The 56,929-nt window shown below is 62.5% G+C and carries 54 protein-coding genes and 2 tRNA genes (1 of these 56 cut by a window edge); 10 read left to right on the top strand and 46 right to left on the bottom strand.

All coding sequences use genetic code 11. The features are described 5' to 3' along the window. The 5 genes from ACRQEC_RS08180 to ACRQEC_RS08160 all read right to left on the bottom strand — a co-directional run. Positions 1-438: the 5' portion of an ANTAR domain-containing response regulator gene (locus tag ACRQEC_RS08180; protein ID WP_284890213.1), read on the bottom strand. 180 nt of this gene lie to the left of the window's left edge; only the first 438 of its 618 coding nucleotides appear in the window; it begins with the start codon at positions 436-438; its stop codon lies off the left edge, out of view. A 228-nt stretch (positions 439-666) separates the two neighbouring features. After that, positions 667-748 (bottom strand) — tRNA-Leu (locus tag ACRQEC_RS08175). A 255-nt stretch (positions 749-1,003) separates the two neighbouring features. Next, positions 1,004-2,434 (bottom strand): pyruvate kinase, encoded by a 1,431-nt coding sequence (gene pyk / locus ACRQEC_RS08170; protein ID WP_284890177.1) that lies wholly within the window; start codon positions 2,432-2,434, stop codon positions 1,004-1,006. A gap of 130 nt (positions 2,435-2,564) precedes the next feature. Further along, positions 2,565-3,584, bottom strand: coding sequence for a prolipoprotein diacylglyceryl transferase (gene lgt, locus ACRQEC_RS08165; RefSeq protein ID WP_284890176.1), 1,020 nt, complete (start codon positions 3,582-3,584; stop codon positions 2,565-2,567). Beyond that, positions 3,581-4,522: a hypothetical protein gene (locus ACRQEC_RS08160; RefSeq protein WP_284890175.1), complete on the bottom strand. Its 942-nt coding sequence runs from the start codon at positions 4,520-4,522 to the stop codon at positions 3,581-3,583. Before ACRQEC_RS08160 ends, lgt begins: the two co-directional genes overlap by 4 nt. Positions 4,523-4,621: 99 nt before the next feature. Between ACRQEC_RS08160 and ACRQEC_RS08155 the strand changes: the two genes are divergently transcribed. Beyond that, complete coding sequence (locus tag ACRQEC_RS08155; RefSeq protein ID WP_284890174.1) at positions 4,622-5,215, top strand: nucleoside/nucleotide kinase family protein; 594 nt, start codon at positions 4,622-4,624, stop codon at positions 5,213-5,215. Here the strand turns inward: ACRQEC_RS08155 and ACRQEC_RS08150 are convergent. From ACRQEC_RS08150 to ACRQEC_RS08125, 6 genes are all read right to left on the bottom strand, one after another. After that, positions 5,212-6,096, bottom strand: a complete 885-nt coding sequence (locus ACRQEC_RS08150; protein WP_284890173.1) for an FKBP-type peptidyl-prolyl cis-trans isomerase — start codon at positions 6,094-6,096, stop codon at positions 5,212-5,214. The two genes, ACRQEC_RS08155 and ACRQEC_RS08150, sit on opposite strands and share 4 nt — an antisense overlap. Beyond that, positions 6,093-7,463 (bottom strand): Pup--protein ligase, encoded by a 1,371-nt coding sequence (gene pafA, locus ACRQEC_RS08145; RefSeq protein WP_284890212.1) that lies wholly within the window; start codon positions 7,461-7,463, stop codon positions 6,093-6,095. The genes ACRQEC_RS08150 and pafA overlap by 4 nt, the downstream gene beginning before the upstream one ends. Before the next feature lie 14 nt (positions 7,464-7,477). Continuing rightward, entirely contained in the window at positions 7,478-7,657 is a 180-nt protein-coding gene (locus tag ACRQEC_RS08140; RefSeq protein WP_026429315.1) for a ubiquitin-like protein Pup, read from the bottom strand. A 101-nt stretch (positions 7,658-7,758) separates the two neighbouring features. Beyond that, a complete protein-coding gene (gene dop, locus ACRQEC_RS08135) occupies positions 7,759-9,348 on the bottom strand; it encodes a depupylase/deamidase Dop (protein ID WP_284890172.1) in 1,590 nt (529 codons plus the stop codon). Continuing rightward, complete coding sequence (gene arc, locus ACRQEC_RS08130; RefSeq protein ID WP_284890171.1) at positions 9,345-10,946, bottom strand: proteasome ATPase; 1,602 nt, start codon at positions 10,944-10,946, stop codon at positions 9,345-9,347. The genes dop and arc overlap by 4 nt, the downstream gene beginning before the upstream one ends. A gap of 94 nt (positions 10,947-11,040) precedes the next feature. Then, complete coding sequence (locus tag ACRQEC_RS08125) at positions 11,041-12,192, bottom strand: tRNA (adenine-N1)-methyltransferase (RefSeq protein WP_284890170.1); 1,152 nt, start codon at positions 12,190-12,192, stop codon at positions 11,041-11,043. A gap of 64 nt (positions 12,193-12,256) precedes the next feature. On the opposite strand from ACRQEC_RS08125, the gene ACRQEC_RS08120 reads away from it, so the two are divergent. Continuing rightward, positions 12,257-13,078, top strand: a complete 822-nt coding sequence (locus ACRQEC_RS08120) for a RecB family exonuclease (RefSeq protein WP_284890169.1) — start codon at positions 12,257-12,259, stop codon at positions 13,076-13,078. Between the two features lie 92 nt (positions 13,079-13,170). Here the strand turns inward: ACRQEC_RS08120 and ACRQEC_RS08115 are convergent, their stop codons facing one another. Both ACRQEC_RS08115 and ACRQEC_RS08110 read right to left on the bottom strand, forming a co-directional pair. Continuing rightward, complete coding sequence (locus ACRQEC_RS08115; protein ID WP_284890168.1) at positions 13,171-14,442, bottom strand: hypothetical protein; 1,272 nt, start codon at positions 14,440-14,442, stop codon at positions 13,171-13,173. Between the two features lie 124 nt (positions 14,443-14,566). Beyond that, positions 14,567-15,388: an undecaprenyl-diphosphate phosphatase gene (locus ACRQEC_RS08110; RefSeq protein WP_301575202.1), complete on the bottom strand. Its 822-nt coding sequence runs from the start codon at positions 15,386-15,388 to the stop codon at positions 14,567-14,569. A 195-nt stretch (positions 15,389-15,583) separates the two neighbouring features. Here ACRQEC_RS08110 and ACRQEC_RS08105 point away from each other — a divergent pair, with 195 nt between their 5' ends. Beyond that, a complete protein-coding gene (locus tag ACRQEC_RS08105) occupies positions 15,584-16,540 on the top strand; it encodes an aldo/keto reductase (RefSeq protein ID WP_435734869.1) in 957 nt (318 codons plus the stop codon). 6 nt (positions 16,541-16,546) lie between these two features. Here ACRQEC_RS08105 and ACRQEC_RS08100 read toward each other — a convergent pair whose 3' ends face one another. Beyond that, entirely contained in the window at positions 16,547-16,957 is a 411-nt protein-coding gene (locus ACRQEC_RS08100; RefSeq protein ID WP_087070750.1) for a hypothetical protein, read from the bottom strand. A gap of 141 nt (positions 16,958-17,098) precedes the next feature. Then, positions 17,099-17,183: transfer RNA gene (locus ACRQEC_RS08095), tRNA-Leu, on the bottom strand. Positions 17,184-17,432: 249 nt separating this feature from the next. On the opposite strand from ACRQEC_RS08095, the gene ACRQEC_RS08090 reads away from it, so the two are divergent. Together ACRQEC_RS08090 and ACRQEC_RS08085 are read left to right on the top strand one after the other, a co-directional pair. Then, on the top strand, positions 17,433-19,457 hold the full coding sequence (locus ACRQEC_RS08090; RefSeq protein ID WP_234984498.1) for a M3 family metallopeptidase: 2,025 nt from the start codon (positions 17,433-17,435) through the stop codon (positions 19,455-19,457). 170 nt (positions 19,458-19,627) lie between these two features. Beyond that, the gene (locus tag ACRQEC_RS08085; RefSeq protein ID WP_087070749.1) at positions 19,628-20,680 is read left to right on the top strand and encodes a GNAT family N-acetyltransferase; all 1,053 of its coding nucleotides are present in this window, start codon (positions 19,628-19,630) and stop codon (positions 20,678-20,680) included. Here ACRQEC_RS08085 and ACRQEC_RS08080 read toward each other — a convergent pair. From ACRQEC_RS08080 to ACRQEC_RS08065, 4 genes are all read right to left on the bottom strand, one after another. Continuing rightward, on the bottom strand, positions 20,677-21,141 hold the full coding sequence (locus ACRQEC_RS08080) for a hypothetical protein (RefSeq protein ID WP_180948616.1): 465 nt from the start codon (positions 21,139-21,141) through the stop codon (positions 20,677-20,679). The two genes, ACRQEC_RS08085 and ACRQEC_RS08080, sit on opposite strands and share 4 nt — an antisense overlap. 153 nt (positions 21,142-21,294) lie before the next feature. Next, positions 21,295-24,546 carry an error-prone DNA polymerase gene (locus tag ACRQEC_RS08075; protein WP_087070748.1) on the bottom strand — a complete coding sequence of 1,084 codons (3,252 nt, stop codon included), beginning with the start codon at positions 24,544-24,546 and terminating at the stop codon, positions 21,295-21,297. A 2-nt stretch (positions 24,547-24,548) separates the two neighbouring features. Then, complete coding sequence (locus ACRQEC_RS08070; RefSeq protein ID WP_087070747.1) at positions 24,549-26,243, bottom strand: Y-family DNA polymerase; 1,695 nt, start codon at positions 26,241-26,243, stop codon at positions 24,549-24,551. Then, a complete protein-coding gene (locus ACRQEC_RS08065; RefSeq protein ID WP_143231880.1) occupies positions 26,243-26,917 on the bottom strand; it encodes a DnaE2-dependent mutagenesis accessory factor ImuA' in 675 nt (224 codons plus the stop codon). Before ACRQEC_RS08065 ends, ACRQEC_RS08070 begins: the two co-directional genes overlap by 1 nt. A gap of 281 nt (positions 26,918-27,198) precedes the next feature. Between ACRQEC_RS08065 and ACRQEC_RS08060 the strand changes: the two genes are divergently transcribed. Then, positions 27,199-27,672, top strand: a complete 474-nt coding sequence (locus ACRQEC_RS08060; RefSeq protein WP_087070745.1) for a tRNA (cytidine(34)-2'-O)-methyltransferase — start codon at positions 27,199-27,201, stop codon at positions 27,670-27,672. Between the two features lie 131 nt (positions 27,673-27,803). On the opposite strand, the gene ACRQEC_RS08055 is transcribed toward ACRQEC_RS08060, so the two are convergent. The 6 genes from ACRQEC_RS08055 to glgA all read right to left on the bottom strand — a co-directional run bounded on the left by ACRQEC_RS08055 (position 27,804) and on the right by glgA (position 33,167). After that, positions 27,804-28,100: a helix-turn-helix transcriptional regulator gene (locus tag ACRQEC_RS08055; RefSeq protein ID WP_051278575.1), complete on the bottom strand. Its 297-nt coding sequence runs from the start codon at positions 28,098-28,100 to the stop codon at positions 27,804-27,806. A gap of 235 nt (positions 28,101-28,335) precedes the next feature. Next, complete coding sequence (locus ACRQEC_RS08050) at positions 28,336-29,193, bottom strand: TrmH family RNA methyltransferase (protein WP_087070744.1); 858 nt, start codon at positions 29,191-29,193, stop codon at positions 28,336-28,338. A 137-nt stretch (positions 29,194-29,330) separates the two neighbouring features. Beyond that, a complete protein-coding gene (locus tag ACRQEC_RS08045; RefSeq protein WP_087070743.1) occupies positions 29,331-30,422 on the bottom strand; it encodes an SPFH domain-containing protein in 1,092 nt (363 codons plus the stop codon). A 65-nt stretch (positions 30,423-30,487) separates the two neighbouring features. After that, complete coding sequence (locus ACRQEC_RS08040) at positions 30,488-30,910, bottom strand: NfeD family protein (RefSeq protein ID WP_087070742.1); 423 nt, start codon at positions 30,908-30,910, stop codon at positions 30,488-30,490. A 188-nt stretch (positions 30,911-31,098) separates the two neighbouring features. Next, positions 31,099-31,884: an ABC transporter ATP-binding protein gene (locus ACRQEC_RS08035; RefSeq protein WP_087070741.1), complete on the bottom strand. Its 786-nt coding sequence runs from the start codon at positions 31,882-31,884 to the stop codon at positions 31,099-31,101. Between the two features lie 35 nt (positions 31,885-31,919). Continuing rightward, complete coding sequence (gene glgA / locus ACRQEC_RS08030; protein ID WP_087071193.1) at positions 31,920-33,167, bottom strand: glycogen synthase; 1,248 nt, start codon at positions 33,165-33,167, stop codon at positions 31,920-31,922. Positions 33,168-33,365: 198 nt separating this feature from the next. Here glgA and glgC point away from each other — a divergent pair, with 198 nt between their 5' ends. Then, positions 33,366-34,616, top strand: a complete 1,251-nt coding sequence (gene glgC / locus ACRQEC_RS08025) for a glucose-1-phosphate adenylyltransferase (RefSeq protein WP_035277237.1) — start codon at positions 33,366-33,368, stop codon at positions 34,614-34,616. Positions 34,617-34,715: 99 nt separating this feature from the next. On the opposite strand, the gene ACRQEC_RS08020 is transcribed toward glgC, so the two are convergent. After that, positions 34,716-36,329, bottom strand: coding sequence for an ABC-F family ATP-binding cassette domain-containing protein (locus ACRQEC_RS08020; protein ID WP_087070740.1), 1,614 nt, complete (start codon positions 36,327-36,329; stop codon positions 34,716-34,718). Positions 36,330-36,520: 191 nt separating this feature from the next. Here ACRQEC_RS08020 and ACRQEC_RS08015 point away from each other — a divergent pair, with 191 nt between their 5' ends. Both ACRQEC_RS08015 and ypfJ read left to right on the top strand, forming a co-directional pair. Further along, on the top strand, positions 36,521-36,841 hold the full coding sequence (locus ACRQEC_RS08015) for a hypothetical protein (RefSeq protein ID WP_143231878.1): 321 nt from the start codon (positions 36,521-36,523) through the stop codon (positions 36,839-36,841). Between the two features lie 46 nt (positions 36,842-36,887). Continuing rightward, positions 36,888-37,781: a KPN_02809 family neutral zinc metallopeptidase gene (gene ypfJ / locus ACRQEC_RS08010; RefSeq protein WP_087070738.1), complete on the top strand. Its 894-nt coding sequence runs from the start codon at positions 36,888-36,890 to the stop codon at positions 37,779-37,781. A 62-nt stretch (positions 37,782-37,843) separates the two neighbouring features. Here the strand turns inward: ypfJ and ACRQEC_RS08005 are convergent, their stop codons facing one another. From ACRQEC_RS08005 to ACRQEC_RS07910, 20 genes are all read right to left on the bottom strand, one after another. Then, complete coding sequence (locus ACRQEC_RS08005) at positions 37,844-38,368, bottom strand: metal-sulfur cluster assembly factor (protein WP_087070737.1); 525 nt, start codon at positions 38,366-38,368, stop codon at positions 37,844-37,846. Next, positions 38,365-38,931, bottom strand: a complete 567-nt coding sequence (gene sufU / locus ACRQEC_RS08000) for a Fe-S cluster assembly sulfur transfer protein SufU (RefSeq protein WP_234984497.1) — start codon at positions 38,929-38,931, stop codon at positions 38,365-38,367. Before sufU ends, ACRQEC_RS08005 begins: the two co-directional genes overlap by 4 nt. Positions 38,932-38,935: 4 nt before the next feature. Next, positions 38,936-40,207: a SufS family cysteine desulfurase gene (locus ACRQEC_RS07995; protein WP_087070736.1), complete on the bottom strand. Its 1,272-nt coding sequence runs from the start codon at positions 40,205-40,207 to the stop codon at positions 38,936-38,938. Further along, the gene (gene sufC, locus ACRQEC_RS07990; RefSeq protein ID WP_016442707.1) at positions 40,208-40,969 is read right to left on the bottom strand and encodes a Fe-S cluster assembly ATPase SufC; all 762 of its coding nucleotides are present in this window, start codon (positions 40,967-40,969) and stop codon (positions 40,208-40,210) included. Continuing rightward, positions 40,969-41,316 carry a Rieske (2Fe-2S) protein gene (locus tag ACRQEC_RS07985; protein WP_026429292.1) on the bottom strand — a complete coding sequence of 116 codons (348 nt, stop codon included), beginning with the start codon at positions 41,314-41,316 and terminating at the stop codon, positions 40,969-40,971. Before ACRQEC_RS07985 ends, sufC begins: the two co-directional genes overlap by 1 nt. Beyond that, a complete protein-coding gene (gene sufD, locus ACRQEC_RS07980) occupies positions 41,313-42,494 on the bottom strand; it encodes a Fe-S cluster assembly protein SufD (RefSeq protein WP_087070735.1) in 1,182 nt (393 codons plus the stop codon). Before sufD ends, ACRQEC_RS07985 begins: the two co-directional genes overlap by 4 nt. Then, complete coding sequence (gene sufB, locus ACRQEC_RS07975) at positions 42,494-43,945, bottom strand: Fe-S cluster assembly protein SufB (protein ID WP_200807184.1); 1,452 nt, start codon at positions 43,943-43,945, stop codon at positions 42,494-42,496. Before sufB ends, sufD begins: the two co-directional genes overlap by 1 nt. A gap of 15 nt (positions 43,946-43,960) precedes the next feature. After that, positions 43,961-44,671: a helix-turn-helix transcriptional regulator gene (locus tag ACRQEC_RS07970; RefSeq protein WP_234984496.1), complete on the bottom strand. Its 711-nt coding sequence runs from the start codon at positions 44,669-44,671 to the stop codon at positions 43,961-43,963. Positions 44,672-44,908: 237 nt separating this feature from the next. After that, positions 44,909-45,499 carry an NUDIX domain-containing protein gene (locus ACRQEC_RS07965; protein WP_087070734.1) on the bottom strand — a complete coding sequence of 197 codons (591 nt, stop codon included), beginning with the start codon at positions 45,497-45,499 and terminating at the stop codon, positions 44,909-44,911. Positions 45,500-45,586: 87 nt separating this feature from the next. Continuing rightward, the gene (gene murJ, locus ACRQEC_RS07960) at positions 45,587-47,227 is read right to left on the bottom strand and encodes a murein biosynthesis integral membrane protein MurJ (RefSeq protein WP_320758803.1); all 1,641 of its coding nucleotides are present in this window, start codon (positions 47,225-47,227) and stop codon (positions 45,587-45,589) included. Beyond that, positions 47,224-48,081: a hypothetical protein gene (locus ACRQEC_RS07955; protein WP_284890140.1), complete on the bottom strand. Its 858-nt coding sequence runs from the start codon at positions 48,079-48,081 to the stop codon at positions 47,224-47,226. Before ACRQEC_RS07955 ends, murJ begins: the two co-directional genes overlap by 4 nt. Positions 48,082-48,096: 15 nt before the next feature. Continuing rightward, positions 48,097-49,149: a copper transporter gene (locus ACRQEC_RS07950; protein ID WP_284890139.1), complete on the bottom strand. Its 1,053-nt coding sequence runs from the start codon at positions 49,147-49,149 to the stop codon at positions 48,097-48,099. A gap of 12 nt (positions 49,150-49,161) precedes the next feature. Next, positions 49,162-50,337, bottom strand: coding sequence for a putative cytokinetic ring protein SteA (steA, locus tag ACRQEC_RS07945; protein WP_016442698.1), 1,176 nt, complete (start codon positions 50,335-50,337; stop codon positions 49,162-49,164). Positions 50,338-50,342: 5 nt separating this feature from the next. Then, positions 50,343-52,058, bottom strand: coding sequence for a DNA repair protein RecN (gene recN / locus ACRQEC_RS07940; protein WP_284890138.1), 1,716 nt, complete (start codon positions 52,056-52,058; stop codon positions 50,343-50,345). Continuing rightward, positions 52,055-52,900 (bottom strand): NAD kinase, encoded by an 846-nt coding sequence (locus tag ACRQEC_RS07935; protein ID WP_026429285.1) that lies wholly within the window; start codon positions 52,898-52,900, stop codon positions 52,055-52,057. Before ACRQEC_RS07935 ends, recN begins: the two co-directional genes overlap by 4 nt. Before the next feature lie 34 nt (positions 52,901-52,934). Further along, positions 52,935-53,771 carry a TlyA family RNA methyltransferase gene (locus ACRQEC_RS07930; protein ID WP_284890137.1) on the bottom strand — a complete coding sequence of 279 codons (837 nt, stop codon included), beginning with the start codon at positions 53,769-53,771 and terminating at the stop codon, positions 52,935-52,937. A gap of 19 nt (positions 53,772-53,790) precedes the next feature. Beyond that, positions 53,791-54,027 carry a hypothetical protein gene (locus tag ACRQEC_RS07925; protein WP_284890136.1) on the bottom strand — a complete coding sequence of 79 codons (237 nt, stop codon included), beginning with the start codon at positions 54,025-54,027 and terminating at the stop codon, positions 53,791-53,793. After that, on the bottom strand, positions 54,024-55,040 hold the full coding sequence (locus tag ACRQEC_RS07920; RefSeq protein ID WP_284890135.1) for an HAD-IIA family hydrolase: 1,017 nt from the start codon (positions 55,038-55,040) through the stop codon (positions 54,024-54,026). The genes ACRQEC_RS07925 and ACRQEC_RS07920 overlap by 4 nt, the downstream gene beginning before the upstream one ends. Continuing rightward, the gene (locus ACRQEC_RS07915) at positions 55,040-55,822 is read right to left on the bottom strand and encodes a hypothetical protein (protein ID WP_284890134.1); all 783 of its coding nucleotides are present in this window, start codon (positions 55,820-55,822) and stop codon (positions 55,040-55,042) included. The genes ACRQEC_RS07920 and ACRQEC_RS07915 overlap by 1 nt, the downstream gene beginning before the upstream one ends. Then, a complete protein-coding gene (locus tag ACRQEC_RS07910; RefSeq protein ID WP_435734868.1) occupies positions 55,819-56,580 on the bottom strand; it encodes a hypothetical protein in 762 nt (253 codons plus the stop codon). Before ACRQEC_RS07910 ends, ACRQEC_RS07915 begins: the two co-directional genes overlap by 4 nt. Positions 56,581-56,716: 136 nt before the next feature. Between ACRQEC_RS07910 and ACRQEC_RS07905 the strand changes: the two genes are divergently transcribed. Next, on the top strand, positions 56,717-56,929 hold a 213-nt coding region (locus ACRQEC_RS07905; RefSeq protein ID WP_284890132.1), incomplete at its 3' end, for a hypothetical protein.

Genomic DNA, 56,929 nt, shown 5'->3' with positions numbered 1-56,929 from the left:
GGTGGACACTTCGTTTTCCAGAGCTTCGATTTCCTGGTTCCGCGAAACCGCGATTTCCACCGCCGGGATGAGATCAGCGGGCGTGAAGGGCTTGACCACATAGGCCATCGCCCCGGCATCGCGGGCACGTTCCACCAGGTCACGCTGGGAATAAGCGGTGAGCATCACAATAGCGACGCGGTGTTCTTCCAGGATGCGGTCCGCGGCGGTGATGCCGTCCATGCCGGGCATCTTCACGTCCATGACAATAAGATCCGGTTCGAGTTCGCCGGCCAGTTCGATAGCGGATTCGCCATCGCCAGCTTCCCCGACAACCTCATACCCGGCATCTTCCAGTGTTTCAACGATATCGAGGCGAATGAGAGTTTCGTCTTCAACGACAAGAACCCGAATGGCTTCTTTGTTCTCCGCGGATTGCCCCGCTGTGCCCTTGGCCATCATGACCCCTTCGACCGGCATGCCGGATAGATTGAACCAAATTTACTGCGTGCGATGTTGCACCTGCATCCACACCGAAGTGTTCTCTGACCCTTGAGAGATTGATGACCGGCAACGGGAATTCACGCGCCCCTTACCATGCTGTCAGACCACGCGGTGCAGAGCAAACACCAGGCCAGAGATTCCCAGCTAACTTCAAGGTTATTGCCTTCAAGCTTATCGCCGCGGTGCTCCCGGAGGGACTCGAACCCTCACGCCTTGCGGCGCTGCATTTTGAGTGCAGTGTGTCTACCAATTCCACCACAGGAGCTTGTGCATCTGCCGATACTACCAGCGGGAGAGCCCGGATCGCCCGGATCACCGCGGGTTATTGTGCAAACGCAGAGAATATTTCACCATACCCGCCACCAAATTTCAAATGGGGCGACGCGGAGGCGATTGGAACGGCGGTGGGTGCCCACCCGGATTATTCCGAGCGGGCACCCACCCGCCTATCCACTGTTCAATGATGTACCGCTGTGTCCGTGGACACGGCAGCACCTAGGAGAACACGAGCCTGCCGGATTTAGGCAACGCCCGTTTCTTCACCGATCTTGTGAACCCGCAGGGTGTTGGTGGAACCAGCCACGCCCGAGGGCATACCGGCCACGATCACCACGCGGTCACCAACCTGGGCGCGGCCCAGTTCGAGGAGGCGATCCTCCACCTGCTGCACCATTTCGTCAGTGGTGGCGGCGGAGTGATCCACCGTGTAGGTTTCGCTACCCCACAGAACGGCGAGCTGGTTGCGTACCTTCTCCGAAGGAGTGAAGTTGATGATCGGCAGGCGCGAGCGGTTGCGAGCCACGCGGCGGGCGGTGTGCCCGGTTTCCGTGAAGACCACAACTGCCTTGACACCCAGGGCCTCACCGATATCCAGAGCGGAGCGGGTAAGAACACCGTTGCGGGTGCGATGCAGGGAGGAGAGCTGCGGGATCTGCTCCAGGCCGTGTTCCTCCGTGTAGGAAACGATGGAGGCCATGGTCTTCACGCACTCAATCGGGTAGAGACCCACCGAGGTTTCCCCGGAAAGCATCACGGCATCCGCACCGTCCAGGATGGCGTTAGCGCAGTCAGAGGCCTCAGCGCGGGTGGGCCGCGGGTTCTGGATCATGGATTCGAGAACCTGGGTGGCCAGAATAACCGGCTTGGCACGCTTGCGGGCCAGGGAAATGGCTTCCTTCTGCACCAGCGGAACCTGCTCGAGGGGCAGTTCCACGCCGAGGTCGCCGCGGGCGACCATAATGCCGTCGAAGGCCTGGACGATGTCGTCCAGGTTGGCCACGGCCTGCGGCTTTTCGATCTTGGCAATAACGGGGAGGTGAATACCCTCTTCGTCCATAATGCGGTGGACGTCATCAATATCCTTGGCGTCACGCACAAAGGACAGCGCGATGAGATCCGCACCGTAGTTGAGGCCCCAGCGCAGGTCCTCTTCGTCCTTTTCGGACATGGCGGGAACGGACACCGCCACGCCGGGGAGGTTAATACCCTTGTTATTGGAAACGGGGCCGGGGACTTCTACGCGGGTGACCACGTCAGTGCCGTCCACAACTTCCACGACGCGCACGGAGACCTTACCGTCGTCAATCAACAGCACATCGCCGGGATTGCAATCGCCAGCCAGGCCCTTGAAGGTGGTGGAGCAGATTTCCTTCGTGCCGGGGATATCGCGGGTGGTAATGGTGAAGGTATCGCCCACGTTCAGCTGGACCGGGCCTTCGGCGAAACGGCCGAGGCGGATCTTGGGGCCCTGCAAATCAACGAGCACCGCGACCGGGGTACCCAGTTCCTTCGCGGCGGCACGCACATTATCAATGCGCTTTTCGTGTTCTTCATGCGAACCGTGGGAAGCGTTAATACGCGCCACGTTCATGCCGGCTTTAACAAGTTCAAGGATTTGATCGTAGGTATCCGTAGCCGGACCCAACGTACACACAATTCTAGCTCTACGCATGTTTCCTATCTTACCCGAGGGCCCTGTTTCCCCATCGGGACTCATGGCACTCGTCCTGGTAAATATGCACCGTTATAAGCCCCGCTCGCGGAGCTCATCTTTACGCTAGCGCACGGCTCGCCCAGCGGCTTCACCCGTTCACTGAGCGGTTACCCACCTCCGGTTCGGATTCGCTTGACGCGGCGGAATCGCCTGTGCTTGCGGCCCCGGAAGTTTCCGTTTTTTCGGGTACGACGGCGGCCTGGCCGGCTGCGGCGTCGTCGTTCTGTGACACATCAGTTCCTTCAGTTTCCGGTTCCGGGCGGGCCCGCAACCACACGTGATCGCGAGAAGAATCACGCAGGTAGGCGCGCCGCAAGATAACGAGAGCGATGATTCCGCCGAGCAACACGAGCAGCGACGTCCATACATTGAGACGCAAACCGGCCACGAGGTGCGCCGGGTCGATCCGCAAGTTTTCGATCCAGACTCTGCCGAGGGTGTACACGATCACATACGTGGCGAAAAGCTGCCCGGCGACCAGGTGGAAGCGTTTTTCGAGGAGAAGAAGTACGACGGCGCCACCCAGGCACCACAGCGATTCGTAGAGGAAGGTGGGGTGGAAGAGCTGCTCGGGTGGGAAGCCCGCGGGGCGGTACGCCGCATCAACCTGCAAGCCCCAGGGCAGTGAAGTGGGCCCGCCGAAGAGTTCTTGGTTGAAGTAGTTACCCAGGCGGCCGATGGCCTGGGCGATGAGGAGACCCGGGGCGAGGGCGTCGGCGAAGGGAAGCAGGCGCACCCCGTTGCGGCGGCACCCGATCCAGGCACCCACGCCACCCAGAGCCACCGCACCCCAGATTCCCAGGCCACCGCCGCGCAGGTCGAAGACGCGCCACGGGTCACGGCCCGGGCCGAAATAAAGCTGGTAGTCGGTGATGACGTGGTAGAGCCGCCCGCCGATAATCCCGAAAATCACCGCCCACAGCGCGATGGAGAGCGTGACATCGCGGGTGGCACCTTTGGCCACGTAGCGCCGTTCCGTGAGGGCGTAGGCAACGATAATGCCGATGACGATGGCGATCGCGTAGAACTTAATGGAGAGGGAAAATGCGGAGGTCTCAAAAAGCACCCATTCGGAATGCTCGGGAGCTGGAATAGCTGTTGGAATCATCGTGTCTCTTCCTGTCCGGGGGCGTGGGGCGGGTGCCCGAGCCCGGGTGCCTGAGCGGTACCTTCGATTGCGTTAGCTGAGAGTTCGGCCGTGCTAGTAGCCGTGTGCTGGGCCGTGCTAGCCGTGCCTTCAGCCACGTGTGCGGTCCGTTTTGCCATAAGTAGCGCGGCCGGGTGCCGGCCCGCGGTAGCCATGCTAGCCAGCAAACCGGCCGGGTCTGCTGTTTCAAGCAGGGCCCGCCCTACAATAACGCAGCCGGCGCCGTGGCGCGCCGCGGTGAAAACATCGCAGGGATTGCGCACCCCGCGCCGCACCACCCGCACGCAGGTGTAGGGCAGCGCCTCGAAAAGCTGCGGATAATCGGTGGCGGAGCGCGAATCTGCGATAACGACGCGCGCCGCGCAGGCCATTGCGCGCGCTACGTCACTTTCGGATTCCACTTCCAGGCAGGGTTCCATCCCGAGGGACCGCGCGCGTTCCACTAGGGCCTCAAGTTCCACATCTGTGAGAATTCGCGGGGTGAGCGAGACGGCATCCGCTCCCGCCGCGCGGGCCCGCAGGAGTTGCACCGCGGAAACGGTGACATCGCGGTAGAGCAGCGGCCCTACCCCGAGGGCGCGGGCCAGGCGCAACGCGGGCAAACCGAGCCCACCGGGAATCACCGGGGCGGTTACCGAGATGGCGGCTGCTCCCCCACTGCTCAACGCCTGCGCGAAGGCCTCCAGCTGCGCGGGAGCCGGTACGGGACTGCCGCCGAGGCTGCGGATTTCCCCGATCACCCCGATGGGGCGTTGCGGGCTGGGCGCGAGGGCGCGGTAGAACTCGCGCGGTGCCGGGGCCGCCTGGGCGGCATGCCGCAGCGCATCACGTTCCCGGTCCGGGACCTGCCTGGCGGCGGCCCGCACCCGCTGTGCTACCTCATCAATAAACCACGCCACTGTGCCTCCCGGTGTCGGTGAGCTTCGCTCCGCGTGCTGGTTATGACATAGAGTACCCGCACGGTGTGACAAAAAATGACGCAGGAACGGGTGGCACCCATGAAAGAGAGTAAAGAGGGCCTGGACCTCCTCGCGGGCCTGGTATTTCGCGGGAAAGGCCGGCGAGTTTACGGCATCGATGGGCGGAGCGGATCCGGGAAAACCCAGCTATCGTGGGCCCTTGCGGCGCGGTTGCGCGAGGGCGGGCTGGCGGTTGAGATTCTCGAGGTGGAGCGTTTCGTACCCGGCTGGGATGGCTTGGCCCGGGGCACGGAGCGGGTAGCCCACGATATTCTGGAACCGTTTCTGCGGGGCGAGGGAGCACGGGTGGCTCCGTGGAATTGGTATCTGAGCTGCTACGATGCACCGGTCGCGGTGCCGGGGGATGCGCGCTGCGAGGTGCTGCTGCTGGAGGGGTGCGGAGCGGCTTCCGCGGCCTGCGCGCCGCTGTGCACGGCCACGATCTGGATGGAATGTGAGGATTCTCTCCGGCGGGAGCGGGTGCGGGAGCGCGAGGGTGACCCGAGTGGCTGGTGGGATAGGTGGGCTTCCCAGGAGGCTGCGCTCGTGAGCGAAAGAGATGCCCCGGCCCTAGCAGACGCGGTAGCGCGCTGGGATGCGGGGCAGCTGCACGTGGAGATGCGCGGTTTTTAGGCCGCGCCGGCACGAATCTGGGTGAGGGCCCGACCCGTTGCCAAAATATCAACGATGGCGACGAGGTCGCTATCCCCGCGAGCTTGGCTGGCCGGAATAAGAATCATGACGCGCGAACCTACCCGCTGATCAACCAGGCCCTTGCGCATCCCGTCCATCAGATCGCCCATGGCGGCGCGCACCGGCCCGGAGGTCCAGCTGGAATCGACCGTTTGGCCGTTCGGATCCACGAGGAAGTAGTTGAGCACAAGCTCATCCGAGGCGGCTACCTGCTCCCCGCGCCCGAGCACGAGGGGCACCACAGCGAATTCCGGGATGGGCCCGCCGCCCCCGGTAAGCACGGGTGCTACGCCTTCTCCGCTTGCCAGGCCCGGCATTCCGACCGGTGGCGTAGCGGGTGGCGGCGCTGCGTCCCCGCGCGCATTTGTGTAGAGAATATCGACGACGACGATTTCTACCGCTCCGGGGTCTCCGGCCACCAATTCTTCCCGCTGAATAAGCAAGCGGCTTCCTTCCCGCTGCCCGACCAGGTAAGGAGCCAGCTCCCCCACCCCTGCCTTGCTCACGGTAGCCAGGGTGATCCCGCCGGTGGCGAAACCTTCCACAGGGGCTTCGGTACGCGAATCGAAGGAGGTGATACGGGCGAGTACCGGGCTTCCTTCTGCCAGTTCTACCCCGTCCCCCGGGCTGAGGACCTCCTGGCGGACCCCGTCTACGTGGAGGTTCCCTTCCACGGAGATGGTCACGGGTGCGCCGAATGCGCCTGTGACATCTACGCTTCCAGGGTTGCCGGGCTCGCGGTGGCCGCTACAGCCCGCTAGCGCGGTAGCGGCCACCGCCAATCCGGCCAGCAGCACTCGGTATCTCGGGTGGGATGTCACGCGGTGATCTCCTCGATAAGCGCCTCGACCTCGGGGTTCTCGGTGGCGAGCGGGTCGTTGAGGACCACACTGGAATTGCCATTGGCCTCCATGAGGCGCAGGGTAGACCAGTCCACCGCCACATCGCGCCGAGCTTGCCGCGCCGCACTCAGGAAACGCCCGCGCAGCACGGCCCGGGTGCTGCGCGGCGGGGTCGTAGTAGCCGCGATAGCACGTTCGGGCGTGATAACCCGGCGCAGGAGCCCGGATTCTTCCATCCGGTCACGCAACCCCCCTTCGGTGATATCGTGATACGCCAAATCGAGGCGTGCCACCCGGGCATCGCAGAGTTTCGCCCCGGTGCGTTCCCGGTACCGGGTGAGGAGGGCGAGTTTAGCGGCCCAGTCAATTTCGGTTGCAATCGAGCTCGGATCGCGGCGTTCCACCGCCGTAATGGCGCGCTCCCACAGCTCGAGGAGGTAGCGCCGGGTGGGGTCAAGTTCCGCCAGGTAGCCTTTCCGATCCAGGTGGTTCATCGCGGCGTCATACATCCGCTGCTGAACCGAAATCGGGTCGGTGAGTCCGCCGCTGGCAAGTTCCAGATTGGCGCGCCCGGATAGGTCCGCGCCGGTAATCCGAATGGCGTGCATGGGATCGGCGAGTTCCAGATCGGGAAGGATCGCGCCTTCTTCCACGAGGGTGAGGAGGGCTTCGGTGGCCGCAACTTTGAGGCCGGTTGTTGCCTGGGAAATATTGGAATCCCCCACGATAACGTGCATGCGCCGGTAGAGTTCCGCATCGGCGTGGGGTTCATCGCGGGTATTGATCATGGGCCGCGACCGCGTGGATGCCGAGGAGATCGCCTCCCACATCTGGTGGGAGCGCTGGGAGAATTCGTAGCGGACCTGCCCGTCTTCCCCGCGGTGCAGGCTTCCGGCTCCCGCCACGATCTGCCGGGTCACAAAGAAGGGGATGAGCCGGGCGATGCGCTGGCGGTAGTCCGGGCGCCGGTGCACCATGTAGTTTTCGTGACACCCGAAGGAATGCCCCTCGGAATCAACATTGTTTTTCAGGAGGTGGATGGCCCCGGGGACGCCGTCGTCGTTTAATTTCTCATTGGCGCGCTTGGCGAGCCGCGCGAAAATGAGTTCGCCGGCGCGGTCGTGGGCGAGGAGATCGTCGATATTATCGCATTCGGCGGTGGCGTATTCCGGGTGGGCGCCCACGTCCAGATAGAGGCGCGAGCCGTTTTCTAGGAACGTGTTTGTGGACCGATGCGCGGCGAGTACCGGCGCGAAAAGCCGCTGGGCGGATTCTTCGGCGTCCAGCGGTGGGCGTGTTCCGCGCCGGGCCGCGCAGGTGATTCCGTATTCGGTCTCGATGCCCATAACGCGACGGGGTATCACTGTCCGCCTTTCTGCACGAAGCCCTGCACGAAGGAGGACGCATTGCTTTCCAGCACGGCGTCGATATCGTCGAGCAGCGCGTCAATACCAAAATCTTGGTTTTGGGCCTGCGGGGCTTCAACTTCGGTGTTTTCTTCCTGGCGGCGCTGGGGCTGCAGGAATTCTTGACTGGACATTTCTTCCTTCCTCTTTTCTGGTACTGGTGCGGATGGGTGCCGGCTTGCGGGTGCGTGCCGGCTGCGTGACCCGCCCAAACGCGGGACCGGCCCGGGCCCGCCTACGAACCCGCCGCGGTGAGCGCGGCAATAACTTCGTCAATCGTGTGAGCGCCAGCCAGGGTGGCCCCCAGGGCCGCCTCGTTCGCACCGGCTGGATCGGGCAGGCTGAGGCGGTGGAGCTGGCCGGCACTATCGCGCAGCACCGCGCTCGACCAACTTGCCGCGGCCACGTGTTCGGAGAAGCGGGAGATGAGCTGGCCGCGCAGATACGCGCGCGTCGAACCCGGTGCGTGCAAAGCGGCTCTAGCGATCTCCGCTTCGGAGAAGAGTTCCTCCACCCGCCCGGCAGCCCGCAGTTTCGCCACGATGGAGCGCTCCGGGCGCAGATCATGCCATTGGACATCGAGGGCGCGCAGCTTATCCGAATCCCAGCTGCCCCCACCGCGTTCGCGTAATTCGCTCAAGATCTGGTATTTCGCCACCCATTCCACCTGGGATGCTGCGGAGAAAATATCGCGCGAGAGCAAGTCCAGCACGCCTTGCCACCGCTCGAGAATTTCTGCGGTATCGCCGTCCACCTCACCGCGTTCGGCCAGCGCATCACGGACCGCGTCGAGGTAGATCTGCTGAATTTCCAGGGCGGTACGCGGTTCACCTTCATGCACCTCAAGTTTGGTGCTGAGGCTCGGGTCCTGGGAGACCGTCCACGTGAGGGGCACGGGACTATCCATAATCACGGATTCCAGCCCGAGAGGAACCGCGTCCTGTTCCAGCATCCACAGCACCAGCGACGTAGTTCCCACTTTGAGCAGGATCGACACATCGAATTGGTTGGCGTCTCCCCCGATGACGTGCAGGCGCCGGAAGCGCTCCGCGGCCGCATGCGGTTCATCGCGGGTATTGATAATGGGCCGGTTGAAGGTAGTTTCCAGCCCGACGTCGTTTTCCACGTAGTCGGCGCGTTGCGAAATCTGGAAGCCGGGTTGTTCCGAGCGCGGGCCGAGCCCCACACGCCCGGTACCGCACAGGATCGGCCGGGTCACGAAGAAAGGCGTGAGGTAGCGGATGATTTCCGTGAAGGGCAGCGCCCGATCAACCAGGTAGTTTTCGTGCGAGCCGTAGGCCGCGCCTTTTCCGTCCACGTTGTTTTTGTAGATCGCGAATTCGCGCCCGCCTTCGCGCAGCAGTTCTATTCCGCGCCGCGCGATGAGTTCACCGGCGCGGTCCCACAGCACGGCTTCCCGCGGGGTGGCGGTTTCCGGCGAGGAATATTCCGGGTGGGCATGATCAACGTAGAGGCGCCCGCCGTTGGCGAGAACCGCGTTCGCGGCGCGCGGGCGGCGCAGCTCTGCGTCGTCTTCCGTTATAGGTGCGACGACGACGCCAGCTGGCGGGGCGGGATTCTCCGGATCATCGGTGAGCTGAGAAGGGTCCGCCTCCTCCCGGCTCATCCGGAAACCGCGGGCATCATTGAGGGGATCTTCCCCGGTGTAATCCCAGGCCACCGGGCCGTGCGTGCCGGCCCCTGCCCCGGCATGCCCGTAGGTTTCTACAAAATCGGCCGAGAGCACCACGGGATTGGCCCGCAGGTCGGCGGGTTCCATAATCCCGAACTCTGTTTCCAGGCCGATGACTCGACGTACTGTCATCGTGGCTCCTCTCCCCCTGTGTTCTGCGCGCTCGAATCACTCTGGCGCGGGCGCACCGCCACGATCCGCTCCCCGCGGTTTTTACCATTGACTTTGGCCCATTCATCCGGGTTGGAGATCTGGTCCAATTCCGAGCTATCGCGGGCTTCGGCATGCACGGCGGCGATAGCGTGCTCCGCGGTAATCCCGCGCGCCCCGGTGGTCAAATACGTCTTGATAGCTGCTTTTTTCGCGCGATCAACGATGCCAGCCAGGAGAGCCCCGGACACAAAATCGGCAAGATAGAGAGTTTCTTTCCGCCCCGACGCGTAGGTGACATCAACAAAGCGGTTCTCCGGGGATGCCTCGAAAACCTTATCCGCGATGAGCCGTGCCAGGTGAGCGGCGGCTCCGGCCCCGCCACCGTAGGCCTCGATATCAGCTGGTGCATAGGGCAGATCAGGGGTGAGGTACTTGGAGAGAATATCCACGCTCCCCGCATAATCGGGGCGTTCGACCCGGATTTTCACGTCAAGCCGGCCGGGCCGCAAAATAGCCGGGTCGATCATATCTTCCCGGTTGGAAGCACCAATAACGATGACATTGGAGAGTTGTTCCACCCCGTCAATTTCGGCAAGGAGCTGAGGCACCACGGTTGTTTCCACATCGGAGGACACACCGGAGCCGCGGGTGCGGAAGAGGGCTTCCATTTCATCGAAGAAAATAACAACGGGAATACCTGAGGAGGCCCGGTCCCGGGCCCGGGAAAAGATTTCACGGATCTGGCGTTCGGTTTCTCCCACGTATTTATCGAGAAGCTGCGGGCCCTTGATATTGAGGAAGTACGAGGATGCCTTCGCTACCCCTTGAGCACGCGCGGCATTCTCCGCGAGGGAGGTGGCCACCGCTTTCGCGATCATGGTTTTCCCTGTTCCCGGCGGCCCGTACAGCAAAATGCCCTTGGGCGGGCGCAGGCCGTGCTCCCGATAGAGGTCCGGTTGCTGGAAGGGTAATTCGATACTGTCGCGGATTTCCTCAATCTGAGCATCCAAGCCGCCAATATCCGCGTAGGAAACATCCGGGACTTCTTCGAGCAGCAGATGCTCAACATCCGGGCGCTCTACCTTTTCTACCAGGAACCCGGTTTTCAGGTCAGCCATGCAGGTATCCCCGACCCGCAGTTTCGCGGCCGAGAGTTTCCCGCCGATGCGCAGCACCTTTGTTTCATCAGCGTGCACCCGCACGAGCACCCGCTGGGGATCCAGCACGAGTTCGACAGCGACGAGCTGCCCGGTATTTTCGTAGCCGCCAATGCCCACCACCACGAGTTCTTCATTGAGGCGTACTTCTTGGCCGGGGCGCAATTGTTCCAAAGCAACATACGGGGAAACGGCCACGTTCATTTTCCGGCCGCCCACGAGGGCATCAATGGAATGATCGGAAGAATGCCCGCGAATAAAGGTGGCGAAAGTAGCCGGAGGCCGGGAGAGGGAATCGAGTTTCTCCCCCAATTCCTGGATGCGTTTCCGGGCGGCGACCAGCGAGGTGGAGAGCCGTTCATTTTTCTCACGCAAGGACGCGATTTCGGCAAGAGCCGCGCTCGACTCCGATGTGCTCATGGCTTCCTTTCTGATCGTCCCCTTATTCTAGGACAGGCCTACCTTACCGCCCACTCCGGGATATAGCATCCCCGGCGCCCTCACGGTTAGGCCACTAGTCCTCGAAGCGCTGTGTTTGCTCCACGGCCCGCTGCTCTTCCACGTATCCCGCGTCCGCTCCTTGCCGCTGTTTTTCGACGTACCGAGATTCTTCGCCCTGCCGCCGCTTTTCCGCTTCACGTTCGGCGATTTCCGCTGCGATTTTCTCAGCTACCTGGCGGGAATGTTCTCCCGGGGTGGATACCCCGCTTTCTTCCACATCGGCCCGGTGCGCTAGATCACGGCGGACTTTACGAAGTTTCTTTTCCGCAATCGGGCGTTCCTGGAGCGGTTCAGCGTCCGGGTTTTCCCAGGGCATGGGTTCGGCGTAGGCGCCCTTGGCCGGGCGGGATGCCGGAGTTAGCTGGGTGGGTCCGGCTAGGCGGCGCGCCACAATAAGGAAGCCGGTATGCGCGACCATCCGGTGATCGGGGCGCACCGCGAGCCCTTCTAAATGCCAGGTGCGCACCAGTGTCTCACTGGCTTCAGGGCCGGTGAAAAGTCCCGTTGCTTTGAGATCTTCGGCGCAGCGGGAGAGCTGCGTCGTCGTTGCAACGTAAGCGAGGAAAACTCCGCCGGGTACCAAAGCCTGCGCGGCCGCCGGAATGATTTCCCAGGGAGCGAGCATATCGAGGATAACGCGATCAAAACCAGCCGGGTGCGCAGCCAAAATATCAGCTGCTTCCCCGCATTCCACCTGCCAGTTTTCCGGGTTGCTCCCCCACCAGGACACCAGATTGGCCTGCGCGATCTCCGCGAATTCCGGGCGGCGTTCCGCGCTGAGAAGAAAACCTTGAGGGCCTACCGCTTGGAGCAGGGAAATGGAGAGAGCACCGGAACCGACCCCCGCCTCAAAAACCCGTGCCCCCGGATAAATATCCGCCATGTGGGTGATTTGCGCCGCATCTTTCGGGTAGACAATGGTGGCGCCGCGCGGCATCGAGAGCACATAATCGCTCAGAAGTGGGCGCAGCGCGAGGAATTCGCGGCCTTCTTCCGTGGTGATGAGGCTGCCTTCCTCTTTCCCAATGAGTTCGCTGTGGCGGAAAGAGCCGCGCGTGGACTGGAAGTAGCCATCAACCGTGAGATTGATGGTGTAATGCCGCCCTTTGGGATCGGTGAGTTGAACGCGTTCACCGGGGCGGAAGGGGCCTCGTCGTAGTGTCATTCCTCCAGTGTAGTTTGTCCTTACCGCAGATTTTTCTGTCGTAGCGAGTTGTTAAAGTGGAAGCATGACTCGTCACGCCGCACTATCACCATCACGTGCCAAAGATTTCAAGCAGTGCCCGCTGCTCTTCCGTTTCCGGAGCGTGGATCGCCTCCCGGAAGCGCCCTCCCTCGCCGCGCTGCGCGGCACCCTGGTGCATTCGGTTCTGGAATACCTGTACGCCGCACCACAGCAAGCCCGCACCGAAGAATACGCCCAGTCCCTTCTGCTGCCGCGTTGGGATGCGCACCTGGAAAAGTCCCCGCAGGATGCGGATCTTTTTGAGTCCGCGGATGCGCTCTCGGAATGGCTGGAACAGGCCCGCGCGCTTATTAGCAACTATTTCCATATGGAGAATCCGCGGTTCTTGGCGCCGCGGGATCGGGAAAAATTCATCAATGCTCGCCTGCCCTCAGGTTTGGCCCTGCGCGGAATCGTGGATCGTATCGATGCGGCTCCCGATGGGGCCTTGCGGGTGGTGGATTATAAAACCGGGAAGTCCCCGCATCCGCGCTACCAGAACGAAGCGCTCTACCAAATGCGTTTTTATGCGCTGCTGTTGGAATTGACGGAAGGGCAGCGCCCGGCCCGCACCCAGCTTGTTTACCTCAAGGATGGGCGCACTCTCACCTATGATCCCCTCCCGGAAGATACCCGGCGTATCGCCATGGATCTGGAGGAAACCTGGCGGGATATTGCCGCGCGCCTGGATTCCGGGGAATTCGAACCGCGCACCTCCCGCCTGTGCGATTGGTGCTATTTCCAGCAGATCTGCCCGGCCTACGGCGGAACTCCCCCGCCGCTCAGCACGGAGGGGGTGGAGCAGATGCGCACGGCACATAGTTAGCGCACGCGCCCGGTCGCGTTGGCACAACGAACGCGCACCGGCCGTTGCCCGCGCCTGCCTCAGGCACCTACCTCAGGGCTCTGAACCCCGGATTATTCGGCAAGTAACTGAATACCCATGAGGGCATCCACCGCGCGCACCACCTGCCCGGCATCGGGTGCTCCGGATGCCGCCCACTCATCCACAATGCGTAGGGCTTGCGGTGTGTCCAGATCATCCGAAATCGCCTCGATGAGCGCCCGGCAGGTGGGAACCAGCCCAGACTCCGCGGCCGAACTATCGCCCAGCCCTGCGGCTGCGAACGGCTTTCCGAGCGCGCTGCGGGCTGCCTGCTGCCAGGCTTCCAAGCGGGCTTCGGCCCGCTCAAGCGCACTCGCCTCGTATTCCCAATCGGAACGGTAATGATTGGCCAGGAGCACCAGGCGAATCGCGCTCGGATGCGCACCAGCAGCGGTCAGCTCCGAAACCCGGACCAAATTCCCCAAGGATTTGGACATCTTTTCGCCCTGGTAAGCCACCATCCCCACGTGGAAGTGAATATCCACCCGGCCGCGGTCACCCGTCATCTCCCGCAGGTGGCTCTCGCTCATCTCGTGGTGTGGGAAGAGCAGATCACGCCCGCCGGCTTGCACGGTGATATGTTCGCCCAGGTAGGTGCGGGCTATCAGCGCACATTCCACGTGCCAGCCCGGCCGCCAGAACCCGGGTTTCTCCCCCGCGGGCCGGAAATCATTGCCACGCACGCCCTTCCACACCAGCGGGTCAAGGGTGCGGCGCTTACCCGGACGGGTGGAATCCCCACCGTGTTCATCGAACATCCGCTCCAGGTCCAAGTACTCGAAAACAGGCGCGGCGGCGAAACTCGGATCGCGGGTGAGATCAACATAGATATCTTCCGAGCCGTCCCCATTGGGCAAGCGGTACGCGAGGCCACGCGCCTCAAAATCGCGAACCACCGCCTCCGCCTCATCCAAAATCTCAGAGACCGCAATCCAGTTCCCGGGCGGAACAACCCGCAAAGCATCCATATCGGAACGGAAAAGCGCTACTTGAGAATCAGCCAGTTCACGCCAATCCACCCGGGTTTGCTCCGCACGTTCAAAAAGCGGATCGTCAATATCCGTGATGTTTTGGGCGTAGCGAACCGGAAGGCCCGCGGCCATCCAGTACCGCACCAGGGTATCGGCACTCACGTACGTAAAAGCATGCCCCAGGTGAGTGGCATCGTAGGGGGTGATACCGCAGGTGTAGAGGGTAGGTTGCCGCGTTTCCACCCGGCAAATTTCCTCATTGTCGGAATCGTACAGGTTGAGGTCCGGGGTAAACCCCAGCGGTGGTACCTCCGGGCGTGTCCAAGTCTCCATCTGGTTATCCGTTAGTCTCCTACTTCGCGGGTCCTCCACGCGAGGAACCCACGCACAGTCTACCCAGTACGCCGCTCGCCCTCCGGGAACAGCAGCAGCGGGGCGAGCCGTCGCGGCGTCGTCGTTAAAAAACAGAGAGCACGCCGGTGCCGAGCAACACCACCACGAGCGCCGCCAGCCCCAAGCGATAGATCACGAAAGGCAGGTACGAACGCGTGGACACCAAACGCAAGAACCACACGATCACCGCGTACCCCAAAACGAAAGAAATCGCCGTGGCAAGAATCGTCGGCCCGGCCGGAATCGAGGCGTCACCGGCGTATTTGACCAGCTGGTAGAAGCCCGAGAGCAGCACCGCCGGCACCGCCATGAGGAAGGATACCCGCGCCGCCGCCTCGCGGGTATAGCCGAGGAGCAGACCGGTGGTAATCGTGCCGCCCGAACGCGATACCCCCGGAATCAGCGCGAGAGCCTGCCCGAAACCGAGGAGCAAACCGTCGCGGTAGCTCATATCGCGCAGGTCTTTGCGCTGGCTCGCCCACCGATCCGCTAGCCCTAAGAAAATCGCGAAGAGCGCCAGCACGGCCGCGGTGATATAGAGATTACGCAGCGACGTTTCGATGGTGTCCGCGAAAAGCAGGCCGAGGAGGCCGATCGGCAGCGTGCCGATAATAACGACCCAGCCCATGCGCACATCCGCGTCCGTGCGCGCCACCCGCCCGGTCCACGAGCACAACCACTTGCGGATAATGCGCACGATGTCTTTCCAGAAGTAGCACAGCACCGCGGCTTCGGTGCCCAGTTGAATAATCGCGGTGAAAGCCGCGCCCGGATCGCCCCAGCCGAAAAGATCACCGACAATGCGGATATGCGCCGAAGAAGAAATCGGCAAGAATTCCGTTAGTGCTTGCACGAGCCCAAGAATGGCTGCTTCTAGATAACCCACGGGGACTAAGCATAGCGGGCGCGGCGCGACGGCGCGGTGAGGTGTCCGGGCGGAACTGGCAGCGCACCCCGGCGAAGTGCGGCGGCACTGGTTCGGTTCTGGTCCGGCTCTAGCCCGGCTCTGGTCAGGCTCTAGCCCGGCTCTGGTCAGGCTCTAGCCCGGCTCTGGTCCGGCGCGGTGGTTTAGAGTGGAGTCATGGATTATCGTGCGGTTGGTGCCAGCGGGCTTCTTGTCTCCACGCTCGGCTTGGGAACGCTCACGTGGGGTCGCGATACCGATGAGGAGGAGGCCCGCGGGCAGTTGCGCGCCTTTCTGGACGCCGGCGGCACCCTCGTGGACACCTCACCGGCTTTCGGTGACGGTGCGGCAGAAGCGCTGCTCGGCTCCTTGCTCAGCACCTTTTTTGGCGACGACGCCGCCCGCTCGCAGCTCACCATCTGCACCCGCGTAGGTTTCCTTGATAATCCGAGCGGTCCCAGCTATAGCGTGTCGCGAGCCGGGATTGCACGTTCCCTCGATGCGTCCCTCGCTCGGCTCGGTATCGCCACCGTGGATATTGCGGTGGCCGGTGGCCCCGATGGCATCACCCCGGATGAGGAAACTGCGCTTGCCCTGGCCGGGCTGGTGATGCGGGGTAAGGCACGCTATATCGGGGTATCGGGATATGCGCCCTGGCGGGTTGCGGCTATGCAAACCCTGCTGCGCGAACGCCACCTACCTGCTCTCACCGTGGTGGAAGAAGAGTATTCCCTGGTGGAGCGGAGTGTTGAAACAGCCATGCTGCCGATGTGCGAGGCCATGGGGATCGGGCTGCTTGCCACCTCGGCCCTCGGGCGGGGTGTGCTTACCGGGAAATATCGGCATGCCATCCCGGCAACTTCGCGAGCGGCCTCCGATCATTTGGCCGCCTTTGTGGCGCCCTATTTGGATGAGGGACCGCGCCGGATTGTGGAGGCGGTGGCGAAAGCCGCCGAGGGCCTAAATTGGAACCCCGCCGAGGTTGCCCTGGGCTGGCTCCTGGCCACCCCGGTGAGCGCCGCCCTGGTAGGCGCGCGCACCGCCAGCCAGTTAACCAGCCTGCTCGGGGGAAACCTCGCGGGTGGCGAAGAGCTGCCTGATCTGGTGATCGAGGCGCTTAACGATATTTCTTAGCCCGTCTTAGGCGCGAGAAGCGGCGGCGTCGGCCTCATCCGCGTCGTCGCCTTCGTCGTCTTCGTCATCGAGGCCGGGGTAATCGTCCTCATCATCCTCATCGTCATCGTAATCGTCGTCTGAATCGTCATCATCGTCGTCCAGATCGTCATAATCATCGGTGTCGTAGAGGTAGTCCTCAGAATCGTCATCATCGTCGTAGAAATCGTCACTATCGCTATCGAAAACATCCAGCGGTGTTTCGACATCGAAATTCGTGAAGATGACGTCATCGTAAATGGTGTAGGCATCCGCCAGCTTATCGGCGGCTTCCAGCACCGCCGGAGCTTCCGGGTCATCAGCGGTAGTAGCCGCCTGGTGGAAATCCTCGAAAGCACCGATGAGACGGTCAAGCGCAGCGCGCGGATTCGTAGCCATGGCCCTAGAATACCCCGAAAGGCAGGTGATTCGCTAACCTTAGCGGCGCTGGAATTCCCGCGATTGGGCTGGATGCCGGCCATGCATGCACCCGGACATGCGAAAAGCCCCGAAACATAGATTTCCGGGGCTTTCTCACCGTGCGCGGAGGGGGACTTGAACCCCCACCCTCTATACGAGGACTAGCACCTCAAGCTAGCGCGTCTGCCTATTCCGCCACCCGCGCGGTGATTGTTCTTCAGCACGCCGTGCTGAGCAACAGAGAAGAATCTACCAGGCCAGTGCCCGCTTTTTCAAATTATGCGGCCGGGAACAGGTGTGATTCCACTTACGCACGGCTGGCGCGGGTTCTGGCGCGGGCCGTGCGGGTACCTATAGCGCAGGCCACGCCGGTACCTATAGCGCGGGCCGTGCAGGCACCTTGATTGCGGGCCGTGCTGGTACTTGTTCGGCCCGGCCCGCTACCGTTAAGCCTATGAGTACTCTCTTACCTGATTTTTCGCATGTGACCCCGGCATCCCAACTTGCCACGGTCCTTGATTTGATGGAGCACCAGCGCGGCGTCGTCGCCTCTCTTCTCGAGGTTACCGAGGCGCCCACCGTTGAGAATTTCTTGCGCCCCTTTGAACTCTCCGGCGCAGAGCTTGAGGTAGAAGCCTCGATTTTCTACACCTATTGTTCCTCGATTGGCGGGGCGGAGTGGGATCGGGTTGAGGCCGAGCTCAGCCCGAAGATGACCGCGCACGAGGACGCGCTGTACATGGATCCGCGGTTGTACCGGCGTTTTGAGCAGCTGTGCCAGGCGGATCTGGATCCGGAAACCGCGTATACCGCCCGCGAGCACCTCAAGCGCTGCCAACAATCCGGTGCCGGGCTCGACGAAGCCGCGCGCGGCGAACTGGCCGCTATCAATAACCGCATGGCTGAGCTTTCAACCGAGATCGGCCAGCGTATCGTGCAGGCCGGTCTGGATGACGCGGTGGAGTTCACCGAGGCGGAACTGAGCGGGCTGTCCGCTTCGCAGCGCGAAGGCCTGGCCGGGGAGGCCGCCGCCGCGGATAGCTCGGCCGCTTATCTCGCCACGCTGCGCCTGCCCACCCAGCAGCCGTTGCTGGATAATTTGGACGACGCCGCAGCCCGCGCCCGCCTCCTGGATGCGTCCCTGCGGCGTTGCGATGGTCATGACGCGGCCACCGATACCCGCGAGTCCATTCTGGAACTGGTGCGGTTGCGGGCCCGGGCCGCCAAGCTGCTTGGCTACCCGAACCATGCCGCCTACGTGGCCGCGAATTCTTCAGCCGGGACGCTGGAAAATATCGATGCGCTCCTCTCCCCCATGATGGCGCCCATTGCCCGCAATGTTGCTGCCGAAGCTGAGGAGCTGGCCGCCTTCGTCAAGGAACGCTGGGGGAAGGAGAGCTTCACCGCCAGCGATTGGGTGCGGGCCCAGAATCAGGCGCGCGCTGAAAAGTTCAGCATTGATGACGAGGCCCTCACCCCGTATCTCGAACTCGATAACGTGCTGGAGAAAGGTGTTTTCTACGCGGCCAATAGGCTCTACGGCCTGACTTTCACCCGCACTGAAGAACACGGGTACACCGATGACGTGATCGTGTGGAAGGTTGCCGAAGAGGACGGCACTTTCCTCGGCTACTTCCTGGGTGATTACTACGCGCGGCCCGGTAAGCGCGGGGGCGCGTGGATGCACGCTATCGTGCAGAAGTCCGCGGAGGGCTCCCCCGCTTCGGTCATCTGCAATAACCTCAATATCACCAAGCCGGCTCCCGGCGAGCCCACCTTGCTGAGCTGGGACGAAGTGGAAACTGCTTTCCATGAATTCGGGCACGCGCTGCACGGTTTCCTCTCCGATGTGCGCTGGCCCTCGGTGGCCGGAACGAATGTTCCGCGTGATTTTGTGGAATACCCCTCCCAGGTCAATGAGATTTGGGCCCGGCACCCGCAGGTGCTCTCGCGGTACGCGCGCCACTACCAGACCGGTGAGGTGCTGCCCGCAGCCCAAACCGAGGCGCTTGTTGCGTCGCGCGGCTACGGGGCCGGCTTCCGCATGTGCGAAATCGAGCAGGCGGTGCTTTTGGATCAGGCCTGGCATCGCCTCGGTGAAGCCGACGTGCCGGCAAGTCCCGCGGACTTCGAAGCTTTCGAGGAGAAGGCTTTGCGGGCCACGGGTGTGCAGCATGACCTGGTGCCCCCGCGGTACCGTAGCGCCTACTTCAACCACGTTTTCTCCGGTGGGTATTCTGCCGGGTACTACTCCTACACCTGGTGCGAGGCTCTGGATGCGGATACGGTGGCGTGGTTCCAGAACGACGCCGCACGCGAGGGCGATCTTGGCTTGAATCGCCAGGCTGGCGAGAAGTTGCGCCGCGAGGTGCTCGCGCGGGGTAATTCGCGTGATCCGAAGGAGTCCTTCGCGGCGTTGCTCGGGCGGGATGTGGATGCCACCGCGCTGCTCAAGCGGCACGGACTGCTGGAGAGCTAAGTACTGCGCGAGCCCTGAGCTTGGCGGCCTTTGCAGCACCACGGTGATGCCCTAGGGGCCGCATCGGAGGGCGCCTGAAAAGGCGCCCTGGAGCTGGCGCGAGGCCCGAACTGTGTGGTGGTTCGGGCCTCGCGTTTTTGTAGGCTTGCTGGCCTGCGTACACTAAAGCCATGCAGGAGTTCACACTAACCACGCCGTCGTACTTTCTTAGCGCTCCGCGCCCCGCGGATGAAACCGCGCTGGCCACCATCTGCGCGGACCCGGATATTCAACGTTGGACCACGATCCCGGCCGGCTATTCACGCTCGGATGCCCAAGCGTTCATCACTGAGTTCGCGCCGCAGAAGTGGGCAGAAGGTTCGCCGGTGTGGTTGATCCGCCGCGGGCCGGAATCCGCCCCGCTGGGCTGCGTGCAGGTGGATGTGACGGGAAACGGGCGCGTCGGCCGGCTCGGTTTTTGGGCCGCCAAAGAGGCTCGCAATACCGGGATGGTGACGGAGGCGGTGCGCACCGTCCTGGAATATTTCTTCGATAAGACCAATCTGGCGGCAATGCACTGGGATTGCGAAGTGCAGGGTTCGGATATCAATTGGGCTTCGGCGAAGGTCGCCTGGAAGCTCGGTTTTTCTTTCATCGGTATCCGCCCGGCTGTCACGGTGAATAAGGGCGAGGTTTACGGCTTGTTCCAGGCCACTCTCCAGCGCGGGGATGCCATGGAGCCCGCGCACGCCTGGTTTGGCCCCGGTGAGAAGCATCCGGCTTTTCCCGATCCGCGCCGCCCAGAGGATTTGGTGCGCCAATTCCACGAAACGTACGCGCTTCCTATTGTCACCGACGGGCCGAAAGCGGATCGGCCGCGCCTGCCGATGCGTATGTCCCTTATCGCGGAGGAATTTACCGAATTGGTGACGGCCGCCTACGGGAAGGCGGCCGGTGAACAGGTGAGCGCGGCTTTCGCACGGGCTGTTGATCTTGATGACGAAACCCGAGATATCGTTGAGATTTCTGATGCGCTCGCGGATTTGGTGTACGTGATTTACGGGATGGCCTTGGAACTGGGAATTCCCATGGCCGATGTGCTCGCCGAGGTGCAGGCCTCGAATTTATCGAAGCTCGGGGCGGACGGGCGGCCGATTTACCGGGAGGACGGCAAGGTTCTCAAGGGCCCGAATTTCTTCAATCCGGATATCCCGCGAGCTTTGGGGCTCTCCCCGCGCGATTAGCTCGCACTCCCGTCGTCGTCAATAATGGCGTCTTCAATGTAATCGCTGAGGCTGGCGGAGAGAATCTGTTGGGATAGCACGTCGATCCGTTTGGAGAGCCTGCGCCGTTCCGTAAGCCGCTGCGCGCGGGCCATGGCATCGAGGACGGGGATGGCCCGTTCGATGGAGTCGAGTTCGGCGCGCCACGCCGCGGCTTTTTCGGCAATATCAGCGGTGTTGGCCGAGGCGTAGAGATAGGTAACGTGTTCTTTGAGGATCTCGATACGGCCGCTGAGGCTGTGCGCGTCCCGCTCATTCGGCTTTTTTCCGGCAAGTTGATGCATGCGGTCCTGGAGTTTGGAAGCGATCTGCGGGTTCTCGCGGATGAGGGCGCGCAGTTGCGGTCCGTAACGCGTGATCACGAAAACGATGGCGGGGCCGATCCGACGCGCAAGCCGCAACAGTGCCCGATATTTACCCATAACCTTGTGCCTCCAGATTCTGTGCGGATGATGCTCCAGGTCGAGAGCAACTTCCGTTATCGTATCGATTGTTCGCGGCCGGTTGCGTTCTTTTCGCTAAGAGGTTTTAAGCGACGACGCCGCTGCTTCCGAGCCACCAGCTTTATCGCGCGGCTATCGGAAATCCCGGGAGGGAAGGTTGATCCCGAGCGGGATAGCTTCGATTCCATCGGCGTGGAAAACAGCGGCTCCGCCATCGCGTTCGACCATCCCGCGGATCACCAGGGCGTTCGAGGTGCGCGCAATCTCCCGATAGCGTTCCCATAGCTGCGGGGTGATAAGGACGTTGAGCATCCCGGTTTCATCTTCAAGGTTGAGGAAGGTGATTCCTTTCGCGGTATGGGGCCGCTGGCGGTGGGTAACCAGTCCGGCCACTTTGCACCTGCTTTTTTCAGGATGGGTGGATGCCGCGGTAACCGTGAGAATTCCGCGCGCGGTGAGTGCTGGGCGAATGAATTGCGTCGGGTAGGAATCGGGAGAAATTCCGGTGGCGCGCAGGTCCGCATGGGCCTGTTCCACGGCGGTGAGTTCCGGGAGCTCGGGCACCGCACCGAAAGGTTCGGTTCCGGGGATCGCAGGTTGATATGTGGTTCCGTGTACTACCTCAGCATTGCTCACTGCTTGGGCAATCCAGACGCCTTCCCGCCGGCTCACCCCCAAACTGTCTGTAGCTCCGGCGCGGGAAAGAATCTCGATATCTGCTGTTTTTAGCCGGGCACGCTGCGCTAGGTCAGCGAGGTCGCGGAAGGGCGCGCGGGCGCGGGCCGTGAGGATTCGCTGTATGGCCGCATTCCCGAGGCCTTTGATACTGCTGAGCCCGAGCTGGAGGTAGCGGTGGCTATCCACGTGGATACGCGGGTGTTCCCGTTTCGGACGATCTTGCGTATCGGGTAGTTCTTCCACTCTGGCATGTTCGTGCGAACGCGTGACATCTGCCCGCCGCACCACGAGGTGATGCCGCCTCGCATCGGCAACGAGGGATTGCGGGGAGTAAAAGCCCATCGGTTGCGCATTGAGCAAACCCATATAGAACTCTTCCGGGTGGTGAACTTTCAGCCAAGCGGAAGCATAAACGAGGTAGGCGAAGGAAAAGGCGTGGGATTCGGGGAAACCGAATTCGGCGAAGGCCGCGAGTTTCTCATAGATCTCTGCGCGCACCTCCGGATCAGTTATCCCCTGTTTTTCCATGCCTTCCATGAGTTGACCGCGCAGGCGTTCCATGCGGGCAGCGGAGCGTTTCGAGCCCATGGCCTTGCGGAGCTGGTCGGCTTGTGCGGGTGTGAAGCCCGCGGCGTCAATGGCAATATGCATAAGTTGTTCTTGGAAAAGCGGCACCCCCAGGGTTTTTTCCAGCGCATTTTTCAGGAGCGGGTGCGGATAGGTCACTTTTTCTTTCCCCTGTTTGCGCCGCAGATAGGGATTGACGGATCCACCTTGAATGGGGCCGGGGCGAATAAGAGCCACCTCGATAACCAAATCGTAGAAGCATTCGGGTTTCAGGCGCGGCAGGGTGGCGATTTGCGCGCGGGATTCCACCTGGAACACTCCGACGGTATCGGCTGCTTGGAGGAGTGCGTAAACCTCTGGATCTTCCGAGGGTACATTATGCAAACCGAGGGGCTGGCCGTTGGGTGCGAGAATTCCGCGGCGAGTGAGTTCAGTGAAGCTGATACGCAAGGCGGTGAGCATTCCGAGCCCGAGAAGATCGAATTTCACGAGCCCGGCGGTCGCGCAATCGTCTTTATCCCATTGCAGTACTGTTCTTCCCGGTTTGGAGGCCCATCCCACCGGGCATACGTCAATAACCGGGCGGTCACAAAGCACCATTCCGGAGGCGTGGATTCCCAGATGCCGCGGGAGCTGCTGTATCCGGGTAGCCAGCGCGGCGACACGTTCGGGTAGCCCGGCGGGCTGGGGCTGGGCGCCGCCGCCCGGGCTGATACTTCGATGGTGGAATGCTGATGCCCATTGGTCAATATGGTCTTCCGGGTATCCGAAGGCCCGCGCCACATCTCTGATAGCAAAGCGGGGCCGATAGGAAATGACATTGGCGACCTGGGCAGCACAAGAACGCCCGTAGCGTTCGTACACATGCTGGATGACTTCTTCGCGGCGTGAGGATTCGATGTCGATGTCGATATCGGGTGGCCCCGAGCGCCCCGGGGATAAAAACCGTTCAAAAAGCATGGCGTGTTTCACGGCATCGACCGCGGTAATTCCCAGGGCGAAGCATACGGCGGAGTTCGCGGCCGATCCGCGCCCCTGACACCAAATATTGCGAGAGTGGCAAAAGGCCACTATTTCTTCCACGATGAGGAAATATCCGGGGAAACCCAGCTGGGTAATGACCTCGAGTTCGTGCTCGATCACTTCCCAGGCACGCGGGTAGTCCGCCGGTGTTCCGTAGCGTTCGCGGGCTTTGCGCAGCACCAGTTCCCTCAGCCAGGTGGCTTCGGTATAGCCTTCCGGTACCGGGAACGGGGGAAGATTCGGCTTGACGAGGGAGAGGTCAAAGGCGCATTCTTCGGCGATGCGGGCCGCGGCTTCCAGGTAGCGTTCGCGCCCGCGGTGCAGGATGCGCCAGTCGTGGCCGGAGCGCAAATGGGCTCCGGCGGCGGGAAGGTAGGGATCTATCTCATCGAGGGTGCAGCGAGCCCGGGTGGCAGCAAATATATCGGCAATCGGGCGGTCGGCGGGATGCGCGTAGTGGACGTTTCCGGTGACCGCCGCGCGAACTCCGGTTTCCCGGGCCAGTTCTTCGAGAAGATCGCATCGCTGTGCGTCAAGCGGCCCGGCGTGGGAGGTGAGTTCCACGACGACGTTATCTTTCCCGAAGGTGCTGATAAGGAGGTCGAGTTCTTGCCGGGCGGCGCGGCGGGCCTCACTGCCGCGCTGGGTGTCAAGAATGCGGCGAAGTGTGCTTTTGCGGCAACCGCCGGTGAGGACAAGAATATCGCCATTATTGCGGGCAAGCTGAGCCAGCGTATGGTGCGCGATTCCTTTTGTACCGCTGGCGAGCATGGCTGTTCCGATAGCTCGGGAGAGGTGCTGGTATCCGGCCGGGGTGCGGGCAAGGAACACAAGATGCCCACCTTCCGGATCCGGGCCTTCGCGCGGCTGGGTGCTATCCAGCGTTATTTCGGTGCCGGTGATGGTGGGGAGGCCGGTATCTCGCCCGGCTTGTGCGAGCTGCATAACACCGGGAAAACCATCGTGATCGGTGAGGGCTAGGGCTTCGATACGCAGATCCAGGCAGCCTTGCACGAGGTCTTCGGGCAGGCTGGCTCCGTCAAGAAAACTGAAAGCCGAGTGGGCATGCAGTTCCGCATACGGGACATAGGGAGAGCTAGTGATAAGAGTGGTCATGGCTAGATGTAGCTGGCAGCAAGGTACCAGCGCTCCTGTTCTCTATAGAGAAGTACCGCCCCGGTGGTGGTGACCGCTTGGATATAGGCGCGCCGGGTAGGGTGCGCCCACCAGCGCTGTTCACTCACCCAGGGACCGGCGTAGTCGACTACCGTGAGGGAGCCTTCCACGCCGAAAAGCGCGCGGAGCGATGCGGTAGGAGGACCGGCGCTGCCCGCAGGTGAGGCAGCATGGCCCGCGGGTGAGGCATCGTGCCTTGCGGGCAAAGCCGCGCCGGTGCGGGAAGCCGTGCGGATGGTAGCCGGAAAGGGCCGCTGGCACTCCCCTGGGCAGTGCAGTGCGGTGGTTGCGGCAATAGCAAGTGGCTGCCCGCAGGTACAGAGCACAGCCACCGGATAGGGGGTGCGCAGGAACTGTACCGGGGCGGGTTCGGGCAGCCGGCCCGGCCAGGGAAGCCCCGCCCGGGAGGTATCTACCGCCTGGCCCCAGGGGATTTCTTGTATATCTTCTTCGGGGAGGCGCCCACCCACCCGGCGGGGCACCCGCACGTATTCTTCACCGAGGAGGCTTTGGAGGCGGTGAGCCCCGCGCGCGGCTGCCGCATCGCTGGTGGTGCGCGCACCCCAGAGGGGCGCCGGATGATTGCCCGCGGGGGTAATATCCCGGGCGATCAGCTCTAGTTGGGTAATACCTCCGCGGGTTTCCGCTGGAGCTTCGCTGGCCTCACGCGGCTGTGCTATCCAGGCGGAGATTTGCCACCGCACCCGATCCACCACATCTTCTTGGGTGAGGAGTTCGAGGTGCCAGCTGCGTGTCATTACTTCTCCGGAGGCGACGCTCGCCCGAATATCCAGGCGGGCGGAGCCAGCCGCACCGGCACGCATTTTTGTTTCGAGTTGCCCGGCGAGATTACGCGCGGCAAAAGCCGCGTGTTCCGCGTGGCTCAGGGGCGGATCAAAGGTAGCTACCACGGATATATCACGGGTATCCGAGGTGGCTTCGTGTGCGGGTAGGGTGCGCGCTGTGGCCAGATCCCACAGGTATTGCCCGATATTCCCGAAACGCGTGACGAGGGAGCGCTGCCCCAGCCCGATAACATCCGCGATAGTGGTAATCCCCAAGTCATGAAGTAGTTCCACGCAATCGCGGAGCGCGGGGCGGGTTGCTGACGTTGCGGTAAGAAGGAAAAGCGAGATCGGTTGGCTGGCCAATACTTGTTCGGAAGCACCCGGAGCGATAATGCGCGAGGTGCGCGCCGCCCATAGGCTAGGAAGGGTTCCTTCCGCGATTCCAACCCGGGCCTCACACCCGGCGGCATCAACGATATCCCCCACAATGCTTTCGCATAGGCGTTCTTCTCCGCCTGCGGTGCGTGCCGGGCCCGCGGCTGAAAAGATAACCACTCCCGGTTCCAGCATCGAGAAACGCGCCACTCGATTGGAGATAGCGCGTAGCACCGGGTCGAAGAAACGTAGCTCACGCGCCCCATCCCGTTGAATAACGGTGCATTGCGGGACGAGAGATTGCAGCTGCCGGATGGGCATATCCACCCGGGCGCCTTTCTGCCAGGCCCAGATATTGAGGCTGGCCACCCGGTGATGCTCCACGACCGCGACGGGATTTTCTCTGCTCACAATCCCCGCCATCTCCGCCGCGATAATGGGCCAGTGAGGAACCCAGACTGTTGCCTGGCGCATTATTCCCCACGCCTCCCCCGCGCATCGGTAACCGGTACCAAACGAAGCTCGGTTCCAGGAGCCTGGTCACCCGGGATCCGGCGCTCGGGCACCGCGCGGCGCGAAGCGACACCGTGCATAGCCGGAGCGACCTCATTCAGAACCGGGGCAACCTCATTCAAAGCCGGAGCAGCTTCGCGTGCAGATGGCACCGCCCGCAGGCCCGCGGCCGGATGCCAGCCGGTAGCATCCCACGCAATCCGCAGGCGCGCGCCGCGCGCGGAACGGAGTTCCACGGTGATATGTGCGATATGCCCGCTTCCGCTGGCCGGGCCCGTCACCGATTCATAGCGCGCCTGCACCCGATCCCGCACCTGCCAATTTTCCGCAATAAGCAGAGTTTCCCGGTTACGTGCCCGCTGCGCGAGCCGGCGCTGCTCCCGCGTATCCAGGCGCAGCGCGCTTCCCACAATCACCACGTCAAAAAGATCAATAGCGGCCGAAAGCGCCGCCCCGCTCCGGGCCGGCGGGAGGTAGGGAATAGTAACAATCCGATTGAGATCACTACCTAAACCGGCGCAGGCTTCCCACCCCATATCAGGCATCCCCAGGTAGATGCACCACGCACCTTGCGCACTTACCAGGGAGGCCACCAAGGCCAGCGCAATGCGCGAACCGCTAACTCCGAGAGTCATCCCCGGGGCTAAGCCCCGCGGGAAAAGTTGAGAAATTTCCGGTGGGAGATCCCAGCTGCTCCCGCCCGACTGCGGTTGTACCTGCGGTTGCGAACCGGCTAATCCCACCGCGGATTCCGCACGGGCAAGCGCGGCCCGCGCGGCAGCTAATTTCTGCGCACCCATAGCACCCCCCACAACACATTAGAACGGATGTTCGATTTTACGGTATGGCTTTACTCTACCGAAGGGATACGACACAAAAATCGCGCGCGAAATTCTTGGGCGAGTACCCTGGATGGGTGCTTCATATTGTTTTCTTCGAGCCGCGCATTCCCGGCAATACCGGCGCGGCCATTCGCCTAGCGGCGTGCACCGGCGCCACTTTGCACCTGATTGAACCCCTCGGTTTCGATTTTTCTGATGCGCACCTCAAACGCGCCGGCTTGGACTACCACGACCTTGCCAACCTCGTTATTCACCCGAATTTTGAGGAATTTCTCACCAGCGCGCCCGATGCTCGCATCTTTGCTTTTACGGGGCATACCCAAAATAACTTCGCCGAAGTCTCCTACCAGCCCGACGACTATCTCCTTTTCGGGCCTGAACCAACCGGCTTGCCCGCGCGCGTCGTCGCCCACGAACGTATCACCGCGGCGGTGCGCATACCGATGCTCCCCCACCTGCGGTCTCTTAATCTTGCCAATGCGGCATCCATTGCCGTGTACGAAGCCTGGCGCCAGCTCAGATACCCCGGTGCCGCCCAATTTTCCTAAAACATTTCCGGGCACACCTCAACCCGCTGCCCGCGCGCACCTTAAGCGCGCGCCGCACGCGGCCCCCAAGCTAGCGGCTGCCCACATCCAGGCGATACCCCTCCCGCCGCGCTACAGCACCATAGGACTAGCTATAAACCTTCCTCACGAAGCGCCTGATCGTAGAGGCGCTCGGCTTCGCCGAGGAGTTCCCCGGCGGACATCTCCAGCGCCCGCGCCAATTGGAGCAGCGTGCGTAGCTGCGGATTCGACGGCTTTCCGGTTTTATGATCGGAACGCCCACTTTCTAGCGATTGCAACGTGGTGCGGTTGAGATTGGCGCGCAAAGCGAGATCTTCTTGCGACATTCCCAGGCTTTCACGCCGGTCACGTACTGTTTTCGCCAAGCGCCACGCGACGAGCGAATCAATTTGGGAACTGTCCTGCACCCTTCCACTTTCGTCGTGCGTAGCACCTTCTTTCCACCGGGTATACCCGGCATTAACAGTAATTATTTTCTCAAGGGCCTGCTCTACCTGCCGTTTTGTTGCGCTCGGCTTCCCTCAGTTCTGAGTTTCTTTTAGCTCCGCGCTCCTTTAGTTTCGCGACAATCCCGCGACAATCCCGAGGCACTATCACCGCAGTCCCGCTTCACTTCCGCTCCACTCCCGCTTCACTTTCACCTTAGTCGCGGGTGCGCAGCGCCCAGCAGGCCACCGCGCTCGCCGCAGCCACATTGAGGGAATCCACGTGCCCGGCCATGGGAATAATGACCCGGGTATCCGCACTCGCGACGGTGCGCGCGCTCAGACCGTCCCCTTCCGTTCCGAGAATAAGTGCGACCCGCAAATCCGGGGCGAGCACATCAGCGCGATTCGCGAAATCGTCCAGAGTTTCGGCGTCGTCCTCTAACGCTAAAGCGGCCGTGAGGAAACCGAGACCGTGCAATTTTTCGATACTGCGCGGCCACTCGTGGATCCGCGTCCACGGCACCTGAAACACGGTCCCCATGGATACCCGCACCGAGCGGCGATACAGCGGATCGGCGCACGTATCGGTCACCAGCACCGCATCGACCCCGAGCCCCGCGCAGGAACGGAAAATAGCACCCACATTTGTGTGGTCCACCAGTCCTTCTAGAACGACGACGCGCCGCGCGCCGCGCCCCTCGCGTGCCTCCGCTAGCAGCGTTGCCACATCGGCCAATTCCGGGCGGTGCATCGCGGCCAGGGCGCCCCGATGGACTTTGAAACCGGTTACTGCCTGGAGCATCTCATCGGTACCCACGTAGATGGGCACTGCCGCTCCGTCCACTTCCCAGCCGCAGCGCTCCAAGCAGGCTTGCAAATCCGGGAGCCAGCGCGGGGAGGTGAGGAAGGAACGCGGCTGGTGGCCGGCCTGCAAAGCCCGCTCAATAACTTTCGTTGATTCGGCCATATACACTCCGCGCTCGGGTTCGAGTAAGCGGCGCAGGTGCACATCGGTGAGCCGGAAATAATCATCAAGTTCGGGAGCGGCAACGTTATCGAGGTAAATCAACACATAGCAAGCGTGCCACCACGCCGGTATCGGATACAAATGGCCGGGGCCGCCCCGCGCGTTGTGCGCAGTGGGCGGCCCCGGTCAATTATCGATATCAAGCTCCGCGACTCCGCACGCCGGTAAGCTTGTTTTTTCGCTTAGTTCTTCGGGATCTGGTTGGGATCGGAAACGGAACCGCGCGCATCATCAACAGCGCGATTGGCTTCCCCGCGTGCATCGGCCAGCGCCGAATCAATATCGGGGAGGGTGGTTTCCTTGAGAACATCAGCCACATCGGCCGCGTTCTCAAAATCGACCCCGGTGGGCCCGGATGGGCTGGGTTCGTCTCCCCCGCCGCTGCGGCCCCCACCGAAGCCCTTCTGCACCGCATCGAGCGCGGCGGTGAGCTCGGTAGGAACAATCCACAGCTTCGAGGACTGCGAATTGGCGATCTGCGGCAGCGTCTTAATGTATTCGTAGGAGAGCAGCTTCGGATCGGCATTGCCCTTATGGATCGCGTCGAAGACCTGAAGAATAGCGCGGGATTCACCCTGCGCCTTGAGGACGGTGGCCTGAGCTTGACCTTCGGCCTTGAGAATAGCCGATTGCTTTTCACCTTCAGCGGTCAAAATCTGAGACTGCTTAATACCTTCCGCGGTGAGAATCGCGGCGCGGCGGTCACGTTCGGCCTTCATCTGCTGTTCCATCGCGCCCTGAACGGTAGCCGGCGGATCAATCGCCTTGAGTTCCACGCGGGAAACGCGAATACCCCAACGCCCGGTGGCATCGTCCAGCACGCTGCGGAGCTGGTCGTTAATACGGTCACGGCCAGTCAGGGCCTGTTCCATATCCATGGTGCCGATGATATTACGCAAGGTGGTGACGGCCAGCTGCTCAATACCGGTCATCGGGTCGGCAATTTCGTAGGTTGCGGAATACGCGTTCGTCACCTGGTAGTAGATAACCGTGTCAATGGAGACGTTGATGTTATCGGAGGTAATAACCGGCTGGGGCGGGAAAGGCACCACTTGTTCACGCATATCGATGCGCTGGCGTACCGCGTCGAAGAACGGCACCAGGAAGTGCAGCCCCGGTTGCAGCACGGAGTGGTAGCGGCCCAGCCGTTCCACAACCACCTGGTAGCCTTGCTGCACCTTGATGACGGAACGGAACACCGCCACCACCACAAGGAGAAGGAGTAAGAGGAGGAGCACGCCAATAACCGTGCTCGCGTTGATATCAGCATCCATGATTTTTCCTTTGTGCCGCTAGGCGGCCTCGGTGACTTTTCGGTGGTACGTGAAGCAGATAAAACTTATGATTCCGGGGTCACGATTGCGGTGGCACCGTCAATTGCTTGCACAAGTACGACGCCGCCCTCCGGGATGCGCCCCGCAGCGGTGCGGGCACTCCATTCATCTCCGCCAATTTTCACGCGCCCGCCACGCTCGGTAATCTCCGTAAGTGCGTAAGCACGCCGGCCCACCTGCGCCTCCACATTGCCGACGGCGGCGCCGCGCGGGTTGATGTGGCGGCGCGCCCAGGGACGGGCGAAAAACAAGAGGATAAGAGCGAAAATTCCGTAGGCGATGATCTGGATCCACAGGACATCTGTTCCCAGGGCCACTCCCGCGGTGGCCAGGGCAGCTAGCCCCAGCATAAGGAAAGTGAAATCGAGGGTAAACATCTCAACAATTGCGAGTGCTAACCCGGCGATGACCCAAATTTGCCACGTCATTGTTCTCCCTTTCCTGAGAGTTCCACCCAGCCGGTTCTTCGGCTCCGGGCCTCTTCGTCCTCTGGTGCCATGCTACCGGACACCCTGCGCCTCGGATATACCGAGCGGAAAATCTACTGAGCGCGGAATAACGGATATTCTGCCCGCGAAATAGCCCGGGCTACAGATATACCGCGCCCCAGATTCCCCTAGCGGGCAGCGCGCGCGGTATACCGACCCGCGTTTTCTTCCACCCGGAGCGGATAATCAAATGCCTCCGAGAGCTGCGTGGAAGTCAGAACTTCCGCTAGCGGCCCGGCCGCCACCACACTGCCCGCTTTGAGGAGCAGCATATGGGTAAAGCCGACCGGGATTTCCTCCACGTGGTGGGTAACCAGCAGCATGGCCGGGGCGTACGCTGCTCCGGCCAGCCGCGAGAGGGTGGCCAGCAGGCGTTCGCGCCCACCCAGATCCAGGCCCGAGGTGGGTTCATCCAGAATAAGGACTTCCGGATTGGGCATGAGGGCCCGCGCGATCCCTAAGCGTTTACGTTCCCCGGACGAAAGGTGCGCAACTTTACGATCCTCGAGGTCCCGTAAACCGAGCCTGCGCAACATGGCGCGGGCACGGGCGTCATCTGCGGCGTCGTACTCCTCATTCCAGGCGGCCAGATGCCCGTAGGCGGCGGTGCGCACCGCTTGGAAAACGGTTTCACCCCCGGGGATGCGGGCATCAATCCCGGCCGAGGTTACCCCCACGGCGCTGCGCAGCTCCCGCACATCCACCGTGCCGAGGCGTTCGCCCATGAGCTCCACGCTTCCCGAACTGGGGAAGAGCCGCGCGGCGGCCACCTGTATGAGCGTGGTTTTCCCGGCGCCGTTGGGCCCGAAAATCACCCAGCGTTCCCCGGAATTAACATCCCAGGATACCGAGCGGAGGATTTCCGTAGCCCCGCGGCGCAGCGTTACATCTTTCAAAGACAGCACGTCACCCATGGTTCTAGAATAGCGTGCCGCTACGACATAACCGGTTAGCGCCGCGGATAGTTATCCACGAGTTCGCGGTAGAACTCCATGGTTTTTTCGCCGATAGCTTCCCAGGAGAAATGGTCCTCCACCCGGCGGCGGCCAGCCAGGCCCATCTGCGCGGCCCGCTCCTGATCGGAGCACACCTCGTTGAGAGCCGCGGCCAGATCTGCCTCGAATTGCTCGGGGTTGAGCGGGGTGCCGGTGCCGTCCTGAGCCTGTTCGATAGGAACAAGCAGCCCGGTGGTTCCGTGCACGATGCAATCGGGAATTCCCCCGGTTTCGGTGCCGACCACCGGAAGCCCCACCGCCATCGCCTCCAGGTTAACAATGCCGAGCGGCTCATAAATGGAGGGGGTAACAAAAGTGGTGCAGCACGATTCCAGGGCGACAATACGATCCTGGCTGAGCATATCGTCAATCCAGACCACGCCTTCACGTTCGGCCTGCAGCTTCGCCACGAGAGCCTTTGTTTCCTCCAAGATTTCAGGGGTATCGGGAGCCCCGGCGCACAGCACCACCTGGACGCCCTTATCAACCTGGCGCAGCGCGCGCAGCAGCCCCGGCACGCCCTTCTGGCGGGTAATACGCCCAACGAACATAATAGTGGGCCGATCCGGATCCAGGCCGTAGCTGGCGAAATACCGGCGGGCATCTTCTTTTTCCGCGCTGGTTTCCGGAGCTTTCCAGGTATTCAAATCGATACCGTTATGAATCACCCGCACCCGCTCGGGTGCAATATTCGGGTAGCAGCGCAAAATATCCGAGCGCATCGCGTGCGATACCGCCACGATTCCGGCCGCGGATTCGTAGGCAGTTTTTTCCACCCAGGAGCTCAGCTGGTAGCCACCCCCGAGCTGTTCACGTTTCCACGGGCGCAGCGGTTCCAGGGAATGCGCGGAAATCACATGCGGAATACCGTAAAGAATCGAAGCGATATGCCCGGCGAAATTCGCGTACCAGGTGTGGGAGTGCACCAGATCCGCACCTTCCACATCCGTGACCATATTGAGATCAACACCCATGGTGCGCACGGCCGCGTTCGCGCCCTCAAGTTCCTTGAGGTAGTCATAGCCCTCCAGCGCTACACCCGCGGGAACGTCTTTGTTCTCAGAAGGAGCGCGCGGACCATCAAAGGCACGTACGTGAATATCAGCATGCTGGGCGAGCACACGGGAAAGCTCGGTCACGTGAACTCCCGCCCCTCCGTACACATGCGGGGGGTATTCGCGAGTAAGTAAATCAATGCGCATGGTTGCCTCCGGCTTCTTCGCCGCCGTCCGCTTCCCCACGAAGCGGATCATGCGAGCGTACTACTTCAAGGGTAACCCACCACCCCCGGAAACACAGCCGCGGGCCCCATTTATCCACAGCGTGGACCGGCACACGACTTGTCCACGTTCCTTCTGGAAGCGGGTGTTCAACTTCACGTTTTACGGTACGCTGTAGTCATGAGGAGAGATTTACGCGTTCTGGCCATCGTCCTTGCGGGAGGCGAAGGCAAGCGTTTAATGCCGCTCACTGAAGATCGAGCGAAACCCGCGGTTCCTTTCGGGGGCATTTACCGGCTGATTGACTTTGCGCTGAGTAACATCGTGAATTCTGGATATCTCCAGATCATCGTGCTTACCCAGTACAAGTCGCATTCGCTGGACCGCCATATTACGAGAACCTGGCGTATGTCCAACCTCTTGGGCAATTATGTGGCCCCGGTTCCCGCCCAGCAGCGGCGCGGCAAGGGGTGGTTCTCCGGAAGTGCGGATGCCATTTACCAGTCCATGAACGTCATCGATGATGAACGGCCCGATGTTGTGCTCGTAACCGGAGCAGACAATATCTACCGCATGGACTTCTCCCAGATGATGGACCAGCATGTGGAATCCGGTTTCGACCTGACCATCGCCGGTATTCGCCAGCCGCTGGAACTGGCCCCTTCCTTCGGTGTTATTGATGTGGATGCGGAAAACCACCAGAAGGTTTCCCGCTTCCTGGAAAAGCCGCAGGATACCTCCGGTTTGGGCCTGGAAGAAGCCCCGGATCAGTTCCTGGCCTCCATGGGCAATTACATTTTCAACACTGATGCGCTGGTTGAGGCCCTCCAGAATGATGCTGCGGATCCCAGTTCCGCCCATGATATGGGTGGCAGCATTGTTCCGCGATTCGTGGAAGCCGGTAATTGCGGCGTCTACGATTTCACCTATAACCGCATCCCCGGTGAAGGTGAACGGGATAAGGACTACTGGCGTGACGTGGGTACCATTGATGCCTACTACGCGGCGAATATGGATCTTATTTCCGTTACTCCGGATTTCAACCTGTACAACGAGCGCTGGCCGATCCTGACCGGCTACACCGGGTTGCCGCCCGCAAAATTCGTGTACGGGCATCACGAACGCCTCGGGCACGCCCTGGATTCCATTGTTTCCCCCGGTGTTATCGTCTCCGGTGGCGAAGTGATCGGATCGGTGCTCTCCCCCGGGGTGCGGGTGAATTCCTGGTCCTCGGTGCGTGAATCGGTGCTGCTGGACGGCGTGAACGTGGGCCGCAATGCCACCGTTATTCGTGCCATCGTGGATAAGAATGTCCAGATCGAAGAAGGTGCGCAGCTGGGTGTCAATCACGATTATGACCGCGAACGCGGTTTCTACGTCTCGGAAGGCGGCGTGGTCGTGGTTCCCAAGAATGCGGTGGTGCGCCGCTAAGCGGTTGCGCGCCTGAGTTATTCAGTGTTTGCACCGCTTGCCTAGCTTCAGGCTAGTATGTGTGCCCGGTATCGGTTTCCGGTACCGGGCACAGCCGTACTAGGCGAGGGAAACCAACTCCAGATAGTCGTCGCTCCACAAATCTTCGTCCCCGTCCGGGAGGAGAAGCACTCGCTCGGGATTGAGCGCGGTCACGGCACCTTCGTCGTGCGTGACGAGCACGACGGCGCCTTCGTACTTGCCCAGGGCGCCAAGGATTTTCTCCCGGGAGGCCGGGTCAAGATTATTCGTTGGTTCGTCCAGCAACAGCACATTGGCGCGTGAAACCACCAGCATGGCCAAAGCCAGGCGGGTCTTTTCACCGCCGGAGAGGACGCGGGCGGGTTTATCGGCGTCGTCGCCCGAAAACAAAAAGGAACCGAGCACGGTACGTAAGCCTGTTTCGTCGAACTCCGGGGCGACGTAACGCAAATTATCAACCACAGTTTTATCCGTATCGATAAAATCGTGTTCCTGCGCGTAATAGCCCAGCTTGAGGCCGTGCCCGGGGAGCACTTCACCGGTGTCCGGGGTTTCCGTTCCGTACAGTAAACGCAATAGCGTGGTTTTGCCCGCGCCGTTGAGACCAAGAACGACGACGCGCGAACCGCGGTCGATCGCCAAATCAACGCCGGTGAACACCTCCAGGGAACCGTAGGATTTCGACAGGCCCCGGGCCCGCAGCGGTGTTTTCCCGCAGGGTGCCGGCTCGGGGAAACGCAGCGCTGCTACTTTGTCGTCCGCGCGTTCTTCTTCCAATCCCTCAAGAAGCTTCTCCGCGCGTTTCGCCATATTCTGCGCGGCAACCGCCTTCGTGGCCTTCGCGCGCATCTTATTGGCCTGCGCCAGCAAATGATCCGCTTTCTTTTCGGCATTGGCGCGCATCTGCCGGCGCCGGCGCTCATCTGTTTCGCGCTGCTTGAGGTAGGCCGACCAGCCCATCGCGTACTGGTCGAGGGCCGCCCGGTTGGCATCCAAATGCCATACCGCCGTGACCGTTTCTTCCAGCAGATCCACCGAGTGGGAAATCACCACGAAACCACCCGAATAATTCGCGAGGTAATCGCGCAGCCACAGGAGAGAATCGTGGTCGAGGTGGTTGGTCGGTTCGTCCAGAAGCAGCGTATCTGCCTGGGAAAAAAGCACCCGCGCCAGATCGACGCGGCGGCGCTGCCCACCCGAAAGGGTGCCCAGGGGCTGGTTGAGAATGCGCTCGTCCAGGCCCAGAGCCGCGGCCATTTGGGAAGCCTGGGCATTGGCGGCCCAGCCCCCGGCTGCGGTGAACTCTTGGTCCAGGCGTACGTAGCGTTCCATGGCTTTTTGCTGGCGGGTACCGGTGCATTCGGCCATATCCTTTTCCGCCTTGCGGATACGGCGGATCGTGGCGTCGATTCCGCGGGCCTCCAGGATGCGATCCCGGGCAATCTGGTTCGGATCCCCATCGTGAGTATCTTGCGGGAGGTAGGCGATGGTGCCGCTGCGGTGCAGAGTCCCTTCGTAATCAACAGCATCCGAGGTGGTGCCTTCGCCCGCCAGCAGGCGGGTCATCGTGGTTTTGCCCGCGCCGTTACGCCCCACCAGGCCCACGCGCATACCCTTGTGGACCTGAAAACTGGCGTGCTGGACAAGTTCACGCGTGCCGATGCGGATTGTGAGATCAGAAGCCGTAATCACAAGGGCTTACTTTACCGAGAAAATCGCGCGCGGGCCGCATTGCCGGTCACGGCAGCGCGCCACTGGCGTGCGATGGTCCGGTCGCCTGTGCCGCCGATGGGCCTCGGCTTGGAGGTGGTGTCACGGCTGGCAGGTGGTGTCACGGCAGCGCGCCACTGGTGCCCGCGGCTCGCACGCGGGACAATGGACAGGTGACAACACCATCTTCAGTGCCCGAACCGGATCCCGGCGAGCATCCGGAAACCCACGGCGCTTATGTGCTGCCCGTGGTGATATCCGTATGTGCGGCGGCCTGTGTATTCCTCGGGCACGGCCGGCTGCTCGTGCAACTCCTCGCCTGGCTGGGCGCGGTGGCGGGCCTGGTTCTCACCGCCGTCACGCTCTCGCGCGAACAGCGCGCCACTCCCGGGCAGCTGCGCTTCCGCAAGGTGGCCGGATGGAGCTTCCTCGCCTGCCTCATCTGCGTGATCGTGGCGGCGCTTCCCCTCGGGTACGCTATCGCGCGGTATTAACGGAAAAGGGCCGCGGGGGCCGGGCCGGGAGGGTAGGCTCGAAGCCATGAGTGTTAACGACGGCGTGCGCCTCGACGGGGCGAGAGTGCAAAATCGCGGACGTGGGCGCGGTGCCATGATTGGCGGAGGCTTCGGGCTCACCGGAATTATTATTGCCCTGGTTTGGTACATGGTCACCGGCGCTCCCCCGCCGGCTGCTATCACCCAGGGCACCTCCCCTCAGGGCAGCTCCGTCCAGCAATCCACCACCTCCGATTTCGCGGACAAGTGCCGTACCGGAGCGGATGCCAATGCCTCCACCGAATGCTTTATGGTGGCGGTAGCCCAATCCCTCGATGCATTTTGGGAAAAGGAACTGCCCCGCGCGGCGCGCACCCGTTACGAGCTTCCTGGCTTTGCGCTCTTTTCTGAAGGGGTGAGCACCGGATGCGGGAATGCCTCCAGTCAGGTGGGTCCCTTCTACTGCCCCGCCGATGGAACCGTCTACCTTGACACCACGTTCTTCGATGAACTGGAAGCTAATTTCGGGGCGGAGAACACCACCCTGGTTCAGGCCTATGTGGTCGCCCACGAATTCGGGCATCATATCCAGAATCTCACCGGGGTATTCGAGCGTGTCAATCCGCGCGATACCGGCCCGGATTCTTCGCAGGTGCGCTCGGAATTGCAGGCTGATTGCTACGCCGGCCTCTGGTTGCATCACGCCGCCAGCACGGTTGATCCGGCCAGCGGGATCCCGATTCTCCAGGCTCCCACCCGTGACCAGCTCGCCAGCGCGATTGACGCCGCGGCCGCGATTGGCGATGACCATATCCAAGAAAGCGCCGGCATGGATGTCAACCCGGAAAAGTTCTCCCACGGCTCATCCGCCCAGCGTATGGATGCACTGACAACCGGCTACGAAACAGGCGATTTCAACGCCTGCAATACCTGGCGCTAAAGAGGCGCTGGCGGAAGTGCGGCGTGCGCCCAGAGTTTTCTGGGCGCACGGGCGTCGTCGTACTAAATATTGAAACCGAGAGCGCGCAGATCATCGCGACCGTCTTCGGTAATGCGTTCCGGGCCCCACGGCGGCAGCCACACCCAGTTAATATCCACGTCGTCCACAAGATCTTCCGTGGCGATAATAATGCCGTCGGTGATCGCGTCCGTGAGCGGGCAGGCCGGCGAGGTGAGGGTCATATCGAGGTGGAGGTGGCGGCCGTTCGTGGTCACCCCGTAGACGAGGCCAAGATCTACGATATTGACGCCGAGTTCCGGATCGATAACGTCCTTCATCGCCTCGAGGACGAGGTAGGGATCAACGTCGTCTATCGGGCTATCACCGTCGGTGTAGACCACTTCGCCGATCCGTTCATCCGCTGTGGGCGCGGGTGCCTCCGGCGCGCTCGCTGTAGCGGTAGTTTCCGCTGTGGGCGCGGGTGCCTCCGGCGCGCTCGCTGTAGCGGTAGTTTCCGCTGCGGGCGGGGTGGCCTCGGGAGCAGTTGCCTCGGGCGCGGGCGGGGTTACTTCGTTCTTCTCCGTCATTGTTCCGGGGTCTCCTTCATTAGGGGCGGCGTAGCTCCCGCGGGATTCGTAGCTTCTGCTGAAGTGCTCGCGGGCGTGCCGGGTATGTTGAGGCGGTGGAGGGCTTCGTCGGTTGCTTCGCGGACTGCCATCCAGCCGAGTAGCGCGCATTTAATGCGCATGGGGAAGCGGGCTACCCCGTGGAAAGCGGCGGCGTCTTCCAGGGCGTCCGCGGCGGTATCTGAAAGTTCCGCCCCGCGGCTGTCCATCATCTCGCGGAAATAACCGTAGAGGGTGGTGAGGTTCTCGATGGAATGCCCGGCCACCAGGTCATTCATAATGGAAATTGAGGCCTGGGAAATGGAACAGCCCTGCCCCTGCCAGGCGAGTTCGGCGATCTTCTCTCCATCCGGGGAGAGGCGCACCTCGAGGGTCACCTCGTCCCCGCACATGGGATTGACCTGGGTGGACTCCCCTTGCGGCACGACGGCGCCAGCCGCCACCGGCGCCAGCTCACCTTCACCGTGGCGTTCGCGCGCCGCATCGAGAATAATCTGCTGGTAGAGCTCATCAAGTTCGCTCAACTTTTTATCCTTCCACCCAGAAATAGCCGCGGACCTGGCTCAACGCATCAAGAAACGCGTCAATATCCGAGCTTGTTGTGTAGATCCCCACGGAGGCGCGCACCGAGGCCGGCACCCCGAAGAAGTCGTGAATCGGCTGGGCGCAATGGTGGCCCACCCGCACCGCAATACCGCGCGCATCCAAGAATTGCCCCACGTCATGCGGGTGCACACCGTCCACGGTAAAAGCCGCGATCCCGGTACGTCCGGCGCCCTCGCGCGGGCCGAGCACCCGGATCCCCGGGATCTGCCCGAGCCCGGCAAGCAGCTGGGCAGTCAGCTCATCTTCGTAGCGCGCCACGTTCTCCATGCCGATGGCGCTGAGGTAATCCACCGCCCGTGCGAGCCCGACGATCTGGGTAACCGGCTGGCTTCCCGCCTCGAAACGGGCCGGCGGGCGCGCGTAACGCGTTTTTTCCATCGTGACCCGTTCAATCATCGAGCCGCCGAATTGGTAGGGCGGCAGGTCCGCGAGGAGTTCTTCGCGCCCGTACAGCACCCCCAACCCGGTGGGCCCGTACATTTTATGGCCCGAAAAAGCCGCGAAATCTACATCAAGTTCCCGCACGTTCACGGGCAGATGCGGCACGGATTGGCAGGCATCGAGAACCGTAAAAGCACCCACCGCGTGGGCCGCCTCCACGATCTGCGCCACCGGGGAAACCGCCCCGGTCACATTCGAGACATGTGTGAAAGCAACGATGCGGGTGCGCCGCCCGATGACCGCGAGGGTGGCCGGGTCAATCCGGCCCTCACCATCCAGATCAAGCCACGTGAGGCGGGCCCCGGTGCGTTCGCATAATTCCTGCCAGGGCAGCAGATTCGCATGATGCTCGGCGCGGGTCACCACGATATCGTCGCCGGCGCGCAGCAGGAAACGATCCGCGTTCCCCCAGCCGCGCCCCGCCGTGGCATTCGAGATCGCGTAGGCGAGGAGGTTGAGGGACTGAGTGCTCCCGCTGGTCCATACAATTTCCTGGGGCGCCGCCCCGATGAAAGCCGCCACTTTCGCGCGGGCCTCTTCGTAGGCCACGGTGGATTCCTCCGCGAGCAGGTGGCTCCCGCGCTTGACCGCCCCGTTGGAGCGCGTATCAAAATCCACCATCGCGTCCAGAACGGCGCGCGGGCGCTGCGCCGTCGCCCCGGAATCTAGGTACACGAGGGCCTGATCCCCGCGCATCGGCCGGGCCAGAATCGGGAAATCTTCCCGCGCCACCAGCGGGCGCACGGCGTTCACCTACTTCGCCTCCGCTTCGATGTAGCTGTCGTACCCGGAGGCTTCCAGTTCGCTGGCCAGATCCGGCCCGCCGGTGCGCACAATCTTGCCGCCGGCAAAAACGTGGACGTAATCGGGTTTGACGTACTGCAAAATCCGGTTGTAGTGGGTGATGAGCAGCAGCGAATTACCGGTGCGTTCATGCACGTCCACGATGCCTTCGGAGACCACGCGCAGCGCGTCCACGTCCAGCCCGGAATCCGTTTCATCCAGCACGGCGATCTTGGGTTCCAGCAATTCCATCTGGAGCACTTCGGTGCGTTTCTTTTCACCACCGGAGAAGCCCACGTTGAGATCACGCTTAATAAAATCGGCATCCACCCGCAGTTTTTCCGTGACTTTGCGTAGCGCCTGGGACCATTCGCGCAGCTTGGGAGCTTCCCCGTCAATCGCGGTTTTCGCGGTGCGCAAGAAATTCGAGACGGAAACGCCGGGCACTTCCACCGGGTACTGCATGGCGAGGAAAAGCCCCTCGCGGGCGCGTTCATCGGCGGTCATATCGGTAATATCCACACCGTCGAGGAGCACCTGCCCGGAAGTGATCTCATAGGAGGGATGCCCGGCCAGCGCGTAGGCCGTGGTCGATTTACCCGAGCCGTTCGGGCCCATAATCGCGTGGATTTCATTATCGCCAATATGCAAATTGACGCCGTGCAGAATCGGTTTGGGGCCTTCGGGGGTGATGACCGAGGCGTGCAGATCAATAATATCGAGAGTAGCCATTACTTCTCCTCAGGTGTTGTGTCCACGTCAATAAAAACGCGGCCGTCATTATCGCAGGTCAAGGGGTAGACGGGCACGGGTGTGACCGCCGGGAGCGTGAGGGCACGCCCGGAACACAGGTCGAATTCCGCCCCGTGTTTGGGGCATTCGATTGTGGTATCAAAAACTTCGCCGTCGCTGAGGTTAACGTCTTCATGGGTGCAGATATCGCCCACGGCGTGCCAGGTTCCGTGGCAGTCGCGTGCGATACATACGGGTACGACGGCGCCGCTAGCAGCGCGGACTTCCACACTCAGGGCGCTTTCCGGCTCGAGATCCGCGGTGGTACACACCTGCTGCCAGCTCATGCCTCCTCCCCGCTTCCGGCGTCGGCCAAATCGAGTTCGCGTTCGATAGCGTCCATGAGCTTGGTGCGCACCGAATCCACTTCGATCTGTTCCACCAATTCCGCGAAGAAACCGCGCACCACCAGGCGGCGCGCCACATCCGCGGGGATGCCGCGGGCCATGAGGTAGAAGAGCTGCTCATCATCAAAACGCCCGGTGGCTGAGGCGTGCCCGGCCCCGGCAATATCCCCGGTGAGAATCTCCAGATTGGGCACCGAATCGGCCTTCGCTCCCTCGGTAAGCACCAGGTTGCGGTTGAGTTCATACGTATCGGTCTGGGCGGCCTGAGCCCGAATCAGCACATCCCCGATCCACACCGAATGCGCCTCATCGCCCTGGAGCGCGCCCTTGTAGGTGGCTCGCGATTTGCAATGCGGGGCCACGTGATCCACGAAAATCCGGTGTTCGTGATGCTGGTGGCTTTCGGTGATATAAGCGCCCAGCAGTTCGGTATCGGAACGCTCCCCTTCCAGCTCACACGCGGTGGTCATGCGGATAAGATCCCCGCCGATGGTCACCACGATATGCCGGAATTTCGCGCCTTCACCTACCCGGATGCGCTGGGCGGAATGCTGGGAGGCGCAGCGTTCTTGTTCCTGCACGGACACAACGGTGAGATCCGCGTGCGCCCCCACCTCAATTTCCACGGTTTCCGTGAGGTCGCCGCTGCCGGTGTGCTCAAGCACCACGGTGCCACTAGCCTCCGGGGCCGCGGTGATAAGGGTGTGAGCAACGCTCAGTGTGCCTTCCCCGGTGATCATGGCGACGACGTCCGCGTGCTCGCTTCCGTCGAGAGTCACGATATGCGCACGCTGGAAAGCCGACCAGGCGAGGGCTGCCGCGCGGTCATCTGGTTTCCCTACCGTGCCCAGGCGCGGATCGCTGCGGTCCACTTCTTCCACGCGTGCCCCACCTACCACGGTGGCCGTCACGGTGGCATCGCGCACGCCCTCCACGTTATGAATGAACGGGGCAACCCGGTCCATCGGCGTGAAACGCCAGTCTTCTTCCTCCCCGGTTCCGCGCGGAATCGGGAACTCCTCCGGGTTGAAGGAGGCGAAACGGTCCGAGCGGTCGGCGTGCGCGGTATGGAATCCTTCGTCTGCCAGCACCGCCTGGGAATGATCAGTACTGACCATTAGCCCACACTCCCTTCCATTTGCAGATCAATAAGACGATTGAGTTCAAGTGCGTATTCCATCGGCAGTTCGCGGGCGATGGGCTCCACGAAGCCGCGCACGATCATCCCCATGGCTTCTTGTTCGGACAGGCCGCGTTGCATGAGGTAGAAGAGCTGTTCTTCGCTCACCTTCGTCACGGTGGCTTCGTGCCCCATTTCTACATCGTCCGTGCGCACATCCACGTAGGGGTAGGTATCGGTGCGGGAAATATCATCAACGAGGAGCGCATCGCAGACCACATTGGATTTTGAGCCGCGGGCATCTTCCGAGACCTGCACGAGGCCGCGGTAGGAGGAGCGCCCACCCCCGCGCGAAATTGACTTCGACACAATCGAGGAGGTGGTATTCGGGGCCAGGTGCTGCATTTTCGCGCCGGTATCCTGATGCTGGCCCGGGCCGGAGAAGGCAGCGGAGAGCGCTTCCCCGTGGGCGTGTTCGCCCAGGAGCACGCAGGCCGGGTACTTCATATTGAGGCGCGAGCCAATATTGCCATCCACCCATTCCATCGTGGCTCCTTCGGCCACGGTGGCACGCTGGGTCACGAGGTTGAGCACGTTATTAGACCAGTTCTGGATGGTGGTGTAGCGGCAGTGGGCATTCTTCTTCACGATGATTTCCACGATGGCGGCGTGGAGGGAATCCTCGGAGTAGATCGGGGCGGTGCAGCCTTCTACGTAATGCACGTAGGAACCCTCGTCGCAAATAATGAGGGTGCGTTCGAACTGGCCCATCGCCTGGGTATTGATACGGAAGTACGCCTGCAAGGGAATATCCACGTGCACGTTCTTCGGCACGTAAATGAAGGAACCACCCGACCACACCGCGGTATTGAGGGAGGCAAATTTATTATCCCCGGCCGGGATCACGGTGCCGAAGTATTCGCGCACCAGATCCTCGTGCTCGCGCAGTGCGGTATCAGTATCCACGAAAATAACGCCCTGTTCTTCCAGGTCCGCACGAATCGAGTTGTACACCACCTCGGATTCGTACTGTGCAGCCACCCCGGCCACCAGGCGTTCTTTTTCCGCTTCCGGGATGCCGAGCCGGTCGTAGGTGTTTTTGATTTCCGGGGGGAGGTCATTCCAATCGGTGACCTGGCGGTCGGTTGCCCGCACAAAGTACTTGAAGTCATCGAAGTTGATCCCGGAAAGATCAGCCCCCCAGGTGGGCATGGGGCGTTTCTCGAAGAGGCGCAGGGCACGCAGGCGCCGCTTAAGCATCCATTCCGGTTCTTTTTTCGCCGCGCTAATCGCGCGCACCACGCCCTCATCCAGACCGCGGCGCGCGTGCGCCCCGGCGGTATCGGTATCGTGCCACCCAAATTCATAGGCGCCGGACAGGTTCGCGATCACGTGTTCCTGCTGCGCCACGGCCTCCGCAATTGCTGCCTCGTGCCGTGTTTGTGCCATGTGTTTCCTCCCGATTTAAACGCTGTTAGCGTGCAGCGTCACCGTGCACACGTGGCTCCCGGATGCAATGGTTGCCAGGCGTTGCACGGGAACCCCGAGTAGTTCGTGAAAAGCGCGGGTTTCCGCCGCGCATAAAAAGTGATGGTGTGTGGCGACGTCGCGCAGGGGGCAGCGCCCCTGGCACAACTGGATCATCTGGCGCGGCCCATCCTGCGTGCCCGGAACATCGCGAACCGACGCGGCGTAGCCATCTTGGGTGAGGGCGCGCGCCAGGCGGCGCAGCCGCTCCGCGGGATTTTCGGTATCCCCGAGCGCATCGCGGTAACGCGCCACCAGGGAACGTTCCCTCCGGCGCGCAAATTCCTCCACCCCGGCCTCCCCCAGATTTTCACGCAGAAAATCAAGGGCTGCATTCGCCATGGTGTGATACGAGGTTGCCCCGGCGTTCTGCCCGGTATCGGTCGCCACGTAATAGCGGGCCGGGCGCCCGGCTCGTGCCTCGCGCTGCCCGGGTTTCTCGCATTCGGTGATCGCACCGGCATCTTCGAGCGCCACTAAATGCCGGCGCACCCCGGCCGGAGTGAGAATAGCCAGCTGGGCCAGTTCCGCGGCACTAATGGGCCCGCGTTCCATAATGAGGCGCAGAATTCCTTCGCGGGTTGTTTCTTCCCGGGGGCGGATCCCTGCGCTTTCTTCCGCTGCCATCTGGATCACCACCCCTTCCACTGTTCTACACCTTCACCGAGCATCCGTGAGCGCTGCTCGGAACCCTGGGCCGTAGCCTGAGGCTCCCCCGCATCGCTCACCGCTGCTTTATCACGTGCCGGCCTGCCATATCTAGGACCTCGCCATCCAATTAAACAACACGGGCGTTGCGTAATCTAGTTTGGACAGCCTAACCGGACGCGAAAAGGCGCGAGCTTGCCGGTGCCGGCCCGCCGTGCGCGCGGGTTACGCCCGTGGCTAAGCGCTGCGGGCCAGGTAGGCGAGTACCGCGGCCACCAGCTGCGGATTGCCGAGCCGCCCGACCAGTATCGCCTCGCGCACCCGGGCGAGCGGCACCCACCGCGCCTCGATTTCCGCCTCTTCATCCTCGCGGGCGAAGGCACTTGCCGCCGGGGCCGGATCGCGGGTGAGATACACCGTCATATGTTCATTGGTGAAACCCGGCGAGGTGTAGAAGCTGGTGAGGAACTCCAAGTTCCCGGCCTCATAATCCGTTTCTTCGCGGAGTTCACGCCGGGCGGCATCCGCGGGATCCTCACCCTCAATATCAAGAATGCCGGCTGGAATTTCCCACAGGAGCGAGCAGACCGGGATCCGATACTGGCGGATAAGAAGCACTTCTTCAGCTGCGCCGTCGCCGCTATTCCGCACCGCCAGTACCGCAACCGCGTCACGGTGCTCCACCCAATAGCGCTCCATGCGCGCCCCCACGCTGGGCAGTTCCACCGTGTCCTCGTAGACGTTAATAAAAGGCGATTCGAGTATGCTGCGCCGCTCCAGGCGCCGCATATGCTCGGGGCGGTACTCATCGCTGAGCTCGAGGTTCATTGTCTTTCCTTTCCTTCGCGGGGCGGGTGCGTGCAGGCGGGCGCGTGCGTCCATTCGTGCGGGTGCGTGCGCGCTGCGGCCGGGCCGTTATGTATTCGCTTCGTCGAGGGCCACGGCAATGGCCGGCATTTCTTGGGTCGACGGCGCCTCTGCGTCACGCGCCAAACGTAGCGCGCGCCGGTCCACCAGGTAGAGCGCCACTCCCCCGATGGCGAGGGTGAGCGCCCCGGCCGCGCCGGTTGCTCCCAGCGCACCCAGGGCACCTTCGCCCCACCAGCGCAATATCCCGCGCCCGGTGGCGTATCCGGCTCCGCCCGCAAGTACCGCGGCCGGAAGCACGATACGTAGGGAATAGCCCACGCCGCGCAGCGCCCCGGGGCCCACCGCGCGCCGGATCGCGAAGATATGGCCGATACCGCCCACCGTCATGCCCACGGACATCGCCGCACCAATACTGATGAGCACCTCGGTGCGTCCGCGCACCCCCAGGCCGGCCGCGCCCATGAGCACCACCACAACGCTCAGCCATGCCGCCGAATTGACGATAATGACCGCGCGGGCCGCCTCCACCGCGTAAAGCACCCGCGAACCGTGGTAAATAAAGGCGTAGCCGAGGAGGGCCGGCGCCATGGCCAGCATGGCAATATCCATATGGGCCACCGGGCGTGCCACCGCGAACAGCGCCTGGGCGGGTTCCGCCACCGCCACTAGCAGCGCCACGCATAGCAGGCCAATATCGAAAACGAGGCGAGAGGAACGGGCGGTAATCCGGGCCAGGCCCGGCCGCCCGGGAATCGCGGCGGCTTCCGCCAGGCGCGGGAATACCGCGGTGGCAATCGGGACGGCCAGCACCGCGTAGGGCACCATATAGAGCTGATTCGCGAACGTGAAAACCGGGTAGGTTCCCACGTCGCCGCGCGCATTGGCGAAAAGCATGACCGCGATGATTTGAATCTGCTGGGCGAGCAGGCCGGCCAGCCCGGCCCCGCTCAGTCGTAGCGCGCGCCGCCCGACCCCGGGCGGGAAACGGAAGGTGGGCCGTAACGTGATGCGCCGCAGCACCGGGATGAGCTGGGGTAGCGAAAAGACCGCCACTCCCGCCGTGGTGCCCCAGGCCAGCACGTAGAGTGCGGTGCGGGATATCCGGGCCGGATCGTGCTGGTTACCGGCGGCGAGCTCCGTAAAAATAAGGAACGTAATAATAACCGTGACGGAGGACAGCAGCGGGGCGAGTGCGGGAAGCACGAATTTTTTATGTGCCTGCAATAGCCCCGTGCACACCACCGAGAGCCCGTAGAGCGGAATTTGCCAGGCGAAAATCCGCAGCAGCGTGGCGGCGAAATCCACGCTGGCCGCCGGCGAATCCGCACCCAGGAGCACCTCCATAATGGGGTGGGCGCCCAGGGTCACCAGCCCGGCCACCGGAATTCCAATGGCGAGCACCCAGGTGAGCAGGGCGGATGCGGTGCGGGAGACTTCCGCGGCCAGGGCCTTCGCCAGGAATCTGGAGACGAGCGGGATAACCGCGGCGGCCAGGGCCCCGCCGGCCGCGATTTCAAAAAGCACATTAGGGACGGTATTCGCCGTTGAATACGCTTCCCCGGCGAGTGAGTCCCCCAGCGCCCCGTTTTGCACCCAGGCGCGCACGAAGCCCATGGCACGCGAGAGCAGGGTGAGAATCGCTATGGTTCCAGCTGCTCCGAGTGCCGTTCCGAGAACTTTTTTCATGCCCGGCCCGCCTGGTCGAGGGCGCGCAGCCACGGGTGGGTTGCGATGACCCGCGAAAATGATATTTTTTCGCTTGCGATATTAAGGGCGACGACGGCGCCCAGGGCCCCGCGCCGCACCCACGGGCCGCGGCTGGCCAGTGCCCACCCCAGGGCCGCGCCCAGCGCATTTGCCCCGGTATCACCGAGCATGACCGTGCCAGCGAGGTCCTCGGGCAGGCAGGCTGCGCCGGTGCCCAGCAGAGCCGCGGCAACGGGCCCCGCGGGCGGGTAGCTGACCAGAGAGAAGGGAGCCGCGGCGATAAGGGTGCCTTTCCAAGCCCGGCCCGGCGCGAGGTCGAGGAGATTAATAAGATTCGCGGTGGCGGCAATAAGAACGGTGCGTTCGGCGTGGAGTGCGAATCGCTTAGAGGGCGGCAGTCCCCTATCGGCAGGTAGCTTTCCGGCGAGGGCCGCGCCCGCCCCGATGATCACTATCTTCAGCGCCCCGGAAGTGAGGTGGCCCCGGGAAAGTGCCCCGAGGTGGCCGCGCAGCCCTTTGGAGGTACGCGAAAATGCGCCCTCGTAAAAATCATCAATATATCCGGCCAGTCCCCCGCTGAGCGCCGCGATCACCGGACCGGCCGAGCAGCGGCCTCCGGAGAGCAGCGCCCCCGCCGCGCAGCCCGCGGTGGTACCCGCCACCGCAACCGGGCCTTCCCGCAAACTCACGCTCCGCCCGTCTTTCGCGGTACGTTGCCAGGAGGGTGCGGACCGCCGGGAAAGCAGTTTCTCAGCGGCGCGCGCGGCGGCGTATCCGGCCAGGGCGGCAGCGCCCAGGCGCACCTGGTTCCTCCAGAAAGCAGAAAGGGTCATGCACCCATGGTACCGTTACTGCCCAGCCGGGGCCTGCCCACCTTCGGGAGCTTGCCCGCCGTCCGCGGGTGCGGGTGCCGGAGCGGGAGCCTGTTCGGGCTGCGGAGCCGGAGCAGGTTGCGCGGGCGCGGGCCCGGAAGCGCTCTGGCGTTCCCCAATTGCGCTATCTGCCCCCGGTGCTACCCCGAGGTGCACGTGCCGTTCATGTAGTTCAGCGGCCACCGCCATGGGAATATTGACATCGCCGAGCGCGGTTTGTGCCGAATCCACCGTCGAGCCGGCTTTGGCCGAACGCACGGCTCCCAGCACAGAATTTCCGTCAGTCCCCGCGCCCACCGCGACCGCCGGGCCGCGTCCGGCCATAGCCGCGAAGGCCGCCTGGTAGGTATCCGCGATATGCGGAGAGGTAGTTTCCTTATCTGCGGGCGCCGGTGCGGCTTCCGCCGGATCAGCGGTGATAAAAACAACCACCTCGGCGGCTTCGCTCGGAGCAACCGCCACATCAATGAGCTTATTTTCCGGAGAGGTGAGAAGCGTGATGAGCGTCGTCGCCCCCGCATCTTCCGGCGCGGAACGCACCACGGTATCCACGGCCGCCCCGAGAATCGCGTCCGCGGAACCACCCGCGGGCAGATCCTTGACGTAAGAACCGAGGTTACCGGAAAGCGTGGAACGGTAGGTGGCATATTCGGTATCGGTGAAAGCCGGGGCCAGGGTGATTTCCCCGGTGATACGCGCCCCGGCAGCGCTCAGGCTCTGCCGGGTTTTCTCCACAACGGCCCCGTCCGCCCCGGCAGCAGCCACGATAGCAACGCGCCGATTCGTCAGCGTTCCAGCATTGAGTTGTTCGCCGGCACCTAGCAGCGCCGTCGACGCAGCATCGAGCTGCGCCCCGCGTTGATCAAGCTCCACGCGCATCTTATCGCGCGATTCGCGCAGAGAATCCACCTGGCCGGTCAGCCCGTGCGCAATGGAATTTTGCAGCGGGCCGGCCCCGAGAATCACTCCGATGGCCAGCGCCAAAAACACCGAGACCAGGGAAACGAGATGATACCTAAAATCAACCATCAGCTAACTTTCCTAGAAGAGATTACGGAACCACTCGGCAAGATCCCCGAGGCGAGTGGTGAGCACGGACAGGAAGGTTTGGCCCGCACCGGTGACGGCCAGGGCCGCGAAGAGCGCAAACACTCCCGCGAGAATCAGGGCAACCAGCATCCAATTCGAAATCGAGGAGCGGTAGAGGCGCGAGACGCCTTTCGCGTCAATAAGTTTGCCGCCCACCACCAGGCGAGTGAGGAAGGTTGAGGCCATTCCCGCCCGTCCCTTATCGAGGAATTCCAGAATCGTATTGTGGGTGCCCACCGCCACAATGAGCTTGGCGCCTTTGGAATCGGCCAGCAGCATGGCAACATCTTCGGAGGTGCCGGTGGCCGGGAAGACCACGTGATCCACGCCCAGATCTTCCACGCGTTTCTTGCCGGGGGCGCGCCCATCCCGATAGGCGTGCACCACCACTTCGGCGCCGCAGCGTAGCGCTTTATCGGATACCGAATCCATATCGCCAACGATAATATCCGGCGTGTAGCCCAGTTCCAGGAGGGCATCCGCCCCGCCGTCCACCCCGATCATGAGGGGCCGGTTCTCCCGAATATAGGGACGCAGGGCGCGCAGGTCTTCCCGGTAGTCGTAGCCGCGTACCACCACGAGCACGTGGCGATGCTCCATGGACGTGCGAATATCGGGGATCCCCACCCCGTCCAGGATGAGACCCTGTTCTTCGTTGAGATATTCGAGGGTATTGGCGGCAAAAGCACGCAGTTGCACGGTCATGCCGGCGCGGGCTGCCTCGCTATCGCGGGCAATACTCTGCGCGGTTTGCAAGGTGCCTTCGGCAATAACGCGCCCGCCGGCCACCACGCGTGCCCCGTCAATATCCACCCACTGGCCTTCGGATATGTCCATAATTTCCGGGCCGAGGTCATCGATAAGCGGAATGCCGGCTTCTTCCAGGATCGCGGGGCCAAGATTCGGGTAGCGCCCCGAGATGGATTTCGCGGCATTGAGCACGGCAACGGGCTGCGCGGCCACCAGGTTTTCCGCGGCGACCCGATCCAGGTCCGTGTGGTTAATAATCGCTACATCGCCGGCTTGGAGACGACGAGTGAGATTCTTGGTGCGCGCGTCTACCCGGGCCGGACCGGCCAGGGTTCCTTCCGCAACGACCTTCTTTTTTCGCCATAACTTCGATGCCACAAGCTTTATAGTGCCACATTCGCGGCCTTAAGTAGCTCAGCTGCGTGCGCGCGTGCCACATCGGTATCGCTTCCGGAGAGCATACGCGCCAGTTCGGCTTCGCGTTCCGGCCCGCTAACGTCACGTAGTTCAGTGCGCGCGGCACTTTCTTCGAGTTGTTTCACGACGACGAGTTGGTGCTCGGCACAGGCCGCGACCTGCGCCAGGTGCGTGACCACAATAACCTGGGCGCTTCCGGCGAGTTTTGCCAGTCTTTTCCCGACGGCGCTGGCGGCACGGCCGCCAATCCCGGCATCCACCTCATCGAAAAGGAACGTGTGCCCCTGCTGGGCGCGCCGGGCCGCCAATCCCACTTCCAGGGCGAGCATGACACGCGAGAGTTCCCCACCCGAAGCACCGGAGGCAAGCGGGGCGAGTGGGGCACCGCGGTGGGCGGCCAACAAAAAAGTGACGGAATCCGCACCGTTAGGCCCGGGGTCCGCGGCTTCAACCTGAACGGTGAAGTGCGCATCGGGCAAGGAAAGTTCGGGAAGTTCCGCTTCCACCGCGCGGGCCAGTTCGTTTCCGGCAGCGGCGCGGGCCTCCCGCAGGACCGCGCCGGCTTTCTCCATGGCGGCGTGGGCATGAGCCAGCTCTTTTTCGAGGCGTTCCAAGGTGGCGGCCGGGTCATCAAGCTGCTCCAAGCCCGCGCGCGCTTCAGCTGCGGCCCGCAGGATTTCTTCGCCGCTCATCCCTAAGCTTTTACGGAGCCCCGCCAGCTCGGAGCGGCGCGAATAAATAGTGGAGAGTTCATCGGGTTGGGCTTGGGTGCCGCGCGCCAGTTCCGCAATATCCGCGTGAATATCGGTGATATCCGCTTCAGCGCTTTCCAGGCGTTCACGGAGCTCCTCAAGCTGGGCGTTTGGCATATCAGAACCGCTTAGCTCAAGGACGCGTTCGAGTTGCGTAAGCGCCACGCCCAGGGCGGATATGGCGCCGGCCTCGGTATCATTCCCGCTCAGGGCTTCGGCGGCAGCCGAGTAGGCCCCGTACATTTCCACCGCGTTTTCCAGAATCCGGGCGCGGGCCCGCAGGGCTTCTTCTTCTCCGGGTTGGGGATTGACCGCCTCGACTTTGTCGAGCAAAGCGCGGTACGCCAAACGTTGCTGGGCGGCGCGTTGCGCCCCGGCCTGAAAGATATCGCGGGCCTCGCGTGCTGAGCCGTAGTTTTTCCAGGCCTGCTCCCAGGTAGCTTTTGCCCGCGTGATGGTGTTACCCCCGAATTCATCAACCGCGGCGCGCTGCTGGCTGGGGTTGCCCAAGCGGATCTGATCGGATTGGCCATGTACGGTCACAAGTTCCGCCGCGATATCGGTGAGCACTGCGGTGGGCACCGAACGGCCTCCCACAAAAGCCCGAGAGCGCCCTTTGGCGGGAATATGCCGGGCAATAATAACTGCGGCGGTATCGCCCTCAACATCGTAGCGGCCACCGGCCTCGGTGATACGTTCCAGGAGCGGGGAGGAAGCCTCCACGAGGAAGGTTCCTTCCACTTCCGCCTGGGTTGCTCCGGCCCGCACCCGGGCCGGATTGGCTTTTGCGCCCAGGAGCAGGGTGAGGGAGGTAACCGCCATGGTTTTTCCGGCCCCGGTTTCCCCGGTGAGGGCTGTCAGTCCGCGCCCTAGATTAAGTTCGGCTTCCGCGATCACGCCGAGATTGCGGATGCGTACCTGGTCGATCATTCGCGCACCTCACGCTCGCGCCAGCCGCGCACCGGCAGATGGAAACGTGCCACCAGCCGCCCGGAGAAGGGGGTTTCATTCAGGCGGGCGAGCTTGACGGGCCGCTCCCCCCGCACCGCGGTAATAACAGTTCCTTCCGGGGCAACGAGCCGGCGCCGCGAATCGCAGGACACCATGGCTTCATCGCGCAACACCCGAACTTCCAAGGTGGAGTACGGGCTGACCACCAGCGGGCGGGTGAAAAGCGCGTGGGCTGCCACCGGGGTGAGAAGGAGTGCTTCCACGCTGGGCCAGACCACCGGGCCGCCGGCTGAAAAGTTATAGGCGGTGGAACCGGTGGGTGTGGAGAGAAGGACCGCATCGGCTTTGAAGGCGGAAATTTCGCGGCCGTCCACTCCAATGGACGTTTCGATGAGGCGGGAGTTAAAAGCTTTTTCTACCGAGACTTCATTGAGAGCCCACTGCACGATGCACGAGCCATCCGGGCGTTGTACATGCACATCAATGGTCATGCGTTCGGAAATAACCCAATCGCGCGCGGCGATACGTTCCACCACCGCGGGTAGTTCATCGGGTTGCGCTTCGGACAGGAATCCCATATGCCCGTAATTAATGCCGAGGATGGGCACATCGGTACTGCGCCCCAGCTCCGCGCCGCGCAAAATCGTACCGTCCCCACCCATCACGAGGATGAGATCCGCATCGCGGGCCCCCGCCAGCGTTTCGCTGGTATCCACCTGTATTCCGCGTTCTTCCAGGGCGACAATCGCATCGTGAGCGGCACGTTCCATCTGCGGTGGTAACGTGCGATTGACGACCAGGGCGACTTTTGGTTGTGCCATCGAATGCCTCCCCTCTCTTCAGGTATCCTACCCGCTACCGCGCGGGTCGTCCCTGCCCGGCCGGCCCGGCTGCCACCGCCGCCCGCACGTTTTCCTCGAGGTTCTCTCCGAGCAGATCTGGGGAGTTTTTCTTCATGTAGAGGAAGTATTCAACGTTACCGGCCGGCCCGGGCAGGGGCGAGGGCGCGACTGCTTGAATGGCCAGCCCGGCGCCGCGGGCAGAAAGGGCGACGTCGCATACCGCCTCCACGTGGTACTCCGGATCACGAACCACGCCGTGCGCACCAATCTTCTCCCGGCCCACCTCAAATTGCGGTTTGACCATGAGCAAAAAATCGGCCCGGGGCGAACTCGCGGCAGCAAGGGGTGCGACTAGCAACCGCAAAGAAATGAAGGAGAGGTCCCCTACGACCAGATCAGGCGCGGGGGCGACCGCCGCGGGATCTAAGGTGCGCACATTCGTGCGTTCCAGCACAGTGACGCGGGGGTCTTCGCGGAGTTTCCAGGCCAGCTGGCCGTAGCCAACATCCACGGCGACCACGTGGGCGGCACCGCGCCGCAGCAGTACATCGGTGAATCCGCCCGTGGACGCACCCGCATCCAGTGCGCGGACGCCTTCCACGCGCGGGCCGGCCTCCCCGAGGTAATCGAGGGCGCCGAGGAGTTTATATGCCCCGCGGGATACGTAACGATCCCGAGCGGCTTCTTTGACAAGAAGTGCCTGGGCGGGATCCATTTGGCGGGCGGGTTTCGTGACTTCGGCCCCGTCCAGGAATACTTGGCCTTCGCGGATGAGTACCGCGGCATCCTGGCGGGAACGCGCCAGTCCGCGCCGCACAAGTTCCGCGTCAACGCGCCGTAAACGCCCCATAGCCCCGCACCTTCCTGGTTTAGACCCGCGCCCGGGAGAGGCGCCGGCCCAGCTCGGCGTGAATCGCCTCCAATTGTTCAATCTGCTCGGGCAGGTCGAGCTCATTGAGATGCTCGAGGGCTGCCTCGATATTGAGCGGTGCGCTCGGGAGCGGTACCGCTGGCCCGGGCACACCTGGTTTTGGCGCACCTAGCCCGACAGCCCCCGGCCCGGGTGCCCCCGGCCCGGGCACCGCGCCTTTATCCTGGTCCGTCATCGCTGCTCCACGGTGATGTCCTCGAGAACGAGGTTCTCCCCCAGACCGCGATCCCGCGCGTCCCATACCGCGTGCACCGCAGCCCGGTAAGTATCCAGACCCAAGCGTGGCCCGCGTCCATCGGAGGTGACCAGGCGGGCCGCTGCGCCGTCGTTCCTTTCTTCAACCTGCGCCCAGGATGCACCGGCCACCCAGCGTTCGCCTTCCCGGTGAATATTCGGGTAATCCTCGTTGAGGACGCGCAGGTCATCGCCGAGGTAATCGGGGCGTTCCTCCGGGGCGGCCAGCATGATATCGCGCGCAGCGCTCACGCCGGTGAGCACGTGGAGACTGGGAATGCCGGCGGCGCGCGCCCCGCGAATATCGGTATTGAGGCGGTCGCCGATGGCGAGAGGATGGGTGGATCCGAGCATCTCCATCCCAATGGCGAAAATCGCAGGATCGGGTTTGCCCGCGGATAGCGGGGTCACCCCGGTGGCGTTGACGACCGCGGCCACAAGCGAACCGCAGCCGACCATAAATCCGCGTTCCATGGGGAGCGTGGCATCGAGGTTCGTGGCGACGAAAAGCGCTCCGCGCCGGATGGCCAGGGCGACTTCCGAGAGCGCCGCCCAGTCAATGGTCGGGTAGAAACCCATGATGACCACGTCCGGGTTATCGTCGGCCGATGCGACGGGCACAAGCTCCGTCTCGCTCACCGCGCGATGCAGGCCATTACCCCCGATGACGAGGGCTTTTGCTCCGGCAGGCACCTGCGCGGCAGCCAGGCGGGTGCTGGCCATCGCGGAGGTGAGCACCGTTGACGCCGGGGCTGAGATTCCGACGGTTGCGAGGTGCACGGCGACCTCTTCCTGGGTGCGCGAGGCGTTATTGGTAAGGAAAAGCGGACGCATTCCGGCCGCGATGGCGCGCGCGTAAGCATCAGCGGCGTTCGGTGCTGGATCGGTGCCAAGGTAGAGCACGCCGTCCAGATCGAAAATTGCGCCGTCGAAATGGGATACCAGGCTCGCCATTACTCTTCTTCCGACTCCTGCTCGGACTCCTGCTCCGATGTCGCCTCAGAATCCGCCTCAGAATCCGCACCGGTCTCAGCTTCAGCTTCGTTAACTTCGTACGCAGATTCCTGCGCCGGTTCAGGCGCGGATTCCTCCGCGGTGAAAAGTTCAACTTCGCCTTCGGCGTTGTAGACGGGGTTCCAGCGGGTACGCAGCTCTTCAGCTTCCTGCTCACGCCCGAGTTCTTCGAGGCGATCCGCCTTGATGAGCTCAACGCGGGCCCGCAATTCCTCATCGAGGTTCTCGACCTTGATTTTCTCGAGGACAGCCAGGCCAGCCTCCGAATCACCGGCATCCGCGCGGGCCCCGGAAGTCACCAGCGCCAATTCGAGCGTGGTGGCGGTATTGAGCCGCTTGAGCGGAATCTCCGCGATAAAAGCGAGGGCCTTTTCGGGCCGGCCTAAGCCGCGTTCCGAATCGGCCTCGAGGGCCACGTGCGAATAATCATCGGTCATGCGCCGGTAGGTACGCAGCTCACGCAAAGCTTCGGAGTACCGCCCGGTCAGGTAGGAGGTCAATCCCAACGCCTCACGCACAATATCGATGCGCGCGGCGTGCCGGTAGGCCGCCTTCGCGTGTTCGTAGGCAAGCTCAGGATTCTGATCCATCATGGAACCGGCATAAACGAGGTGCCGCGCCACGTTATCGGAAACCGCTGGCGCGAGCACCTTGAGCTTGCGCCGCGATTCCGCCGCAAGATCCTGCGCATTGACCGTTTCGGGAATAAAGGGATCCTTCACACCGCCACGGCTGCGCCGGTCATCACGCCGCCGCTTATCGTCCTCGCGGTATCTACCGCGTTCTTCGTGCCGCCGGTCCTCACGGCGATAGTTATCGCGACGGTGATCATCACGGTGCCGATCATCGCGCCGATGGTCGGCACGCCGGCGTTCGTCCCGCTCAAAGCGCGGCTTGTCATCATAGTGGTCGCGGCGCCCGTAGCTGCTGTTTTCGCGTACCTCGTGTTCTTCGGTACGACGACGATCTTCGCGGTCAGGGCGCTCATTGAAACGATTATCGCGCCGGCCCCCGAATCGCTTGTCCTGGCCTCGGCGGTTATCGCGCCATTGGCCACCGCGTCCTCCGCGCCGGTCTTGGCGGTCGTAGCGGCTATCGCCACCACGATCCCAGGATCCGCGAGATCCGCGTGAATCACCCGACTCGCGATCATTCCAATCGCGCCGGTACCCGCGGTGGTCGTCTCGGTCGTGACGGTTATGGAATCCACCCTTGTGGCCTCGTTCGTCGCGGCTGTCCTGGAAATTACCGCGCCGATTCCACAACGAACGCCGGTTTCCACCGTTGCGTTCACCGCGAAAGTCTCGCGATTCCCATGAGTCACGGTCGCGGCCATAGCCGCGGCCCCCACGCCGGTCGTTGTTATGACGGTTCCAGTTTCCTTCACGGTTATCCCGACGCCATGAGCCTCCGCGGCGGTCATTCCAGGCTTCGCGGGGATCGTTCCAAGCGCGTCCCTCACCGCCTTCTCCTGATTCATGCTGCAAGGATTCGCGCCGTTGCCGTGCGGACCTCCATTGTCCTTTCGGACGGTCGTCTTCGGAGCGTTCTTCGCTCCATTCTTCGTGGTCAGACATTTCATTCCTCGCAGTTCGATTGTAAAGAATCACGATGCTGTGCTTATTTTAGGCCGACTCCAGCTCGGCCGCGCGCTGAGCAGTAAATTTTGGCGCGCAGAGATTAAAAAGGTGTGGGGTGTGTTCTATGCCCTAACAGATAAGACACAAACACACCCCACACACTACAAAAAATATGGCGGCAGTGACCTACTCTCCCACACCCCACCGAGTGCAGTACCATCAGCGCAAACAACCTTAGCTACCGGGTTC

Origin of the sequence: Actinotignum saccati (genome assembly GCF_051265055.1) — a bacterium.
GTDB lineage: Bacteria > Actinomycetota > Actinomycetes > Actinomycetales > Actinomycetaceae > Actinotignum.
Note: the sequence above shows the minus strand (reverse complement) of the source record. Positions and strands in the feature narration are given on the sequence as shown.

Coding starts and splice junctions, on each gene's coding strand:
- pyk (WP_284890177.1), bottom strand. CDS start 2,434: ATGCGTAGAGCTAGAATTGTGTGTACGTTGGGTCCGGCTACGGATACC.
- lgt (WP_284890176.1), bottom strand. CDS start 3,584: ATGATTCCAACAGCTATTCCAGCTCCCGAGCATTCCGAATGGGTGCTT.
- ACRQEC_RS08155 (WP_284890174.1), top strand. CDS start 4,622: ATGAAAGAGAGTAAAGAGGGCCTGGACCTCCTCGCGGGCCTGGTATTT.
- pafA (WP_284890212.1), bottom strand. CDS start 7,463: ATGGGCATCGAGACCGAATACGGAATCACCTGCGCGGCCCGGCGCGGA.
- ACRQEC_RS08140 (WP_026429315.1), bottom strand. CDS start 7,657: ATGTCCAGTCAAGAATTCCTGCAGCCCCAGCGCCGCCAGGAAGAAAAC.
- dop (WP_284890172.1), bottom strand. CDS start 9,348: ATGACAGTACGTCGAGTCATCGGCCTGGAAACAGAGTTCGGGATTATG.
- arc (WP_284890171.1), bottom strand. CDS start 10,946: ATGAGCACATCGGAGTCGAGCGCGGCTCTTGCCGAAATCGCGTCCTTG.
- ACRQEC_RS08125 (WP_284890170.1), bottom strand. CDS start 12,192: ATGACACTACGACGAGGCCCCTTCCGCCCCGGTGAACGCGTTCAACTC.
- ACRQEC_RS08120 (WP_284890169.1), top strand. CDS start 12,257: ATGACTCGTCACGCCGCACTATCACCATCACGTGCCAAAGATTTCAAG.
- ACRQEC_RS08115 (WP_284890168.1), bottom strand. CDS start 14,442: ATGGAGACTTGGACACGCCCGGAGGTACCACCGCTGGGGTTTACCCCG.
- ACRQEC_RS08105 (WP_435734869.1), top strand. CDS start 15,584: ATGGATTATCGTGCGGTTGGTGCCAGCGGGCTTCTTGTCTCCACGCTC.
- ACRQEC_RS08100 (WP_087070750.1), bottom strand. CDS start 16,957: ATGGCTACGAATCCGCGCGCTGCGCTTGACCGTCTCATCGGTGCTTTC.
- ACRQEC_RS08090 (WP_234984498.1), top strand. CDS start 17,433: ATGAGTACTCTCTTACCTGATTTTTCGCATGTGACCCCGGCATCCCAA.
- ACRQEC_RS08085 (WP_087070749.1), top strand. CDS start 19,628: ATGCAGGAGTTCACACTAACCACGCCGTCGTACTTTCTTAGCGCTCCG.
- ACRQEC_RS08080 (WP_180948616.1), bottom strand. CDS start 21,141: ATGGGTAAATATCGGGCACTGTTGCGGCTTGCGCGTCGGATCGGCCCC.
- ACRQEC_RS08075 (WP_087070748.1), bottom strand. CDS start 24,546: ATGACCACTCTTATCACTAGCTCTCCCTATGTCCCGTATGCGGAACTG.
- ACRQEC_RS08070 (WP_087070747.1), bottom strand. CDS start 26,243: ATGCGCCAGGCAACAGTCTGGGTTCCTCACTGGCCCATTATCGCGGCG.
- ACRQEC_RS08065 (WP_143231880.1), bottom strand. CDS start 26,917: ATGACTCTCGGAGTTAGCGGTTCGCGCATTGCGCTGGCCTTGGTGGCC.
- ACRQEC_RS08045 (WP_087070743.1), bottom strand. CDS start 30,422: ATGGATGCTGATATCAACGCGAGCACGGTTATTGGCGTGCTCCTCCTC.
- ACRQEC_RS08040 (WP_087070742.1), bottom strand. CDS start 30,910: ATGACGTGGCAAATTTGGGTCATCGCCGGGTTAGCACTCGCAATTGTT.
- ACRQEC_RS08035 (WP_087070741.1), bottom strand. CDS start 31,884: ATGGGTGACGTGCTGTCTTTGAAAGATGTAACGCTGCGCCGCGGGGCT.
- glgA (WP_087071193.1), bottom strand. CDS start 33,167: ATGCGCATTGATTTACTTACTCGCGAATACCCCCCGCATGTGTACGGA.
- glgC (WP_035277237.1), top strand. CDS start 33,366: ATGAGGAGAGATTTACGCGTTCTGGCCATCGTCCTTGCGGGAGGCGAA.
- ypfJ (WP_087070738.1), top strand. CDS start 36,888: ATGAGTGTTAACGACGGCGTGCGCCTCGACGGGGCGAGAGTGCAAAAT.
- ACRQEC_RS08005 (WP_087070737.1), bottom strand. CDS start 38,368: ATGACGGAGAAGAACGAAGTAACCCCGCCCGCGCCCGAGGCAACTGCT.
- sufC (WP_016442707.1), bottom strand. CDS start 40,969: ATGGCTACTCTCGATATTATTGATCTGCACGCCTCGGTCATCACCCCC.
- ACRQEC_RS07985 (WP_026429292.1), bottom strand. CDS start 41,316: ATGAGCTGGCAGCAGGTGTGTACCACCGCGGATCTCGAGCCGGAAAGC.
- sufD (WP_087070735.1), bottom strand. CDS start 42,494: ATGGTCAGTACTGATCATTCCCAGGCGGTGCTGGCAGACGAAGGATTC.
- sufB (WP_200807184.1), bottom strand. CDS start 43,945: ATGGCACAAACACGGCACGAGGCAGCAATTGCGGAGGCCGTGGCGCAG.
- ACRQEC_RS07965 (WP_087070734.1), bottom strand. CDS start 45,499: ATGAACCTCGAGCTCAGCGATGAGTACCGCCCCGAGCATATGCGGCGC.
- murJ (WP_320758803.1), bottom strand. CDS start 47,227: ATGAAAAAAGTTCTCGGAACGGCACTCGGAGCAGCTGGAACCATAGCG.
- ACRQEC_RS07955 (WP_284890140.1), bottom strand. CDS start 48,081: ATGACCCTTTCTGCTTTCTGGAGGAACCAGGTGCGCCTGGGCGCTGCC.
- ACRQEC_RS07950 (WP_284890139.1), bottom strand. CDS start 49,149: ATGGTTGATTTTAGGTATCATCTCGTTTCCCTGGTCTCGGTGTTTTTG.
- recN (WP_284890138.1), bottom strand. CDS start 52,058: ATGATCGACCAGGTACGCATCCGCAATCTCGGCGTGATCGCGGAAGCC.
- ACRQEC_RS07935 (WP_026429285.1), bottom strand. CDS start 52,900: ATGGCACAACCAAAAGTCGCCCTGGTCGTCAATCGCACGTTACCACCG.
- ACRQEC_RS07930 (WP_284890137.1), bottom strand. CDS start 53,771: ATGGGGCGTTTACGGCGCGTTGACGCGGAACTTGTGCGGCGCGGACTG.
- ACRQEC_RS07925 (WP_284890136.1), bottom strand. CDS start 54,027: ATGACGGACCAGGATAAAGGCGCGGTGCCCGGGCCGGGGGCACCCGGG.
- ACRQEC_RS07920 (WP_284890135.1), bottom strand. CDS start 55,040: ATGGCGAGCCTGGTATCCCATTTCGACGGCGCAATTTTCGATCTGGAC.
- ACRQEC_RS07910 (WP_435734868.1), bottom strand. CDS start 56,580: ATGAATCAGGAGAAGGCGGTGAGGGACGCGCTTGGAACGATCCCCGCG.